41 protein-coding genes and 1 pseudogene are annotated in these 43,276 nt (G+C 63.6%); 23 read left to right on the top strand and 19 right to left on the bottom strand.

The window, feature by feature from the left end; translation table 11 throughout:
* Positions 1–428: 428 nt before the first annotated feature.
* The 4 genes from BRC58_08280 to BRC58_08265 are packed head-to-tail and all read right to left on the bottom strand — an operon-like array spanning position 429 to position 5,319.
* Positions 429–2,135: an ATPase gene (locus BRC58_08280; protein PSP16783.1), complete on the bottom strand. Its 1,707-nt coding sequence runs from the start codon at positions 2,133–2,135 to the stop codon at positions 429–431.
* Between the two features lie 15 nt (positions 2,136–2,150).
* Complete coding sequence (locus BRC58_08275) at positions 2,151–2,744, bottom strand: DUF924 domain-containing protein (protein PSP16782.1); 594 nt, start codon at positions 2,742–2,744, stop codon at positions 2,151–2,153.
* Positions 2,745–2,746: 2 nt separating this feature from the next.
* Positions 2,747–4,585, bottom strand: a complete 1,839-nt coding sequence (locus tag BRC58_08270) for a long-chain fatty acid--CoA ligase (protein PSP16781.1) — start codon at positions 4,583–4,585, stop codon at positions 2,747–2,749.
* 50 nt (positions 4,586–4,635) lie between these two features.
* Entirely contained in the window at positions 4,636–5,319 is a 684-nt protein-coding gene (locus tag BRC58_08265; GenBank protein PSP16780.1) for an ATP phosphoribosyltransferase, read from the bottom strand.
* 28 nt (positions 5,320–5,347) lie between these two features.
* Between BRC58_08265 and BRC58_08260 the strand changes: the two genes are divergently transcribed.
* Entirely contained in the window at positions 5,348–6,040 is a 693-nt protein-coding gene (locus BRC58_08260) for a DNA-binding response regulator (GenBank protein PSP16784.1), read from the top strand.
* Between the two features lie 5 nt (positions 6,041–6,045).
* Here BRC58_08260 and BRC58_08255 read toward each other — a convergent pair whose 3' ends face one another.
* Positions 6,046–6,972 carry a cobyrinic acid a,c-diamide synthase gene (locus BRC58_08255; GenBank protein ID PSP16779.1) on the bottom strand — a complete coding sequence of 309 codons (927 nt, stop codon included), beginning with the start codon at positions 6,970–6,972 and terminating at the stop codon, positions 6,046–6,048.
* Between the two features lie 158 nt (positions 6,973–7,130).
* On the opposite strand from BRC58_08255, the gene BRC58_08250 reads away from it, so the two are divergent.
* On the top strand, positions 7,131–8,144 hold the full coding sequence (locus BRC58_08250; GenBank protein ID PSP16778.1) for a sulfate ABC transporter ATP-binding protein: 1,014 nt from the start codon (positions 7,131–7,133) through the stop codon (positions 8,142–8,144).
* A gap of 12 nt (positions 8,145–8,156) precedes the next feature.
* Positions 8,157–9,815 (top strand): peptide ABC transporter substrate-binding protein, encoded by a 1,659-nt coding sequence (locus tag BRC58_08245; protein PSP16777.1) that lies wholly within the window; start codon positions 8,157–8,159, stop codon positions 9,813–9,815.
* Between the two features lie 5 nt (positions 9,816–9,820).
* Here the strand turns inward: BRC58_08245 and BRC58_08240 are convergent, their stop codons facing one another.
* The gene (locus BRC58_08240) at positions 9,821–10,054 is read right to left on the bottom strand and encodes a hypothetical protein (protein PSP16776.1); all 234 of its coding nucleotides are present in this window, start codon (positions 10,052–10,054) and stop codon (positions 9,821–9,823) included.
* A gap of 145 nt (positions 10,055–10,199) precedes the next feature.
* Here BRC58_08240 and BRC58_08235 point away from each other — a divergent pair, with 145 nt between their 5' ends.
* On the top strand, positions 10,200–12,251 hold the full coding sequence (locus BRC58_08235) for a flavin-dependent dehydrogenase (protein ID PSP16775.1): 2,052 nt from the start codon (positions 10,200–10,202) through the stop codon (positions 12,249–12,251).
* Here BRC58_08235 and BRC58_08230 read toward each other — a convergent pair.
* Positions 12,236–13,144 (bottom strand): hypothetical protein, encoded by a 909-nt coding sequence (locus BRC58_08230; protein ID PSP16774.1) that lies wholly within the window; start codon positions 13,142–13,144, stop codon positions 12,236–12,238. The two genes, BRC58_08235 and BRC58_08230, sit on opposite strands and share 16 nt — an antisense overlap.
* A 72-nt stretch (positions 13,145–13,216) precedes the next feature.
* Entirely contained in the window at positions 13,217–14,278 is a 1,062-nt protein-coding gene (gene csaB / locus BRC58_08225; protein PSP16773.1) for a polysaccharide pyruvyl transferase CsaB, read from the bottom strand.
* A gap of 84 nt (positions 14,279–14,362) precedes the next feature.
* Here csaB and BRC58_08220 point away from each other — a divergent pair, with 84 nt between their 5' ends.
* The 5 genes from BRC58_08220 (at position 14,363) to BRC58_08200 (ending at position 17,092) form a co-directional block, all read left to right on the top strand.
* Entirely contained in the window at positions 14,363–14,671 is a 309-nt protein-coding gene (locus BRC58_08220) for a hypothetical protein (GenBank protein PSP16772.1), read from the top strand.
* Positions 14,672–14,707: 36 nt separating this feature from the next.
* The gene (locus BRC58_08215; protein PSP16771.1) at positions 14,708–14,998 is read left to right on the top strand and encodes a DUF3593 domain-containing protein; all 291 of its coding nucleotides are present in this window, start codon (positions 14,708–14,710) and stop codon (positions 14,996–14,998) included.
* Positions 14,999–15,267: 269 nt separating this feature from the next.
* Positions 15,268–15,636: a hypothetical protein gene (locus tag BRC58_08210; protein PSP16770.1), complete on the top strand. Its 369-nt coding sequence runs from the start codon at positions 15,268–15,270 to the stop codon at positions 15,634–15,636.
* A gap of 94 nt (positions 15,637–15,730) precedes the next feature.
* Positions 15,731–16,249: a hypothetical protein gene (locus tag BRC58_08205; GenBank protein ID PSP16769.1), complete on the top strand. Its 519-nt coding sequence runs from the start codon at positions 15,731–15,733 to the stop codon at positions 16,247–16,249.
* Between the two features lie 6 nt (positions 16,250–16,255).
* Complete coding sequence (locus BRC58_08200; GenBank protein PSP16768.1) at positions 16,256–17,092, top strand: peptidase M28; 837 nt, start codon at positions 16,256–16,258, stop codon at positions 17,090–17,092.
* Between the two features lie 90 nt (positions 17,093–17,182).
* On the opposite strand, the gene BRC58_08195 is transcribed toward BRC58_08200, so the two are convergent.
* On the bottom strand, positions 17,183–17,590 hold the full coding sequence (locus BRC58_08195) for an IS200/IS605 family transposase (GenBank protein ID PSP16767.1): 408 nt from the start codon (positions 17,588–17,590) through the stop codon (positions 17,183–17,185).
* Positions 17,591–17,648: 58 nt separating this feature from the next.
* On the opposite strand from BRC58_08195, the gene BRC58_08190 reads away from it, so the two are divergent.
* The 4 genes from BRC58_08190 to BRC58_08175 all read left to right on the top strand — a co-directional run bounded on the left by BRC58_08190 (position 17,649) and on the right by BRC58_08175 (position 21,165).
* Positions 17,649–18,890, top strand: a complete 1,242-nt coding sequence (locus tag BRC58_08190; GenBank protein PSP16766.1) for a transposase — start codon at positions 17,649–17,651, stop codon at positions 18,888–18,890.
* 158 nt (positions 18,891–19,048) lie between these two features.
* Positions 19,049–19,789, top strand: a complete 741-nt coding sequence (locus BRC58_08185; GenBank protein ID PSP16765.1) for a hypothetical protein — start codon at positions 19,049–19,051, stop codon at positions 19,787–19,789.
* A gap of 84 nt (positions 19,790–19,873) precedes the next feature.
* Complete coding sequence (locus BRC58_08180; protein ID PSP16764.1) at positions 19,874–20,407, top strand: hypothetical protein; 534 nt, start codon at positions 19,874–19,876, stop codon at positions 20,405–20,407.
* 11 nt (positions 20,408–20,418) lie between these two features.
* Positions 20,419–21,165, top strand: coding sequence for an ABC transporter ATP-binding protein (locus BRC58_08175; GenBank protein ID PSP16763.1), 747 nt, complete (start codon positions 20,419–20,421; stop codon positions 21,163–21,165).
* 11 nt (positions 21,166–21,176) lie between these two features.
* Here the strand turns inward: BRC58_08175 and BRC58_08170 are convergent, their stop codons facing one another.
* From BRC58_08170 to BRC58_08150, 5 genes are all read right to left on the bottom strand, one after another.
* On the bottom strand, positions 21,177–21,974 hold the full coding sequence (locus BRC58_08170; protein ID PSP16762.1) for a tryptophan synthase subunit alpha: 798 nt from the start codon (positions 21,972–21,974) through the stop codon (positions 21,177–21,179).
* Between the two features lie 18 nt (positions 21,975–21,992).
* On the bottom strand, positions 21,993–22,310 hold the full coding sequence (locus BRC58_08165) for a DUF3007 domain-containing protein (protein ID PSP16761.1): 318 nt from the start codon (positions 22,308–22,310) through the stop codon (positions 21,993–21,995).
* Positions 22,311–22,326: 16 nt separating this feature from the next.
* Positions 22,327–22,545: an NAD(P)H-quinone oxidoreductase gene (locus tag BRC58_08160; protein PSP16760.1), complete on the bottom strand. Its 219-nt coding sequence runs from the start codon at positions 22,543–22,545 to the stop codon at positions 22,327–22,329.
* 453 nt (positions 22,546–22,998) lie between these two features.
* Entirely contained in the window at positions 22,999–23,214 is a 216-nt protein-coding gene (locus tag BRC58_08155) for a hypothetical protein (GenBank protein PSP16759.1), read from the bottom strand.
* Positions 23,215–23,275: 61 nt separating this feature from the next.
* Positions 23,276–24,631 (bottom strand): two-component sensor histidine kinase, encoded by a 1,356-nt coding sequence (locus BRC58_08150; GenBank protein PSP16758.1) that lies wholly within the window; start codon positions 24,629–24,631, stop codon positions 23,276–23,278.
* Positions 24,632–24,766: 135 nt separating this feature from the next.
* Between BRC58_08150 and BRC58_08145 the strand changes: the two genes are divergently transcribed.
* The 5 genes from BRC58_08145 (at position 24,767) to BRC58_08125 (ending at position 29,023) form a co-directional block, all read left to right on the top strand.
* Positions 24,767–25,123, top strand: coding sequence for a hypothetical protein (locus tag BRC58_08145; GenBank protein PSP16757.1), 357 nt, complete (start codon positions 24,767–24,769; stop codon positions 25,121–25,123).
* A 70-nt stretch (positions 25,124–25,193) separates the two neighbouring features.
* Positions 25,194–26,816, top strand: a complete 1,623-nt coding sequence (gene prfC, locus BRC58_08140; GenBank protein PSP16756.1) for a peptide chain release factor 3 — start codon at positions 25,194–25,196, stop codon at positions 26,814–26,816.
* Between the two features lie 59 nt (positions 26,817–26,875).
* The gene (locus tag BRC58_08135; GenBank protein ID PSP16755.1) at positions 26,876–28,183 is read left to right on the top strand and encodes a glutamate-5-semialdehyde dehydrogenase; all 1,308 of its coding nucleotides are present in this window, start codon (positions 26,876–26,878) and stop codon (positions 28,181–28,183) included.
* A 14-nt stretch (positions 28,184–28,197) separates the two neighbouring features.
* Positions 28,198–28,572: a dihydroneopterin aldolase gene (folB, locus tag BRC58_08130; GenBank protein ID PSP16754.1), complete on the top strand. Its 375-nt coding sequence runs from the start codon at positions 28,198–28,200 to the stop codon at positions 28,570–28,572.
* Positions 28,573–28,636: 64 nt separating this feature from the next.
* Complete coding sequence (locus BRC58_08125) at positions 28,637–29,023, top strand: DoxX family protein (protein ID PSP16753.1); 387 nt, start codon at positions 28,637–28,639, stop codon at positions 29,021–29,023.
* 226 nt (positions 29,024–29,249) lie between these two features.
* Here the strand turns inward: BRC58_08125 and BRC58_08120 are convergent, their stop codons facing one another.
* Positions 29,250–30,374, bottom strand: coding sequence for an RNA methyltransferase (locus BRC58_08120; GenBank protein ID PSP16752.1), 1,125 nt, complete (start codon positions 30,372–30,374; stop codon positions 29,250–29,252).
* A 62-nt stretch (positions 30,375–30,436) separates the two neighbouring features.
* Between BRC58_08120 and BRC58_08115 the strand changes: the two genes are divergently transcribed.
* Positions 30,437–32,248, top strand: a complete 1,812-nt coding sequence (locus tag BRC58_08115) for a proline--tRNA ligase (protein PSP16751.1) — start codon at positions 30,437–30,439, stop codon at positions 32,246–32,248.
* Here the strand turns inward: BRC58_08115 and BRC58_08110 are convergent.
* Complete coding sequence (locus BRC58_08110) at positions 32,245–33,354, bottom strand: tRNA (guanine-N1)-methyltransferase (GenBank protein ID PSP16750.1); 1,110 nt, start codon at positions 33,352–33,354, stop codon at positions 32,245–32,247. The genes BRC58_08115 and BRC58_08110 overlap by 4 nt on opposite strands.
* Before the next feature lie 378 nt (positions 33,355–33,732).
* Here BRC58_08110 and BRC58_08105 point away from each other — a divergent pair, with 378 nt between their 5' ends.
* Both BRC58_08105 and BRC58_08100 read left to right on the top strand, forming a co-directional pair.
* Positions 33,733–34,212: a phosphatase gene (locus BRC58_08105; protein PSP16749.1), complete on the top strand. Its 480-nt coding sequence runs from the start codon at positions 33,733–33,735 to the stop codon at positions 34,210–34,212.
* Between the two features lie 21 nt (positions 34,213–34,233).
* On the top strand, positions 34,234–35,574 hold the full coding sequence (locus BRC58_08100; GenBank protein PSP16748.1) for a polysaccharide transporter: 1,341 nt from the start codon (positions 34,234–34,236) through the stop codon (positions 35,572–35,574).
* 6 nt (positions 35,575–35,580) lie between these two features.
* On the opposite strand, the gene BRC58_08095 is transcribed toward BRC58_08100, so the two are convergent.
* A complete protein-coding gene (locus tag BRC58_08095) occupies positions 35,581–36,723 on the bottom strand; it encodes a dihydroorotate dehydrogenase (quinone) (GenBank protein ID PSP16747.1) in 1,143 nt (380 codons plus the stop codon).
* A gap of 88 nt (positions 36,724–36,811) precedes the next feature.
* Between BRC58_08095 and BRC58_08090 the strand changes: the two genes are divergently transcribed.
* Together BRC58_08090 and BRC58_08085 are read left to right on the top strand one after the other, a co-directional pair.
* On the top strand, positions 36,812–38,128 hold the full coding sequence (locus BRC58_08090; protein PSP16746.1) for a pheophorbide a oxygenase: 1,317 nt from the start codon (positions 36,812–36,814) through the stop codon (positions 38,126–38,128).
* 198 nt (positions 38,129–38,326) lie between these two features.
* Entirely contained in the window at positions 38,327–39,205 is an 879-nt protein-coding gene (locus BRC58_08085) for a hypothetical protein (GenBank protein PSP16745.1), read from the top strand.
* 11 nt (positions 39,206–39,216) lie between these two features.
* On the opposite strand, the gene BRC58_08080 is transcribed toward BRC58_08085, so the two are convergent.
* Both BRC58_08080 and BRC58_08075 read right to left on the bottom strand, forming a co-directional pair.
* A complete protein-coding gene (locus BRC58_08080) occupies positions 39,217–42,024 on the bottom strand; it encodes a preprotein translocase subunit SecA (GenBank protein ID PSP16744.1) in 2,808 nt (935 codons plus the stop codon).
* 121 nt (positions 42,025–42,145) lie between these two features.
* Positions 42,146–43,062, bottom strand: a pseudogene (locus BRC58_08075) (magnesium chelatase).
* Positions 43,063–43,276: the final 214 nt, after the last annotated feature.

Raw genomic sequence — 43,276 nt, 5'->3', positions numbered from 1 at the left:
AATTCTCGTGGCTTGTGCACTAGATTTTAACCTTCGAAACCCCCTCAATATGGGAGTCATGTTCTTTGGTAAACGTGCATCCGCTGCTCAAATTGGTATAAAGGTTCCGGGGAGCTAGTGCAAGCTAGTTCTAGGGCCTCCCAATGAAGCGAGAATCCCCTTCCTTTAGGAAGGGGAGTGTCAAGCCTAGATAGTGAGATCTGCCACGTTCTGGGCGCGGCCAGGGCATCGCTTTGTGAGCGCGCCGCACCCATAGCCAACGGGCTTGCGGCTCGTGGGCGATCGCGCCAGAGGGCGCCCATTGCAAAAACTCAGCCCGAACGGCTTGCACGACCTCGCGAGCGCGCGCCCAGCAGTGCGGAAACGCGGGTTGCGATTCGGCTCGCGCTGGCAGCAACAGGCTAGCTCACCGGCGCAGCAGCGAGCCGCTAGCGCACTTGCAGCGTCCGCAACCGGTTGAGGGCCGCTGCCAGCTCAAAGCGGCGGAAGCGGCTCAAATCGCCTTGCGGCGAGGCGGCAATGGCATCCAGGCCCTGCTCGTCAATGTCAGCCATGACGCGCGCTAGCACATCCGGTAGGGGGCGCTGCTTGTCCAGGTAGTGCTTTTTGGCGTAAATCAGCGCTACCGCGATCGCGCGCAGCTGCCCCGAGTCCACCAGTTGCTCCACGGCGGCCAAATCGATAGTTTGCTCGCCAAAGCTGATCGCGTCCCGCTCGCGGACTTTAATATCGGCGGCCTTTTTGCCGCGGCTGGGATCGATGCTCTCGGGCAGCGGGACGCGCGGGCGCAGGGTGCCAAAATGCTCGCCGCCCTCGGCACTGCGCTCGGTGCGGGTGGCCTCGGCGATCGCGTGCGCTTGCGCCGTCACGTCCGCTGGTTGGAAGTTCTCCAGGGCAATGACCGTATCGGCAGTGTCGAAGTAATCGCCGCTGCCGCCCATGACCAGCACCGTGGAGACGCCGCAGTCGGTGTACAGCTGCCGGATTTTATCGATCAGCGGCGTAATGGGTTCTTTGGCTTTGCTGATGAGCTGCTGCATGCGGCGATCACGGATCATGAAGTTGGTGGCCGCGGTGTCTTCATCCAGCAGCAGCACCTGCGCCCCCGCCTCCAGGGCCTCGATGATGTTGGCCGCCTGCGAGGTACTGCCGCTGGCGTTGGGGCTGGTAAAGTTCTGGGTCGAGCGGCCCTGCGGTAGCTGATTGATAAACGGCGAGATGTCGGTGCCGGCAATGCTGCGCCCGTCCTCAGCGCGCACTTTGACCGCGGCTTCGTCCGCAACGACGAACTCGCGCCCGTCGCCCGGGATGCGGTTGTAGACCCCTAGCTCGATTGCGCGCAGCAGCGTAGATTTGCCGTGGTAGCCGCCGCCCACAATGAGGGTGACGCCGCGCGGCACGCCCATGCCGCGGATGGCGCCGCGGTTGGGGCACACCAGCTCGACGCGCTGCGCCGCCGGGGACTGAAACGGGACCACGCTCTCATCCTGCAGCGGGCGATCGTCGACCCCCGAGCGGCGCGGCAGGATGGCGCCGTCGGCGACAAACGCCACCAGATCGTGCTGGCGCAGCTGCTGGCGCAGCCCGTCGGCATCTTCAACGGTCTCGACGTGCTGCCGGATCTTATCGGCGCTGAGCGAGCGGTAGTGCAGCGCCCGATCGGCAATCTCGGGGATGTCCTCGCACAGCAGCTCGATGGCCTGGCGCCCCAGAACGCGGCGCCCCTGGGCCGGCAGCCCCACCACAAAGCGCGCCTCGACCCGCTCATCGTTAACCCAGACGGCGCTGCGCTCCAGCACCTCCTGACCGGTACGCGCGATGGCGATGGTGCCGCTTTTGCCCGTGCCGCGCGAGGTGCTGAGCTTGCTCGCAACGCGCGCGAACTGCCGCGTGAGGTAATCGCGCAGCGCCACCTCGCGGCTGCGGGACTGATAGCAAGCGCGCGGGAATCCGGCCACCGACTGCGGCACCCGCACCCGCAGCTGGCTGGGGGCAGCGAAGGGATCGCCCTGGACATAGTCGATCAGCAGCTCAAAGTCGCCGAAGTCGTAGCGGCCGCGAATGTCCTTGTAGGCCTTGTAGCTTTGGCCGTCGATTTGCTGCAGCTTGGCGCGAAGCTTGTCCCGGTTGGCCATGATCGGTTGGCGCGTTCAAAGCGATGAGCCCGGTTGGGCCAAAAACGCCTGCTCCTGGGGCGTGCTGGGGCGGCCCAGGATGGCGTTGCGGTGGGGAAAGCGGCCGAAGCGCTCGATGACGCGCCGGTGGCGGTGGGCAAACGCGATGGTGCGAGCGCTTTGCGGATCCCCTTCCAAGGTAGAAAATAATGCCACGGCCCGGTTCTGGGTGGCCAGGTTCTCGGCATGCTCGAACGGCATGTAGACGAACCAGCGCTGCACTGGCAGCAGTGTGCGATCATAGCCTTGCTCGACCGCATGCTGCGCTGCCGCTAGGGCTTGGGGGTCCGTGGCGTACGCCCGCGGCTGGCCCCGAAACAGCTGGCGCGGCACCTGATCCAGCAGCAGGATGAGCGCCAGGCAGCTGCGGGGCGCGCCTTGCCAGCTCTGGCGCTTGCCGGCGGCTGCTTGCCGGTAGTCGGGCTCGAGCTCGGCGCGCACGGCGGCATCAAAGGCCAGGTCTTTGGCAAACCAGGCTTTGCGCGCCCGGCCGCCGTCCGGGTGGGGGCACTCGGGCGTGCCGAACCAAAACCGCAGGATGGCCTCGCTGCGCGACGGATCCGAAACCACGGCTAGCTGCGCTCGCTGCCGGCGCTGGCTTGTTGCGTGCGCTGGAAGCGGTACAGCTGGGCGTACTCGCCCCCCTGGCGCAGCAGCGCCTGGTGGCTGCCCTGCTCGATGAGCTTGCCGTCTTGCAGCACCAGGATGCGATCGGCGTTGCGAATGGTAGTCAGGCGGTGGGCGATGATAATGGCGCTGCGATCAGCCAGGAGCGATTCCAGCGCGCTTTGGATGCCAGCCTCGGTGCGCACGTCCAAGCTGGCGGTCGCCTCATCCAGCACCACCACGCGCGGATCGCGAACGGCCACCCGCGCAAAGGCCAGCAGCTGTTTCTGGCCGCCGGATAAGTTGGTACCGCGCTCCCGCAGCTGGGTCTCGTAGCCCTGCGGCAGCGAAGCAATGAAGTCGTGAACGCCCACCAGTCGGGCGGCGGCTTCAATGGCCTGGAGGGAATAAGGCTCGCCCAGGGCAATGTTGTCGCGGACGGTGCCGGCAAAGAGAAAGTTCTCTTGCAGGATGACGCCCACGTGGCGGCGAAGCTCGGCCTGCGGCAGCTGGCGGATGTCGATGCCATCCACCCGGATGCGGCCGTGGTTGGGTTCGTAGAGCCGGCAGAGCAGGCGAACCACCGAGCTTTTGCCCGCTCCAGTAGGGCCGACAATGGCGACTCGCTCGCCAGGCTCGATGGTGAAGCTGAGATCCTGCAGGACGTACTCATCCGGTTTGTAGCCAAACCAAACCCGCTCAAAGCGAATCTCGCCGCGGCGGCCGGGCGCGCTGCGCGCGAGCTGCTGGCGATCGCGGCTGTGGGGATCGGCGATTTCGATGGGCTCGTTGGCAATTTCGCTGATGCGCTCGATCCCAGTAAAGCCCGACTGCAGCAGCGTAAACTTGTCGGCAAACTGCCGCAGCGGCTCGAACAGGCGCTGCGAAAACAAAATGAACGCCGAGAGCGTACCCAGCGTCAGCCCGCCCTGCACGACTAGCTGGCCACCTACCCCCAAAACGGCGGCAATGCCGGCAAAGCCAAACCACTCCAGCGTGGCCGAGACGTTGGCATCGTAGAAAATCGTCTGCTGGACCGCGCGGATGTAGCGAGTATTTGTGGCGCGGAACTGCTCGCTGTTGAGTCGCTCGCGCCGAAACAGCTGCACGATGTTGATGCCTGCCAGGTTCTCGGCCAGGGTGGCGTTGAGCGTGGAGAGCTCCTGCCGAGCGGTGTAGTTGGCCTGGCGGTAGCGCTGTTGGAAGCGCACGATCAGCACGCTCACCGGCAGCAGCATTAGCAGCAGCAACCCGGCGAGCTGCCACTGCCGCGCAAACATCACCACCAGCAGCACGACAATGCGCACGATGTCGCTCAGGATGCCGATCGCCCCGGAGGAGAACACGTCGCCCAGGGTCTCGACATCGCTGGTGAGCCGGGTCACCAGCCGCCCCACCGGGGTGCGATCGAAAAAGCGCGAGGCCAGCGCCGTCACGTGGGCGAACAGGTCCTCGCGGATGCCGGCTGTCACCTGCTGGCCGAAGCGCTGGACCAGATAGCCCTGGAGCGCATCGAACATTAAGCGCACCAGGATGGTTGCCAGCAGCAGTCCGGCCAGGGCGTAGATCCCCTGGCGCAGCGATAGCGGATCCAGCCAGCCCCAAACGGCCTCGTCGTTGACCAGCGAGATGGCTTGCCCGATCAAAACGGGCTGCAGGGCCCCTGCCAGCGCCGGCGGGAACAAAAACAGCAGCGATACGGCCAGCAGCCGCTTGTTGCGGCGAGCATACGGAACGATGCGCTGCAAAAGGTGCCAGTCGCTGTCGCGGCGGCGTCCCTGGGCGGCCGAAGCAGGCGCTGCCATGGCACTCCCGATGCGATCACGTTGACAAACGGCGCAGGGCCCACTGTAGCTCAGCCCTGGGCTGGGGCGGCCTCAGCGGCACTGGCTTGCAAGTGCCGCACGTAGGGGGCGAGGTTGCCCCGGTTGAGGCGGTAGCTGAGCGGGTGGGCGATCAGGTGAGCGGTGCTTTGGAACAGCGGGCCGTCATCGGTTTCGATCAGCTGGTTCTCGCGCAGCGTGCGCCCGGTCGAGACCAAATCGACGATCGCCTCGGCCATGCCGGTAATGGCGCCCAGCTCCACCGAGCCCGACAGCGGCACGATCTCCACCGGCAGATCCAGCCGCTCGAAGCAGTCGCAGGCGCAGGTGACGAACTTAGAGGCCACGCGGCAGTGCGGGGGCAGATCCAGCACGTTGCGGTAGCGGTTGCGGCGGTAGTCGCGCTCGCGTACCGCCACCGACATGCGGCAGGCCCCAAAGCCCAGATCGGCCAGATCCGCAACTTGCGGTTTTTTCTCGCGCAGCACGTCATAGCCGACAATGCCCAGTTGCGCCTGCCCGTACTCGACGTACACCGGCACGTCCTGCGCCCGCACCAGCAGCGCGCGCGCTTGGCCTTGAGGCGACTCGATTTGGAGCTGGCGGTTGCGCTCGTCCAAAAACGCGCTAAAGTCCAGCCCCAAATTCTGGAACAGGCGAATGCTGTCTTGCAGCAGGACGCCTTTGGGCAGCGCTACCGTAAGAGTCGATGCCATGGGTGCGTTTCGCGATCGAGCGCTGGCCGTGCGCATTCTGCTAGTCGATGACGAGCGCGAGCTCACCGACCCGCTGACGCAGGTCCTGCGCCGCGAAGGATACGATGTCGATGTTACCAACTGCGGCATCACCGGCGAGCGGCTGGCCGCGCAACGCGCCTACGATCTGTTGATTCTGGATTGGCTCATGCCCGAGCGCTCCGGCCTGCAAATCTGCCAGCGCCGGCGGGCGTGTGGGGATGCCACGCCCGTGCTGTTTTTGACCGCCAAAGACACCCTCGACGATCGCGTCTCGGGGCTGGATGCCGGCGCCGACGACTACCTGGTCAAGCCGTTCGAGCTGCGCGAGCTGCTGGCCCGGGTCCGCGCCCTGCTGCGCCGCGCTGCCGCCGGCGAGGCCTCGGCGGCCGAGCGGTTGCAGGTAGCCGATCTTACCCTTGATCGCGACAACCAACTGGCCTACCGCAACGGCCGCGCCATCGAGCTCTCGGCCCAAGAGACCCAGCTACTGTCGCTGCTGATGCGCCACCCCGGCCAGGTGCTGAGCCACGCCCAGATCCGCGAGCGCCTCTGGTCGGGGCAGGCCCAGCCCAGCAGCAACGTTCTGGCCGCCCGCATCCGCTTGCTGCGCCGCAAGATTGAGGGGCCTCAGGAGGAACCGCTCATCCACACGGTTTACGGCCGCGGCTACCGCCTGGGCAGCCCCGCGCCGCCGGCGTGAGCTGCTTAGCCCGCCGCGACCGAGCCAGGCGCGGCGGCGCGTGCCTGGAGCTTACCGACAAACTCGTCGGCAAACTTGGCAAAGGCTTTGGCGCCCGGCGAGTTGGGGGCAGCCAGCACGGCGGGGGTAAAACGATCCACTGCCTTGGCGACGTTGACATCCATGGGGATGCCGGTCGCAAAAATCTGCTCCGCCGCAAAATCCTGCTCGATGCGCTGCATGACCTGCTTGTAGTAGCGGCTGAAGATGTTGCTGCTGGAGTGGATGAAGGCAATGCCCAGTAAGGCGATCGCGGCTAGGTCCTCGTCAGCTGCGGTTGGGCTCTGCTTGAGCTTGGCAATGCGCTTCTCCAGCAGCTGGATGCCAACCAGCGAGAGCGGTTCCGGGCGTGCGGGCAGCAAGTAGTAGTGGCTGGCGGCAATACCGCTGCGGGTAAGCAGGTTGTAGCCGGGCGCGCAGTCCAAAAAAATGTAGTCGTAGTCTGCCAGGACGGGCTCCAAAAGGGTGCGCACCAGCGTGCGCTCGAAGGCCATCCAGACTTGGTGGAAGCTTTGGCTGGATTGCTCGACGGCGCGCTTGTGCAGCGTTTGGGCCACCCGATACTCGTCGTAGAGCTCCAGGTCCCCTGGCAGCAGCTCCAGCCCGCTGACCTGGCCCATTTGCGAGCAAACCAAATCCGGGGTCCAGTACTTGCGCTGGATGTGGGGTTGCACCAGGCGGTCGATCAGGTAGCTGAGCGTGCGGCGGGCTTTGCGCACCTGGGCAAATTCTTGCGGCGGCATCAAGCTGAGCGTGGCGCTCACTTGCGAGTCGAGATCGACCACCAGGACGCGCTTGCCGTAGTGCCAGGCGAGGGCCGTTGCCAAGTTGACGGTGAGCGTCGTTTTGCCCACGCCGCCTTTCATGTTGACGGTGCTGATGACGGTTGCCATGCCGGCTCACCCCTGGCCGCTGCGGCCCGAGTCTACCATCGGCGCTTGGGGGCGTCCGGCCCGCCGCTGTCAAACAACGCTAACTCTATCGACAAACCGGAGATTGGGTCGCTACTCTCTTTGCAGGATCGCACCCGCTCCCAGTTGCGGAGGGCGTCTTGGGGATCGCCATCGAAGCTGTTTCCAAGCAGTTCGGGGACTTTACGGCCGTCGACCGGGTGAGCCTGGAGATCCCCCGCGGCTCGCTGGTGGCGCTGCTGGGGCCATCCGGCTCCGGCAAATCCACCTTGCTGCGCCTGATTGCGGGGCTAGATCTGCCGGACTCGGGCCGGATTTGGCTGACCGGCGAAGACAGCACCCGCACGCGCGTGCAAGACCGCAACATTGGGTTTGTCTTCCAGCACTACGCCCTGTTCAAGCACATGCGCGTGCGCCAAAACATTGCCTTTGGCCTGGAGGTGCGCAAGCTGCCCCAAAAGCAGATCGCCGCCTGCGTGGACGAGCTGCTGGCGCTGGTGAACTTGCAAGGGCTCGGTGATCGCTACCCATCGCAGCTCTCGGGCAGTCAACGGCAGCGGGTGGCGCTGGCACGGGCGCTGGCTCCCGAGCCGCAGGTGTTGCTGTTAGATGAACCATTCGGCGCGCTGGATGCTAGAGTCCGCAAGGACCTGCGGGGCTGGCTGCGGCGCCTGCACGATGAAGCTCACGTCACCACGGTCTTTGTCACCCACGATCACGAGGAGGCCATGTCGGTCGCCGATCGCATCGTGGTGATGAATGAAGGGGCCATCGAGCAAGTCGGGCCGCCCGAGCAAATTTACGCTCACCCGGCGACCCCGTTTGTCATGCGCTTTATTGGGCCCGTCAATGTCCTACCTAGCGACTCGCACTTGGTTGGGGCGCAGGCCAACTCGGCCCAGCCAGATATTTTTTTCCGCCCCCACGATGTCGCCATCGAGACCGAGCCCAACAGCGTCACGGTCCCGGCGACGGTCGAGCGGCTCATTCACCTAGGGGGGGAAGTGCAGCTAGAGTTGGTCCTGGACGACGCGCAGGTCATTCACGCGCACCTGCCGCGCGATCGCTTCGATGCGTTGCGACTATCGCCCCAGCAGCGGGTCCACATTCGGCCCAAAGAGGCCAAATCCTTCCCGCTCCACTACACCATCTAACACTCTCAAACCATGCCTGTTTTGACTGTCCCTCGCACCTGGCGCCGCTGGGGCCAGTACCTGGCTGCCTTTCTGCTGTGCGCCATGTTGGCCGTCAGCTGCAGTGGCGGTGAGCAAGCTCCCGATGGTGGCGGCTCGAGCGAGCCCGACCGCATCACAGTGGGGACGACGCTAGACCCCAGCACCCTCGATCCAGCCAGTACCTATGAAGTCGCTGCCCTGAATCTGCCCATTTACAACCTGGGCGAGACCCTGTACGCCTATGACCCCGAGACGGCAGAGCTAAAGCCGCAACTGGCAACGGCCATGCCCCAAGTCAGCGACGATGGCCTGCGCTACACCATTCCGCTGCGCGAGGGGGGCACCTTTCACGACGGAACGCCCTTCAATGCCGAAGCGATGGCGTTCTCGCTGCGCCGCTTTATGGAAAACGGCGGCAAGCCCTCGTTTCTGCTCGATGAATTTGTCGAGTCGGTCTCGGCCACGGGCGAGTTCGAGCTCACCATCCGGCTGCAGAACCCCTTTGTCGCCCTGCCATCGCTGCTGGCTTTCACCGGTACCTGTGCCGTATCGCCTCAGGCCTACGAAATTGGCGAAGGCAAGTTTGAGCCCAAGACCTTCGTGGGAACTGGTCCTTACCGGCTAGCAGAATTTAGCAGCGACTCGCTGACGCTAGACATCTTTGAGGACTACTGGGGCGATCCCCCTGCCAACGATGGCGTTGACATCCAAATCTATAAAGACAAGCCCGCCAACCTGTTCAATGCCTTTCGCTCGGGCAGCGTCGATGTTGCCTACCTGTCGCTGACCCCGCAGCAAACCCAAACCTTGCGGCAAGGGGCAGAGGCCAACAAATGGCAGGCCATGCGGACCCCTGGGGTCACCGTTAGCTACATGGCGCTCAACTTGCAGCAGGATCCGCTCGGCGATCAGGCCCTGCGGCAGGCGATCGCGGCCTCGCTGGATCGCGAGCAGCTGGTGGAGCGCGTGTTGAACGGCCAGGGCAAACCGCTCTACAGCCTGGTCCCTACCACCTTTGAGGCCCACGAACCGGCGTTCAAGCAGGCTTACGGCCAAGCCAACCTCGACCTGGCCCGGCAGAAGCTGCAGGAGGCCAGCTACAGTAGCGACAATCCGGCCACTATCCCCATGTGGTACCCTTCGGGCTCCAAAACCCGAAGCGTACTCGCCCAAACGCTGCGCGCCTTTGCCCAGCAAAAACTGGACGGCGCGATTCGCTTTCAGCCCCAAAGCGTGGAGTCGGCTCGGTTCTTTGACGAGATCGGGCAGGGGAGCTATCCGGCCACGCTCGTCGACTGGTATCCCGACTTTCTCGATGCCGACAACTACCTGGAACCCTTCCTGGCTTGCCAGCAGGGCTCGCCCCAGGGCGGCTGCCAGCAAGGGGGCGCTCAGTCCCAGGGCTCGTTTTACTACAGCGAGCGCATCAACCAGCTGATCGAGCGCGAGCGCCGCGAGCGCGAGCCGCAAGCGCGGCAGCGCCTGTTTCGCCAGATCCAGCAGCAGCTAGCCGAGGATGTCCCCTACATTCCGCTCTGGCAGAGCCAAGATTCAATCTTCGCCCAGTCTGGGGTCGCGGGCATCCGGCTCAATCCCCGGCAGGCGCTCCCGCTGTGGTCCATCCACCGGCAATCGGCCAGCGCCTCCTAGCAGCGCTAGGCCAAGGCCTGCCAAGCGCGCGCCAGCACCTCGCTCAGGCGGTGGCGCTGGCTCGGATCCAGCAGCCGGTCGTCAGCCAAGACTTCGGCGGTCACCTCCTCCAGCGACTGACCCCGCAATCGCGCAATGCGAACGACGCCGGCGATGGCAGCGGCCACTAACTCCTCATTCAGAGGCTGCTGGCGCAATGCGGTCATCTCTTCTGGGGTTGTGGGAATGGGGTAAGCCATGGATGCTCCCGGAAACTGGGCTAGCGAGCGCTCCGCACACCGGCCAGTAACTGGATGTTAAGCGTTCTAAGATTTGGATGAGCCCACATTAGCGCACGACGCGATGGGACCGCTGGTTGGTCCCGCAAGCGCGCGCCTGCCGGTCATGGAACAACTGCTCTATCTGGAAATCCCAACGCCCGATACGGCAACCGTCCGCCAGTGGCTGCAGCAGCAGTGGCAGCCGCCGCGCGGCACCAAATCCCTGACCCCCGATGGCATCCGCTTGCAATGGGCCGGTCGGGTGAGCGAGCTCTCGGCTTTTGTTTGGTCGCTGCAGCGAACGAGCTACCTCAAGCTGTTCCGTTGGGGGCGCGATCACCTGCCCGGCGAGGGCGCAATCCGGGCGCAGCTGGAGCGGGCCTGCAGCGAGCGCTTTCCGCCCCGCCACCCGGAGCTGCCCGCTATTGAAGGCTCGCCGTCGAACATCTTTGAGGCGCTAGCGCCCCACTACCCCCAAACCGTGCATTTTTTCCGCCAAATGCCCAACGGCGAGCGCGATCTCGAGCGCGTCTACTGGTGGGAGCGGCGCTGGCGCGCGCGCGTCCGCCAGCCCGAGCCTCCCCAACAGGCCATCACCCACCGCCCCCAACCCGAGGCGAGCGAGCCGCCGCCTCCCTACGACCTCATCTACGTAGGTGGGGCCCTAGGCGTCATTCACGCCGCCATCATGGCTCGGTTGGGCTATCGCGTTTTTCTGGTGGAGCGGTTACCGTTCGGGCGCATGAACCGGGAGTGGAATATCTCGCGCGGTGAGCTCCAGAGCCTGATCGATTTGGGGTTGTTCGATGCGGACGAGCTCGAGGCGGCGATCGCGCGGGAGTACGAAGACGGCTTTAGCAAGTTTTTTGACGGCAACGTGCCCCCTGCGCTCCAGGCCCAGGTGCTGCGGACTCCCAACGTGCTCAACGTCGCGCTCGATGCCGAGAAACTGCTGCGCCAATGCGGCGACAAGCTGCGCCAGGCAGGCGGCGAGATTTGGGACGAGACGGACTTTTTGCAGGCGGAGGTGGGCGCCGATCGGGTCGCAGTCCAGCTGCAGCATCGGCCCACTCAGGCACGCCACCAGGCCAGCGGGCGCCTGTTGGTGGATGCCATGGGGAGTGCTTCGCCCATTGCCTGGCAGCTCAACGGCGGGCGGGCGTTCGATAGCGTTTGCCCCACCGTTGGCGCGGTCATTGCCGAGGGCATTGATGCCACGGTCTGGGACTCGCGCTACGGCGATGTCTTGAACTCCCACGGCGACATCTCGCGCGGGCGGCAGCTCATTTGGGAGCTGTTCCCGGGCGCCGGTAGCGAGCTGGCGGTCTATCTGTTCCACTACCACCAACCCCACTCTGATAACCCAGGCTCGCTGCTGGCCCTATACGAGGATTTTTTCACCATCCTGCCCGAGTACCGCCGCTGCGATCCGGAGGCGCTGCGCTGGAAAAAGCCCACCTTTGGCTACATTCCCGGGCACTTCAGCACCAGCGGCCGCGACCGGCAAGTGGCTTGCGATCGGGTGCTGGCGCTGGGGGATGCCGCCTCGCTGCAATCGCCGCTGGTCTTTACTGGGTTCGGCTCGCTGGTGCGCAACCTACCCCGCCTGACAGCCCTGCTCGATACCGCCCTGCGGCACGAGCTGCTCGAGGCACGGCATTTAAACCGCATCCGCGCCTACCAAGTCAATGTGGCCGTCACCTGGCTGTTTTCCAAAGGCATGATGGTGCCCACCGGCGCCCGCTTGCCGCCGGCGCGGATCAACGCCATGCTCAACACCTTTTTCGGCTTGCTCGCCCGCGAGCCGCCGGGGGTGGCCGATGCTTTCATCAAGGACCGCGCCGACTGGGCAACCTTCAATCGCCTCGCGCTCAAGGCGGCATTCCGCAATCCCGCGCTGCTGCGCTGGATCTGGGAGCAGGCCGGCGCGCGCGATCTGCGGCGTTGGTTGGGCAGCTACCTCAACTTTACGCGCGAGGCGGCTGTGGGCTGGTTCGTGCGCTTGTGGTTGCCGCGTTGGCTTCGCCGCAACCGAGCGTGGTTGGAGCGTCGCTCTCCGGGACTCTGGCTGCGGCTGCTGAGCTGGGGCTATGCCGTCACCACGGGATTGGGCCACCCCCAGCGGCTGGTGGAGCCGCCCCGCCCTAGCGGGCGCAACGCTCAGCGAGCGGAGTGACCCAAAAAACCGGGCAGATCGATGGCATCAGCCGAGCGGGGTTGGGCGCTCCCGGCAGCGGCGATCGCCGGCGCAGGCCAATCCGGTTGCGGAACGGCCGCCGACTCGGGTTGCGGGGCATCGGTTGCCTCCGGCGCTTCAGCGGTGGGTTGGGCGTGCGCCTCCACGGTCGTTGCCGCTTCGGCATCAGCGGCGGCCGAGGAGGCACTTGCAGGTGCCTCGCGCGCTTCCGACCAGGGCGGAATGGGTTGGGCAGGCAGCGCTTGCGGGCGCGATCGCGTGCCTGTACCAAAACCCGTTTTGGCCGAGGTCTCCAGGCACTGGTGCAGCGCTAGCTTGAACTGGCGCGTGTAGCGCCGCTGCTGCTTGAGGCGCCGGTGCAGGTCTCGCAGTTGGCCGGCCTGTTGCGAGACCTGGAACGACTGCTCGTTGCATTCCTGCCGGATCAGGGCGCACTCGCGCTCCAGTTCGGCGGTGCGGGCCTGACTGTCGGATAGGCGCTGCGACAGGGATTGCAGGGACGCGTTTTGTTGCTCGACGGTTTGGCGGGCCGAGGCCAGCTCTTGCGATAGTTGCGAGGCGATCGCCTGCGTCGATTCCAGTTCCCGATCACGCTGCTCTAGCAGCGACTCGGTGCCTTCCAAGCGCTGGCGCTGCGCTTGCATGACCGCCTGGGACTCGGCTAGCTGTTGCTCCAGCTCGGCAACGCGGTTTGCCAGCTCGCGCGCTTGCGCTGCATCGCTCTTGTCTTGGGTTTCCCCGCCTGCAGCGGGTTCGGGCTCAGACTCAGTAGCGTTATGCGGGGCCTGGGATGCGGTAGCGGTGCCCTCGAGCTCAGGCACCCCGTGGGCGGTTTCGTTGAACTGGGGATGGGAGGAGTGGGGTTCGCTCATGGGCCTTGCTCTTCATTGCCGCTCGGTGGGCAACCTAGCAGCAGTGGCGCAAACGCGCAAAAGGGCAACGGCTTACTGGCGGCCTGACAGTTGCAGGGCAGCGGCTAGCAGCGCCTGATGCTGCCGGGCGCGATCGCGCAACGCCTGCCGTTGCGCTGGCGGTAGCGGACGGCCTTCCCGGTAGTGGGCGATCCAGGCTCGGGCAATGGCATCGGCGTCGGCGGGGAGCTGCGCTAGCGACCACCCGGGCAAGCCCAGATCCTGTTGGAGTTGCCTCACCTTGGGGTCGTAGCCAATGGCAAAGCAACGGCAGCCGGCAGCCGCCGCCGCAATCAAGCCGTGAAAGCGCATGCTGATGGCCATCTCGCTGCCGCAAAAGGCTCCTTTGAACGCCACCGGATCGGAGAGCGTCAGGATGCTGTAGGGGCCATCCAGCTCGGCAGCAGCCGCTTGCGCGATCGCGCAGTCGCGCTCGGGTTGGAAGGGAATGAACGCCAGATACGCCTGCGTGGCGTGCTGGAACTGCTGCAAAGCAGCGGCTAGGGTGGCCAGGCGACGCTGGGTCAGTTGTGGATGGGCGCGCAACGTTACCGCCACCCAGGGCACTGGCAGCGCTGCTGCTTCGGCAACCGTCGGGGCTTCCAGCGCCCAGACCGGATCGGGAGCCAAACGGGCTGGAAGCCCCCACTGCTCGAGCCATTGGGCTGAGGCGGAATCGCGGACGCTGATGGCATCGCAGCCTGCCAGCGCGCGCCGGGCCACCCAGCGCGTTAGCGGCTGCCGCAGCGGCCCGATCCCCTGCGCCCACGCGATCGTCCCCAATCCTTGCTGCTGGGCCAGCGCCATGAGCCCGCCATAATAGAGCGGGTTGCGCCAGCTGGTGGCATCTTGCATCAGACTGCCGCCGCCCCAAATAAACCAGTCCGAGCTGCGCAACGCGCGCAGGACGGATCCCGCCGAGCGGCCTGGGTAACTGGCAATGCCAAAGTGATCGCTCGTTTGAGCGGGATTACCCGAGAGGGCAATGGGGCTAATACCGGCAGGCAACATCTGCAGCAAGGCGGCCAGCAGGGCTTCATCGCCAGCATTGCCGCAGCCGTAATACCCGCACAGGAGGGCGCGCTGTTGGGACATGCCCGTGATCGCCTTGCCATGGGCATCCAGGCTGGACAGCACATTGGCCGCTAGGATCGGGGATGGCCGTGCGGAGCTGCTGCCATGAACGCGCTCTCGGTGCCCACCTGGATCGTGCACGTCTCCAGCATTTTAGAGTGGTTGGCGGCAATCTGGCTGGTTTGGACCTATGGCGAGGTCACCGGCAACCGGATCTGGTGGGGCCTCTCGCTTGCCATGCTGCCGGCGCTGGTGGGCGCGCTCTCGGCGGTGACTTGGCACTTTTTTGACAATGCCGAATCGCTCCAGTGGCTGGTGACCGTCCAAGCCGGGATGACAGCGCTAGGGAACACGACGCTGGCGATCGCGGGATGGGGAATCTGGCGCTCAGCACGCGCTCGCTCCCAGGGCTGAACTGGCTGGCTGCTGTGGTGGAGGAGGGCACCGCCCATGCTCGATGCGCAAACGCTTTTTGGGGTTTCGCTGTTTCCCTACTTGGCCTTTTTGGGGTTTGTCGCGCGCGCCCAGCAGCTACCGCGCTTGGCCCTGGCAGGCTTTTACGGACTGTTGGCGTTCGTGCTCGCCACCATTCCGGCCGGTCTCTACGCCCAAGCGGCCTACGGGCGATCGCTAGCCAATATTGACTGGTTGCACGGCAGCGCCGAGTTGTTGCTGACGCTGTCAAACTTGCTAGTGGCCTTGGGGTTCCGCCAGGCAATCTCGAAGCGCCGGCAGTCCTAGATGACGCCTAGGCTCAGGCTAGTAAGGAAAGGGCATCCAATGCTGTTGGGGGAGCGGCTTGACCGAGGCATTGGCCAGTGCCAGCAGGGCTAGCGCCAGACCGAAAATGACGAACCGGAAAATCAAGCCCTTGATCCCCTCGGTGGCGCTGAATGCAAACATGGCTGCCTCACTTGGCTCAGTTTAAGCCAGGTCTTATCCTTTTATTATCGGCGCGGTTCAAGCGAGCCCGCATCGGCTTTGCGATAGAGTTGCGCTAGCGGTCGGCCGTGCGATTTTATTGGGTTGATGTCTTTGCCATCGGGCGCTATACGGGCAATCCGCTGGCAGTATTCCCTGAAGCGGCTGCCACCAGCGATGCCCGGATGCAGCAAATCGCACGCGAGATCGGCTGCTCGGAAACCGCCTTTGCTACAGCCGATCCAACAGGGAGCAGCAACTGCCGCCTGCGCATTTTTACGCCCCAGCGGGAGCTAGCATTTGCCGGCCATCCGGCGCTGGGCACGGCCTACGTCTGGCAGTGGCCGTTTCCGGCGGCACCGCGCGAGGCAATTGCGATGCAGCTACCGGCCGGCCGCTTCCGCATCCGCTGCGAATCCGGTGCTGAGGGACCCATTTATACCAAATTTGAGCAGTAGATGCACGTTTTTTTTCAAAGAATATAATTCCCATATTGAGGGAGTTTTGGAAGCCGAAATCTAGTGCACAAGCCACGAGAATTGGTATTATTGGTTGCCGCAAGCCAGCCCGCATTTTGGGGATCCGCTGCCGGCCGAGAGGGCAGCAGCTGCCCTGGGGTTGGCGCCGGGCGATTTGGACGCGCGCTTTCCGGTACAGGTCGTTTCAACTGGGACGCCGTTCATCCTGGTGCCCGTGGGCGATCGCGCTGCGCTGGAGCGCATCCAGCTCGATCGCGCCCGCTACGAGGCGCTGGTGGAGGGCGCTACAGCGGAGGCCATCCTGGCCTTCTGCCCCGATCCCCGCGCCGACTGCGAGCTGAGCGCACGCGCCTTTGCCCCGCGCTGGGGCATTACTGAAGATCCCGTGACTGGGAGCGCCAACGGCTGCCTGGCCGCCTATCTGGTGGCCCACGCTTACTGGGATCGCTCTGAGATCGCAGCCCGCGTGGCTCAAGGCGAGGCCATGGGACGGCCGTCGCGGCTGCAGTTGTATGCTCGCACCACGCCCACCGGGATTGAGAGCGCAGTGGGCGGCCGCGTGGTTGCCGTTGCTCGAGGCCATTGGCTGTGAGGGCTCATGCGCGATTGGCTCGATGCGCACCTGCAAAACCTAGTCCGCGAGCGCGACCCGTTTTTCCACACCCAGGGGCATTTTTACGTGCGGGAGTACGTACGCCTCACCTTGCAGCAGTGGGGCACGGTTGCCGCGCACGCGTTCTCGGTGCAAGGCCGCACCTACCAAAACTTGATCTTGAACCTGCCGGCCGCAACCGAACCGCCGGTGGGACCGCCCCTTTTGGTCGGAGCACACTACGACGCGGTGCCCGGTACGCCCGGCGCGGACGACAATGCCTCCGGTGTCGCAGCCTTGCTCGCCCTGGCGCGCGCGATCGCGGCCGCGCCGCTGCGCTATCCCGTGCGCTTGGTGGCCTTTGATATGGAAGAAGCCGGCTTGCTGGGCAGCACCGCTTACGTCCAGCAGCTAAAGCGCGAGCAGCAACCGCTGCGGTTGATGCTGTCGCTGGAGATGTTGGGCTACTGCGATTCCAACCCCAACTCGCAGCACTATCCTGCCAACCTGGGCCTGTTTTATCCCGATCGCGGCGACTACATCGGCTTTGTTGGTAATTGGTCCGCCCTAGGCGATCTGCGCTGCCTGAGCCGCAACATGCGCGCCTCGGGTACGCCAGCCGAGTGGCTGCCAGTGCCCAACCGCGGCAACTGGATCCCCGAGGTTCGCCTCAGCGACCATGCCCCGTTCTGGGATGCCGGTTACAGCGCCGTAATGGTCACCGACACCGCATTCATGCGCAATCCGCACTACCACCAGCCCAGCGATCACCACGAGACGCTCGACCTCGACTTTTTGGCTGGGGTCTGCCGCGGTTTGGAGGCGGGGTTGCGCCAGCTTTGAACAGTTGCGCGGCAGTCCCCACGCTCAGCGTTAGCGGCGTGGGGAAGGATAGCGCGGAAGTCGAGCGAGGCTCGATGCCTCCGAGACTTCCTAGCTCTTGGGAGCATCCTGAGATTTGATGTAGTCTTTTAACGTCTCAACGGGAGCACCACCTACCGAGGCGACGTAGTAGGCCCTCGACCAGAAAGAGACACCTCGATAGTATTTTGCTACTTCGTCAGGAAACTCCTTCTTTAAGGCACGACTGGTAGATGCTTTTAAAGCGCCTGCCACCGCTGAGATAGCGTTCCTGGGATGGAAGTCTATTAACAAATGGACGTGGTCAGTCTCCCCCGAAAACTCCAACAAGTCGCACGCCATCTTTCGGCATACCTGCCAAGACATCGAGCGGATTCGTTCCATCATTGGGGCCGTTATCGCCTTACGTCGGTAATGGGTCACAAAGACAAAGTGCAGTTGCACGTTAAAGACGCTATGAGAGCCTTTTCTTGCGTCCATATTGATAAGAGTAATTCGCTAAGTTAAAATGGATAAGTCTTAAGGCCAAAGCTTGCTAATGGCGACCCGCCGAGTTACTTTCAGGCTCTATCCCAGAAAGTCAACGGAGCGGAAGCTCCATTACGCCAGAAAGGCCCACTGCGAGCTGTACAATGCTGCCCTTTCCCATCGAAAGACTCAGTACAAGCGCTTGGGCGTATCCATTGGTTACCTAGACCAGCAAAATAGCCTCCCCGAGTTCAAAGCAGCCCTACCCGAGTACGCACAGTTTGGCAGCCATACCCTACAAGCAACGCTCAAGCGAGTTGACTTTGCCTTTCAGCGCTTCTTTAAAGGGCTAGCCAGGTATCCCAAGTTTAAGCCCAAGCGGACGTATCGGGGATGGGCCTATCCCGATGCTGCTGGGTGGCAAGCTCGCACGGACGGAAAACACGGCCACCTTGAGCTGAGAGACTTGGGCCTCAACATCCGAATGCGAGGGCAAGCAAGAACGTGGGGCAAGCCCACCACTTGCACTATCTTCTGGAACGGCCGGAACTGGTACGCCTCCATTACCGTGCGGTGCGCGCCTACCCGAGAGACTGGGCGGGGGTCCGTCGGCCTGGACTTCGGCTGCAAGACGGCCATCGTGCCATCTCAGGGCGAGCCCATCGAGGCACCCCAGTTCCAAGCCGAAGTCGAGGAAAAGCGCCTCTACCGGGGGCTTCGCCGCAAGCGCAGGCCCAACAAGCGGCAAGGGATTCAGGCTTCCCGCCGCTGGAAAAAGCAACAGGCCCGCATTCGGAAGGTGCGCCGCAAGGTTGCCCGCCAGCGCCATGACTGGAGCCATCAGGTAGCGGCACAGATCGTCCGCCGTAACAGCCTGGTCGCTACTGAGCGGCTCAACGTGCAGGGCATGACGCGCAAAGGCAAGGGGAAAGGGAAACGCCCGAAGGCGCGCCTCAACCGCTCGATGCTCGATGTCGGTATCGGCATGACCCGAGACCGCATCCGGTACAAGGTTGAGGAGGCTGGCGGCGTTTACCTGGAGGCTTCCACCCAGCAGCTCAAGCCTACCCAGCGTTGCGCCAGTTGCTGGGAACTGACGCCTAAGGCCCTCGACGAACGCACGCATTGCTGCCAGTCGTGCGGTCACCTTGAGGGTCGGGATCGCAATGCCGCCCAGGTCATGTTGGCTTGGGCACGGGGTGCGGGACGTGCCTCGTCAGACGCTGAGCTGCCTAGCGCTACGCCATGCGGAAGCATGGCGCAACTGGGGGCGAAGAAGCGTCGGAAACCGCTAGCTCAGCGAAGCGGCTAGCGCGTAGTTCATTGCGGCTCCATTCAAATGTGCCGGACGGGCCGGGCGCCGATTGGCCGAGATGGGCGCGATGCAGCTCAGTCCAGCTCAAGCCGTTCGTGCCACAATTGCGCTGTTGGCAGCGCGCAGCGTCAACCGCTCGATCCGGGAAGCTTGCCGTGGTCTCTGTCGCTCGCAAAAACCTGCTATCCGACATTCCGCGTTTTTTGGTGGCGCAGGCAGGCATTCTGTTTGCCGTCAGCCTCATCACCTTACAAACCGGCATTTTTACCGGCTTTACGCGCTCGACCGTCCAGCCGATCGAGAACGCCACTGCCGATATCTGGGTGGCGTCGCAAGAGTTGGTCCAACTGGAGCTGACATTGCCCATGCCGGCGGAATATACCGCTCGAGCCCGGGATCTGGAGGGGGTAGCGCGTGCCGAGAGCTTGATCTTTGATGGGGCTCCCTCAATCCCACCTGAAGGGGGAGCATCGCTGACCCGCATCCGCGTTACCGGATTCGACCCCGAAGGCGAACTGTTTGACCCGCAAAACCTCGTTGCAGGCGAGATTGGTGCCTTAAGCTCGCCCTACCGCGCGATCGTGGATCGCACCGATGGCAACCTGCTGCAGGTCGATGAGACAGGCGACTTCATTCAAATCGGCTCGCTGGCGGCGCAAGTTTCGGGCCTGACTGAAGGCAATAGCTCGCTGGTTTCCGATCCGTTCGTGCTGACCTCGCTGGCAAACGCTCGCGCCTTTCAGCAGTCGGAGCAGCTCACCGAGATTGCCTGCGAGGCTGCTGCAGAACTCGAGTGTACGGCTAGCTACCCGCGCCTCCAGCTCAATGCCGCAACGCTGCGAGCGCAGGCCCAACCCCAAGCCCTGGCCCCTGCCGATCCCATTATACCAATTTGAGCAGCAAATGCACGCTTACCAAAGAACATAATTCCCATATTGAGGGAGCTTCGGAGATCGCGATCTAGTGCATAAGCTACGAGGATTGGTATTACGTTTGTACTAGTCGAAGCCGAGCCCGAGCAGGCACTGTCGCCGCTCAAGCAGCGCTTGGAACAAGCGTTGCCCAACACCCAAGCCTACACGCGCCAGGAGCTGATTGATAAAACGCAGGCTTACTGGCAGCAGCGGACCGGAATCGGATTCATTCTCGGCCTGGGGGCCACTGTCGGCATTATCGTTGGCATTGTCGTGGTCAGTCAGATCCTCTACTCGGCGGTTGTCGACCGCCTCAAAGAGTTCGGCACGCTCAAAGCCATTGGAGCTCCCGAGCGCCGCATCTATCGCATTATCGTCGAGCAGGCGCTGTGGATGGCGCTTCTGGGCTATCTGCCCAGCCTCGCTCTCTGCTTGGGCGTAGCGCAGTGGGCGTACGAAACCCAAGGCATCCTCATTACCATCACCCCCGGCCGCGCGCTGGCCATTTTGGGGGTAACTGCTGCCATGTGCGTGGGATCGGGCCTGTTTGCCATTCAGAAGGTCAGGCGCCTGGATCCGGCCAACGTGTTCAAAGCCTGATACGAGGGACCATGCGCCGCTTTCTGTCCCGCAACCGCAATGCCGCTGTTCCTAGCGATGCCCATGCCATTGAGGCGCAAGGGATTGAGGTCTCGTTTGCCGCCGGCCGCCAGCGCCGCCCCATCCTCAAAGGCATCGACCTGACCGTCCCCCAGGGCACCATCCAGTTGCTCATGGGCCCTTCCGGTTCGGGCAAAACGACGCTGCTGTCGGTATTGGCCGCTTTGCTGACACCGGATGCTGGTAGCATTCGCTTGCTGGGCCAAGACATCACGCGCCTCCCCAAGCGCCAGCTCGCGCCCATTCGGCGCCATCGCATTGGCTTTGTCTTTCAGACGTTCAATCTGTTCCCGGCCTTAACGGCATCAGAAAACGTTGAGCTCGTCCTCAACTTAAACGGGCAGCACGGCCAGCGCGCGCGCCAGCAGGCCCAGCTGCTGCTTGATCGCGTCGAGATGGGGCCTTACGCCAACCAAAAGCCCGCCCAGCTCTCCAATGGCCAAAAGCAGCGCGTGGCGATCGCGCGCGCCTTGGCCGGGGAGCCGCCCATTGTCATGGCAGACGAGCCCACGGCTGCCCTCGATTCGCAAAGCGGCCGCAACGTTATCGAGCTGATGTGCCATCTGGCCCGGCAGAAGGGCTGTACGGTTTTGATCGTCACTCACGATCCCCGCATTCTGGATGCCGCCGATCGCATTACCTACCTCGAGGACGGCATGCTCCAGCCCGAGCGGGCAATGGCCCGGCCGAGCGGTTGAGCCCCGCGCTGCTAGGGCGCAATCGCGTGCTTGAGATCGCGGCAAAACGTCTCAACAGCCGCCACCCCCTGCTCGGGCGACCCGTCACTCAAGCGCCGCACGAAGGCGCTACCGACAATCGCGGCATCGGCCCCCCACTGCTTGCACTGGCGCGCTTGCTCGGGCCCGGCGATGCCAAAGCCCACGCCGATGGGCTTGTCGGTCGCGGCCCGCAGTTGGGCGATCGTCGATTCGACTTGATGGGCCAGCTCGGTGCGCGCGCCCGTGACGCCCGTCACGCTGACGGCATAGATAAAGCCCTGGGACTGCTGCGCGATCACGGCGAGGCGATCCGGTGGCGTCGTGGGGGCCACCAGCAGCGTTAGCTCGATGCCGCGCTCGCGGGCCGGCTGCAGCAGGCGCTGGGCCTCCTCGAGCGGCAGATCGGGGACCAGCAACCCGCTGGCACCGGCACTGGCGATGCGATCGAGGAAGCGCTCGATGCCGCAGCGATAGATGGGGTTGAAGTAAGCAAACAGCACCAGCGGGGCCTGCAGCTCCGCTCGGAGCGAGGTGATCGCCGCTAGGACATCCTCGAGTTGAGTGCCGCGCCCGAGCGCGCGGTTGGCCGCTTCCTGGATGGTGGGCCCATCGGCGAGGGAGTCGACGTAGGGAACGCCCACCTCAATGACATCGGCTCCGGCGCGATCGAGGGCGCGCAGCGCCTGCACGGTCGTGTCGAGGTCGGGATCGCCGGCCGTGATGAACGGAATTAGCGCGCACTGACCCTCGCGCTTCAGGGCCTGCAAGCGCTCGGAGACTGCTCCCATCTGGATGCTCCCGAACGGTTACTGGCGAGTCCCCTCGCCGCGCTCGCGCTCGACTTCGGCTTGTAGGGCGGCGATTTCATCGTCGCTCATTTGTGCCAGTTGCTGCTCGAGGACGGCATCCTGATGGTTCCGCAGCTGCTGGTGGTAGGTCATGTTGCCCCCAACGACGCGCAGGACGTAGCTGGCCAGCCAGCCTAGCAATCCGCCCACTAGCAGGACCTGGCTCCCAATGCCGGCGTCGAAGCGATCGAGGCCCGCCCACTGCAGCACCCCATAGGCAACGCCGCCCGCTAATAACGCGCCCAAAGCAATGCCGATGGCATCGATGCGCCGCATGCTGCCTGGCCTCCTGCTATTTCGGTGCGGCGGGATGGCGGCGCTTGGGGCGGTAGTTGAGAAACGGGCTCAGCAGCAGCATGCCGGGAAACAGCAAAAAGACCAAGGCGAACATGAAAAAGCGCTCGACCCCACTGGTCTGATACCAGCGCGCTTGCAGGTAGCTGTAGGTGGCAGCCGGCAGGATGAATAGATAAAGCGCGGCCAGCGATAGGTAGACTGAAGCGAGAACCATCTGACAGTGGGCCAACGGGCAGCTCCACCCAATCTTACCGTAGGGACGTGGCTGCAGCAGGGACGCTTGTCCGTTGAGCGAGCGGCATGTTTCAATAAGAGCGCTATAGGTTTGGGGGCGTGGCGGAACTGGGTAGACGCTGCGGACTTAAACCGTTGAGCCTTGCGGCAGAAATGCCGCAAGCGAACGCTCTCAAATTCAGGGGAACCTAAGTCCGAGCCCGGATAAGGCAACCCTGAGCCAAGCCGAGCGCATTCCTTCAAGCCGCTCGGAAGGTGCAGAGACCTGACGGGAGCTACCCCAGCAGTCCGGCTGCGGGTAAAGAGAAGGTCCGATTCCTCAGGTCCTCAGCGACCGCGGCGAAAGCCGCAGAGGAATGAAAATCCGTTGGCCCGTAAGGGCCGTGAGGGTTCGAGTCCCTCCGCCCCCATAACCCGCAGGGGCCCAAGCCCCTCAAGCTTGCTGCCACAGTTGCTGGATGCGGCCGGGTGGTGCCTGCTCGATCTCGCGGCTGCGTTTCAGGGACAGTTCCTGCCTGGTCGCTGCAAAGACCGCGCTTACGGCGATTTCGGGGGCGACGCCTTTAGGTAGCCCGCCCGCTTGCCGCAGGCGAAACAGAAACGTCGCGCAGCTCGATTGCCATGGTTCTTCTCCTTGAAACAGCTCCAAGCTTGATTGCACGCGGCTGGCTGCCCGCGCCGCGATCGCATCGACTGGGCATCTAGGGCGTTCAGCTCGCAGCAGAAGGGGCGGTTGCTGGCAGCGAGACGGTAAACATCGTGCCCTGCTGGGGAAGGCTGTTGGCGTACAGCTGGCCGCCGTGGTTGGCGACGATCGCCCGGGCAATGGCCAAGCCCAACCCGGCACCGGCCGAGGCTTCAGTTTGCGGCGTTGGCGCGTTCCGCCGGCGGTAGAACCGCTCGAACAGGTGCGGCAGCTCCTCGGCCGGAATGCCCGGCCCCGTGTCGCTGACCGCGACTTGCAGCGGCGAGCCGGCCCGCCGCCCGGCGCGCTCGAGCGTCACCGTAACCGCGGGCGCTGCCGAGGCCGTTCCATCGGTCCCAGCAGCGTGCTCGATGGCGTTGCCAATGAGGTTGGTAAACAAGCGGGCGAGCTGATCCCAGTCGCCGTTGAGCGCAAACGTCTCGCCCGATTCCGACCCATTGGGGTCAACGGGCTCAAAGTGTAGCTGCACGCCGCTGCGCTCGGCCGCGGCTTGTTGTTCCTCAATAACCGCCATTAACAGGGCATCGAGCGGGACGGGGTCGTTTTGGGTCTGGATCGTGCCGCTGTCGGAGCGGGCTAGAAACAGCAGGTCATCGACCAATCGTCCCAGCCGCTGCGTCAGCCGCTCGACGACTTGCAGCTGCTGCTGCTGCAGCTCGGAATCGGCGCCGGTGTAGGCCAGCGCCGTTTGGATGTTGGTTTGGATCGTGGCGATGGGGTTGCGCAGTTCGTGGGAGGCATCGGCCGTGAACTGCTTCAGGCGTTGGTAGGAATCGCGCACGGGCTGGATGGCTAGCCCCGACAGCCACCACCCAATGGCGCCAACCGCCAGCACCGTGACGCTCGCGCCTGCCACCAGATCCACTACCAACTGCCGGATGGGTTTGACAGCCTCAACCCAGGGGTGGCTGGCGCGCAAATAGCCCAACAGCTGGCCGTCCGCTTTTACGGGCGCGGTCACCTGCCGCAGCAAGCGACCGGAGGTCTCGACAGGCAAGCGCACGGTCTCGATGCGGCGATCGCGATGGAGCGGGATGGTGGAGGGATGGCTGAGGGTGGACCAGCGCCGCTGCCCTTGCGGATCGAACCACTCCAGATCGATGCGATCGGGCTCGAGGGGATCGGCGGCATCGCGGAAGCTCGCCGCCACATCGATGCGGTAGCGGGCATCGGGCGCCTCGCTGGATCGAACGACCAGCGATTGCTCCACAACGGCGACCACATGTTGGAGGGTGTCATCGACGCGCTCGATTAGCGTGCTGCGAACGTAGGCGTAGATGCCGGTGGCAAACAGCAGCAGCAGCACGGCCGTGACGGCGGCGTACCACAGCGCCAGGCGGCGGCGGGTGGTTTGGAACATGGGGGCTAACCTTACCGAGAGCGCTTTGGCGTTTGGCCTCAATCGCCATCTTGCCCTCCAGCCGCCCCTTCCATGGCTCGCCCGGATGATAAAATGTGAAAACGGTGGCAGTCATAGCAAGGCGGCCTAAATCCCATGTTTCGCCCCATTCAAATCCTTCGCAATAGCGCGATCCGCCTGGTCAGTTTGCTAAGCCGGTTGGCCCGCGGACTGGCAGGTGCGGTGGGCCGCTCGTTCGCAGCAGCCGGACGCTCGCTGGGACTCGCCCGCAGCACGTACTACCTGGACCCGTCAGTGGCCCAGGGCATGAACTCCGAGCGCGAGCGCCGGCGCATGGCCGAGGCCAGCGACGAGAGCGAAGCTCCCACCCCGGAGGCCGCTTCGACCGAGACGCCATCGGCGGCAGGAAGCGCCGGTACCGAGCGCCGCCGGCCTGACAGCGAGGATATGGATTACTTCCGCCGCTTGGCCCAGGAAACGCGGGACTCCTGAGCCAGCGCCGGGCATTGGGATAGGATTTAAGAGCAGTACTCGCGTAGCCGTTGCGCGCAGTGCCATCCCTATGTTCGATTCGCAGGCCGAATTGCAAGACGCCGTTGCCCGCCGGCGCAACTTTGCCATCATCTCCCATCCGGACGCGGGCAAAACGACGCTGACGGAGAAACTGCTGCTCTATGGCGGGGCCATCCATCAGGCTGGCGCCGTCAAGTCGCGGCGGGCGCAGCGCAAGGTCACCTCGGATTGGATGGTGCTGGAGCAGCAGCGCGGCATTTCGGTGACCTCGACGGTGCTGCAATTTGCCTACTGCCAGCACCAGATCAACCTGCTCGATACCCCCGGCCACCAAGACTTCAGCGAGGATACCTACCGCACCCTGGCCGCGGCCGATAATGCCGTCATGCTGATCGATGCGGCCAAGGGGCTGGAGCCGCAGACGCGCAAGCTCTTTGAGGTCTGCCGCCTGCGATCGCTGCCTATCTTTACCTTTGCCAACAAGCTAGATCGCCCCAGCCGGGAGCCGCTGGAGCTCATCGACGAGATCGAGCGCGAGCTAGGGTTGCAGGTCTATCCCATGAACTGGCCCATCGGGACCGGCGATCACTTCCGCGGCGTGTTCGATCGCGCCACCCAAACCATCCACTTGTTCCAGCGCGAGGCGCACGGGGCTCAGAGAGCCGCCACCAAAACCATCGCGCTGGGCGATCCCGCCATTGAGGACCACCTGGAGCCCGAGCTCTACCACCAGCTCAAAGACGAGCTCGAGATCTTGGACGAAATGGGCGCCCGCTTCGACCGCGACCAGGTCCATGCGGGCGAGATGACGCCGCTGTTTTTCGGCAGCGCCATGACCAACTTTGGGGTGGAGCTGTTTTTGGATGCCTTTCTGGACTGCGCCCGCCCGCCCGAAGCGCACCGCTCCTCGGCTGGCACAATGGCGCCTACCTACCCCGAGTTCAGCGGCTTTGTCTTCAAGCTCCAGGCCAACATGGACCCCAAGCACCGGGATCGGATGGCGTTCGTGCGCGTCTGTACGGGCAAATTCGAGCGCGACATGGCCGTCAAGCACGCCCGGACGGGCAAAACCGTGCGCCTCTCGCGCCCGCAGAAGCTGTTCGCCCAGGATCGCAACGCGGTTGATGTGGCCTATCCCGGCGATGTCATTGGCCTCAACAACCCGGGCGCTTTCGCCATCGGCGATACAGTCTATACCGGCCAGCGCCTAGAGTACGAGGGGATTCCGTGCTTTTCGCCCGAGTTGTTTGCCTACCTGCGCAACCCCAACCCATCCAAGTTCAAGCAGTTTCGCAAGGGGCTGCAGGAGCTGCGCGAGGAAGGCGCCATCCAAATCATGTACTCGAGCGATGAGTCCAAGCGCGATCCCATCCTGGCAGCGGTGGGCCAGTTGCAGTTTGAGGTGGCGATCTATCGGATGAAGCACGAGTACGGCGTCGAGACGCAGCTGGAGTACCTGCCCTACACGGTGGCCCGCTGGGTCTCGGACGGTTGGGCAGCGCTGGAGAGCGCGGGCCGCCTGTTCAACACGCTCCTAGTGCGAGATAACTGGGATAGGCCCGTGCTGCTGTTTAAAAATCAGTGGAACCTGGAGCAGCTGCAGCAAGACCAGCCCGAGCTGCGGCTCTCGCGCACGGCGCCGCTGGGCGCGCAAGTGCCGCTGGAGGCTTAGAGCGGCTCCAGGCCGCCATTTTGTTAGACTGCTTGCGTGCTAGCTGCTAATGCCAGCTTATGGTTGCCTCGCAAACCGCCCCTGCATCGCTTGTTGAGGCCGCCCGCCAAACGCGCGGGGCAGCCCGCCAATTGGGGGAGCTGCCGGCGGCCGAGCGCAACCGGGCCCTCGAGGCCATGGCGCAAGGCTTAGAAGCAGCCGCACCGACCATCGTGGCGGCCAACCAGGCCGACTGCGAGGCTGCCGAGGCAGAGGGGCTCTCGCCGGCGCTGGTAGCACGCCTCAAGCTAGGCGAGACCAAACTGCAAGCGGCGATCGCGGGGGTGCGCGACGTCGCTCGTCTCCCCGATCCGCTGGGGGTAACCCAAATCCATCGCGAGTTGGATCGGGGGCTAGTGCTCCAGCGCGTCACTCGCCCGCTAGGCACGATTGGGGTCATTTTTGAGGCCCGACCCGATGCGCTGGTGCAGATCGCCAGCCTGGCACTCAAATCGGGCAACGGTGCCATCCTCAAAGGCGGCAAGGAGGCAACGCGCACTTGCCAGGCCCTGATTGAAGCCATTCACGGGGCACTGGCCCAGACGGCCGCCGATCCGGAGGCCTTGCGGTTGCTAACAACGCGCGAGCAAACCCAGGCTTTGCTGGCGCTGGAAGGCGAAATTGACCTAATCGTACCGCGCGGCTCCAGCGCCCTGGTCCGAGACATCCAGCGCAACACCAATATCCCCGTGCTAGGCCATGCCGATGGCATCTGCCACCTCTATGCGGACGAGGCGGCCGATCTAGAACAGGCCGTGCAGCTGGCAGTGGATGCCAAGACGCAGTACCCGGCTGCCTGCAATGCGCTGGAGACCCTGCTGGTGCACCAGGCCATTGCCGGTACTTACTTGCCGCAGGTGGCAGCGGCGTTGCAGGCGGAAGAAGTGCAGCTGCGCGGCGACGAGCGCACGCAAGAATTTCTCCAAGTGACAGCTGCCAGCGAGCAGGACTGGGTGACCGAGTACGGCGATCTCACCCTGGCCGTTCGGGTCGTCGATTCGCTCGAGGCGGCGATCGCGCACGTTAACGCTTACGGTTCCCACCACACCGATGCGATCGCGACGCAAGACAGTGCTGCTGCTGAGACCTTCCTGGCCCAAATTGACTCGGCCAATGCCTTCCACAACTGCTCCACGCGCTTCTCGGACGGCTTTCGCTACGGCCTTGGGGCCGAGGTGGGCATCAGCACGCAAAAAATGCCGCCGCGCGGCCCGGTGGAGCTAGAAGGACTGGTGACCTACCAGTACCGCCTGCGCGGCGGCGGTCACCGAACGGCCCCCTACACCGGCGAAAACGCCCGGCCCTTTACCCACCGCGATTTGGCCTAGGCCAGCTGGCTGCCATGGATGCGATCCGGGTCACGGGCATCCGCGCTTACGGCTATACGGGGTTTTTGGCCGAAGAGCGGCGCCTGGGCCAGTGGTTTGAGACCGACCTGACCCTGTGGCTGGATTTGGCCCCGGCAGCAGCGAGCGACGACATCGAGCGCACGCTCGACTACCGCCAGACCATTGCCGCCGTGCAGCAGATCGTCCGGACGCGCCAGTTCCTGCTGGTGGAGCGGCTGGCTGCCGAAATTGCCGATACCATCCTGCGATCGCAACCGGTCGAGCAAGTGCAGGTGGGCTTGGCCAAGCCGGCACCGCCAATTGCCGACTTTGACGGCCAGATTGCTATCGATATCACGCGCGCGCGCTCAGCGCTGCCTGCCGCTTAGGGGATGGCGTACGGCTCAAAGAAAGCAATAATACCGGCAGTGCCGTTTTTTGTGAGGAGCCGACATGCGCGGACCCAAATACCTGCCGCTCGTTGCCCGAACTTTTCTAGCCGTTATTTTCCTGCGCTCCGGCATTAATAAAATCCTGGCGTTTGGGGCCACCCAGCAGCAAATTGCCGAGATGGGCGTGCCCGTTCCGCCCGTAGCGCTGGCCGTTTCGATTGCGCTGGAGATTCTGGGCGGCCTTTCGGTGATTTTGGGCGTGGGAGCGCGCTGGGGTGCCGTCGCGCTGATCCTGTTTTTGATCCCAACCACGCTGATCTTTCATACCACCGCCGGCGAGTGGACCCAGTTTTTCAAAAACCTCTCGCTTCTGGGCGGCCTGCTACTGCTGACGGCAACCGGTTCGGGACCGCTCAGCCTAGATGGCAGCGGCGAGCGCGAGAGCTAAACGGCCGACCGCTCACTGCCAAGCACGACCTGCGGCTCTATAGGCAATTGCCAGTGCACCAGTACTGAGCGCTCCAACGGTGGCAACCAGCGTGGCGACTCCTGCAAACATCTCCAGTCCGGCTCCAAACGAAACAGTCCAACCCGGTACCGTTGCAGGCACCAGCAGACTGCAGCCTATTTCTGCCTTAGCAATTTTGCTTTGGGGCAGATGGTTCTCGAAGCCCTCAATACAGCTCGTAGGCCAGCAGCGTGCAGGCAAGCGAGCCGTTGTAGAGCGGGATGCGGCGCCAGGGGCGCAAGCCTATCTGGTTGGTTGGGGCGGCATTGGCTGCCAGGATGCAGGCGCGCCACCCCTTAAAGCGCTGCTTGAGCGTATCGCCCAGTTGCTTGTAGAGCGCCCCCAGCTGCTTGCTGCGGCCGAGGCGCTTGCCGTAGGGGGGGTTGCAGACAATCGTGCCCTCGCTGGTCGGCGGGGACAGTTCGGCCAACGCGGTTTGGCTGAGGGTGATGGCATTTGTCAGCCCGCTGTTAGCCGCATTGGTGCGGGCGTTGGCGATCGCCTGGGCGTCGCGATCGCTGCCGAAGATGGGAACGCGCGGCGCCGGCAAGCGCGAACGCCGCGCTTGGGTGCAGAGCTGCGCCCAGAGGGTAGCGTCAAACTCGGGCCAGCGCTGGAACGCAAAGCCCTCGCGCAACAAGCCGGGCGCTGCGTCGGTGGCTTTGAGGCCGGCTTCAATGGGCAGCGTCCCGGCCCCGCAGAGCGGGTCCAAAAACGGCGAGTCCGCTTCCCAACCGGCCAACGCCAGCAAGGCGGCGGCTAGGGGTTCCTTGAGCGGCGCTTCACCAGCGGCGGTGCGGTAGCCGCGCCGGTGCAGGCTGCCGCCGGTGCCATCCAGGCTCAGGGTGCAGGCGTTGCCGCGGATGTGGAGATTGAGCGCGCGGTCGGGGGTGTGGGGATCTACCGAGGAGCGGCGCCCGCACTGCTCGCGCTGCTGGTCCACGATCGCGTTTTTGACCTGCAGTGCCGTGAAGTGGCTGTGATTGAGGTTGCGGTTGCCCCCCGTGCAGCGCACGGCCAGCGTTTGCTGGGGGGATAGGTAGTGGTGCCACGCAATCTGGCGGACGCCACGGTAGAGCTGGACGGCATCTGCACAGCGGAAATCGCTCAGCGGCACCAGCACCCGAAAGATCGTGCGCGCCCACAGATGGACGCGGTAGAGCAAGGCGCGATCGCCGCCAAAATGCACGCCCGCTGCATCGGGGACAACCTCGCTCGCGCCCAGTTGCGCTAGCTCGCCGGCAGCGACGGGTTCCAGATGAGGGGCTGTCGTGGCAAAGTAGCGGTTCATGGGGCCAGCAGCCGATATCCTAAACTGAAATGGCAATCCCGCGGTCTGGATGAGGAGCGGCCATGCGACTTTCGCAAGCGCTGTTCGAGACGCTGCGCGAAGATCCCGCCGAAGCCGAGGCCCCCAGTCACAAGCTACTGCTGCGGGCCGGGTTGATCCGCCGCATTGGCAGCGGTATCTATGCCTATTTGCCCATGATGTGGCGCACGATCCAAAAAATCTCGGTGATCGTGCGCGAGGAAATGGATGCAGCCGGCGCGCAAGAATGCCTGCTGCCGCAGCTGCAACCGGCCGATATTTGGCGAGAGTCGGGGCGGTGGGAGACCTATACCCAGGCCGAGGGGATCATGTTTACCCTCATCGACCGGCAGGAGCGCGAGTTGGGATTGGGCCCCACCCACGAAGAGGTCATAACGGCCATCGCGCGGGAGACGATCCGCTCCTACCGCCAGCTCCCGCAAAATCTCTACCAGATCCAGACCAAGTTTCGCGACGAGATCCGCCCGCGCTTTGGCCTGCTGCGGGGGCGCGAGTTTGTCATGAAGGATGCGTACTCGTTCAATGCCGACCTCGATAGCCTCAAGCAGACCTACGAGGCCATGGCGCAGGCCTATGCCAACATGCTGCGCCGCTGCCACTTGCGCTTTAGCGCTGTCGAGGCCGATACCGGCGCCATTGGCGGGTTTGACTCGCAGGAGTTTATGGTACTGGCCGATGCGGGCGAAGATGAGGTCCTCTATACCGAAGACGGTCAGTACGCGGCTAATGCCGAAAAAGCCGTCTCGCTGCCGCCTGAGGCAGTCCCTTCACCCTTTAGCGCGTTTGAAAAAGTGGCTACCCCCGGTACGGCCACGATCGCGGCCATATGCGACTACTTGCAGTGCTCGCCCACTGTGGTGGTCAAAAACGTGCTCTACGAGGCCTACTACGACAACAACTGCATGGTGCCGGTGCTGGTGAGCGTGCGCGGCGACCGCGATGTCAACGAGACCAAGCTGCAGAACGAACTGAACCGGTTTGCCGCCCAGTACGGGGCCAACCAGCTGCTAGCGCTGGCAGTACCGGATGCCGACTCGCAGCAAAAGTGGGCCTCAAAACCGCTTCCCATGGGCTACATTGCCCCCGATATCAGCGACAGCTACATCCATCCCAGCGAGAACGTAACCCCGCAGTTCCTGCGGCTGGCGGACAAAACGGCCACCGAGCTGCAGCATTTTTGTACCGGTGCCAATGAAACGGGCTATCACGTTGTGGGGGCCAACTGGGGAGACCGCTTCGCGCTGCCAGCGCACGTGGCGGATTTGTGCCAGGCGGCGGCCGGCGATCGCGCCCCTCACGATCCCAACCAGACGTTGCAGCGCGCCAGCGGCATTGAGGTGGGCCACATTTTCCAGCTGGGCACCAAGTACTCGCAAGCCTTGGGCGCCACTTACACCAGCGCACAAGGGGAGGAATGCCCGCTGTACATGGGTTGCTACGGCATCGGCATTTCGCGCTTGGCCCAGGCCGCCGTGGAGCAGTTCTACGATGCAGAGGGCCTCGTTTGGCCGGTAGCGATCGCGCCCTACGAGGCCATCATTACCGTGCCCAACGTCTCGGATTCGCAGCAGCGGGAGGCGGCCGAGCAGCTCTACCAGCAGTGCCGTCAGGCCGGCATCGAAACCGTGCTCGACGATCGCGACGAGCGCGCCGGCGTCAAGTTTAAAGACGCCGACCTGGTGGGCATCCCCTACCGGCTAGTGACCGGGCGATCGCTGCAAAACGGCAACGTGGAGGCCATCAAGCGCGCCACCCACCAAGCGCACCAAATCCCGTTCGATGCCGCCGCCGTGACGCTCAAGCAGTGGATCGAGGCGGCCCGTCAGGCGGCCTAGCCTTGCCGCGCGATGGCGATGCAGGTCGCCATATCGGCATCCGTTTTGATCGCTTGGGCGTTGAGGTGGGTCTCGCTGGCGCGGTAACCGCGGGCCTGCAACTGCCGAAGCAGCGCATCGCGCTTGGGCAAGCTCAAGTTCCCGCGCCGCCCGATTTCCTGAAAGCTGTGGAAGTAGGGGGGCATGGTCGCCTCGCGGGCCATGGTGGCTAGCAAGCGGGCGCGCTTGCGCCAGCTCCAGGCATAAGCCAGCTCGCGCATGCGGGCTACAAAGGAGCGCTCGTGCAGCGCCCCCAACCACATGGGGCCGCTGACCGCTAGGGCCGCCCCGTCGTGCGAGCAGCTCGCCTGGCCCAACTCGCGCCAGCCCACCGTGCGGTAGTTGCCGCACTGGTGGCAGTAGCCCAAAAAAGCAAAGTTGCGCCCGCTCAAATCGCGCTCGGTGACCAGGCGCACCATGGTGCGGTAGGTCTCGCGCGTAAACAGCGAAAAGACGGGGACAATGCCCAGATTTTGCCGCGAAGACTGCTGCTGCAGGCTCCCCAGCATCAACCGCAGGCCTTGCTCGTGGGCGGCCGGGTGGGCGCGGGCGTAGGCGCCAAAGACGCTCAGGCTCTTATCGGGGATGCGGCCGGTTGCCGAGCGGCCGTCGGTGCTGGTGAGGTAAGCGTAGCCCCCAATTCGCACGGCCCACAGCAGAGTGTTGATGTGGCGATCAGGCGAGCCAAAATTGTCGACATCGACCAGGTCGTAGTAGTCCTTGCGGTTGTGGCACTCAAAAAAGACGCGGTTGGCCTGCTCGTAACTCGTTCGCCATCGCTCGCTTGCAATGGTGCGGGCTAGGTTTTGGCGCAGCGTTGGCGCCACATCGGGATCGGCATCGTTGGCCCAAAGCGCATCGGCGCCGCTCTCTAGGTAGTAGCGCAGGCAGCGCACGCCACAGCCGGCCATGGCATCCAGCACGCGCAGCGATCCGGTATCGGCCTTGTGGAGAGCGCCAACCAAAACGGCCAAATCGCGCGCGACAATGCTGTGCGTGCGGTAGAAGGCATTGCCAATTTGAAACTGGGCCTGTCCCTCGCCAACCCAGGATGCGTCCGAGACCACGACTGATGGTACTGAATGCGGCACGTCAGGAGCACGAGCCGGTCGGCAGTCAGCGTGCGGCGGCGACCGCCGAAACGAGCCTGCTAGGCTGAGTAACTGGCAATTCTGTCAGAGGAGGTTCCTTATGGACGCGATGGGCAAGCGCAAGATCGTTCGCATCATCAACGCGCCCGTTCGCATCCCTGTCGGCATCCTGTCTATCTTACTAGGCGGGGCAATTGCGTTGGCCGTACCGGGCATTGGTCTCTTCTTTGGGCTACCGTTTTTGCTGCTAGGCGGCGAGCTGCTGTGCGGCTGCTAAGCGCCAATGCTCAGACCGGGTGGGGCAGTTTCGTTCATTAGGAACGAGCTGCCCTAACTAAACGTCGCGAGGAGGCCATGAGCGAGCGTTTTTCTTGGATCTTGCCCGAGCGCCTAGCCGTGGGGTCATGCCCCCACTCAGATTTTGCCGTCGCTCGGTTGAGTCGCTGCGGCGTCACGGCCGTTCTCTGCCTGACCGAGCGGCACGAGCATCGGGTCCCTGACGGACTGCCCCAACGCTTTTTATGGGAGCGGATTGCTATCCCGGATGGGGCTACAGGCGGCATTCCCAGTCAGGCGCAGTTCCAGCAGGCAACGGATACCCTGGATCGCTGGCAGCGGAAAGGGCATACGATTTACGTTCACTGCCTGGCCGGTGTGGGCCGCTCCCCGGCAGTCTGCGCTGCCTATCTAGCGCACCACTACAATATGGAAGCCGATGAGGCCCTGCGCTGGGTGCGGGACTGCCATGCCTGGGCGGATCCGGATGCGCACCAGCAGCGAGCCGTGTCTAGCCTGTCCAGCCCATCTCAGGCCACTGGAGCCCCTGCCGAGTAACGCCCCAATCGCGCAATTTCCATGAACCGCTCCCTCGAGCTGTCCTGGTCCGTTCGCCCCTCGCTGGGGGCTTGGAGCGTCCTGGCCGCTACAGCACTCGTCTTGGCCGGTGCGGCGCCGAGTGCGGCGCGATCGCCGCTCGCGCAAATTCCAACCTTGCCCGAGCCCGAGCAGCCCCAAAACGGGTCGCCGTCGCCCGCCGATCCCAATAGCGATGCGCCTGCCTCCGAGTTCCAAGACCGGCGGATGCCCGAGGCAGAATCAGCGCCTGCTCCTGCTTCAGGGACCGAGCAACCCGCTACACAACCCACCCAGCCCGCGCGGCCGCAAAACGTACGGCGCAATGCCAATCCGGGTAGCGCCCAGTCCGTTCCCTACTTGCTCGGTCCCGGTGACACCATCCAGGTCAATGTCTTCGGTCAAGAGGACCTATCAGGCAGCCAACGCATCTTGGGAGATGGCTCGGTCGCCCTGCCGCTCGTCGGTCGCATCAAATTGGCCGGGCTCACGCTCACCGAGGCCTCGAACCAGATCAAGCAACAACTGTCAGAGTTCATCAAGCGGCCCCTTGTAACAGTCAGTTTGGCGCAAACACGCCCCGTGCGCGTCACGATTGTTGGCGAAGTCAACCGACCGGGCTCGTATATTGTTTCGTCCGGTCAAGCTCGGGCACCCAGTCAAGCTGGAACAACTGGCTCGACTGGTTCAGCCAGCTCGAGGAGTGGTGCCGGCGATCGCTTTTCAGGCGGTATCCCAACAGTAACTGAAGCCCTGCAAGTCGCTGGCGGCATCACCGAGTCAACTGACGTTCGCAATATTCAAATCAAGCGCCTGCAGGGAACGAACCGCGCCAATACCTTAAAGGTCAACTTGTGGGAGCTACTGCAATCTGGCAACGCGAATCAAAACGTTGCCCTGCGCGATGGGGATCGCATCGTTGTCCCTGAGGCCCAAAAACTATCGCCTGCAGAGGCAACTGAAGTTGCTAGTGCCAACTTTGCCCCCGATACAATCCAAGTTGGGGTAGTCGGGGAAGTAAAAAGTCCGGGTCGCGTTGAGCTAAAGCCCAATACGCCCCTCAATCAGGCTTTGCTAGCTGCCGGCGGATTTGACAACAAGCGCGCTGATAAAGGCGAAGTCGAACTCGTGCGCTTGCAGGAGGACGGCACGGTCAAAAAGCGCACGATTCCAGTTGATTTTTCCGAAGGAATCAACCCCGAAAAAAATCCCACGCTGCGCAATCGCGATGTCGTCATTGTCAAACGTTCGACGCTTACAACAGTTGGCGATACGCTAGAGAGCATTTTGGGGCCCTTCACCAACGTATTTAGCGTCTTTCGGCTGTTCGATATCTTTAACTGATCGGCGCTAGCCGTACGAGCAAAGCGATGGTTCGTTCCCGACTGCTTGGGGAATGGTTGCGTAGCCATTAGCATCTAGCTTCCCCAAGAGGCCGGTTGAAATCCGCGGCAGCTGCCAAGGGCCTTCGTAGATCCAGCCCGTATAGACCTGCACTAAGCTAGCACCGGCGCTAATCTTGGCCCAAGCGTCCTCGGCACTAAAAACGCCGCCCACGCCAATGATGGGGAGCTCGCCACGCGTTTGGTGCCAGAGAAAGCGGATGGTCTCAGTGGCGCGATCGCGCAGCGGGGCACCGCTGATGCCACCGGGCTCCGCTGTCAAAAGGTTGCTGGTACCGGGAAGCGTCTGCGTTCGGAGGCCATCGCGGCGCGTTGTGGTGTTGGTGGCAACGAAGCCCGCCAGATCGTAGCTCCGGGCCAAATCCACTGCTTGGCGCATGGCGTCCCAGTCCGCATCCGGGGCCAGTTTGACCAGCAGGGGCTTCTGCCGCTGATTCTCGGCCTGCAGGGCCTTGAGGATGGCGCCAAGCCGATCCGCCGCTTGCAGCGATCGCAACTCGGGCGTGTTGGGCGAGCTGACGTTGACGACAAAGTAGTCTCCCACCTCCCGCAGCGCCCGGAAGCTGGCAGCGTAATCGGCTGCGGCCTCAGCCAGCGGCGTTGCCCGGGATTTGCCCAAATTAATTCCCCAGGGCAGATAAGGCGCGCGCTGCTGGGATTGCAGCTGCTGGCGCAAGGCCGCGCTGCCATGATTGGGGAATCCCATGCGGTTGAGCGCGGCGCGATCACGCGGTAGCCGAAACAAGCGCGGGCGCGGGTTGCCTGGCTGTGGGTGCTGGGTCACCGTGCCCAGCTCGGCAAAGCCAAACCCCAGGGCCCCCCAGAGGCCGGCCGCCACGCCGTCTTTGTCCAAGCCGGCGGCCAGCCCAATGGGATTGGGAAACCGCAGCCCCCAAAGCGTTTGGGCCAAGCGCCCGTCATCCACGCGGAAGGTCCGCTCGAGCTGGCTGTGGATCCAACTTGCCGGCGGGCATTCAGCGGCGGCGGCCAAGCGGTGCAACTGCCGCAAGCTCTGCCGGTGCAGCCATTCCGGATCGGCGCGCAGCCCAGAAAACAGCAGTGGGGCAATGGCAGATCGGTACGGATCCAACGGGCTTTCCTCGAGCGCGAGAGCCTCAATGCAGCCGAGCTGCTACCGCAACACCCCACAATGGAAGCAAGCGGGCTCAGGCGTTGCCATGTCGGCCGATTTCAATTTCTTTCAGCACTGGTATCCCATCCTACCGGTTGCGGATCTCGTCCCGGATCGCCCCATAGCCGCCCGGCTGTTGGGGATGCCGCTGGCCATCTGGAAACCGGACGAGGCATCGTCCTATCGCGCCTTTATCGATTGCTGCCCGCACCGCCTGGCCCCCCTCAGTGAAGGCCGGATCGAGGGCGGGCAGCTGGAGTGCTGCTACCACGGTTGGCGCTTTGACACCAACGGCGCTTGTACGGCCGTTCCCCAAGCCGAGGATCCGCAACTGCTCGAGCGCCACCCCGAGCGGCTGCAGGCGAGAGTGCTGCCCAGCTGCGAGGCCAACGACCTGCTTTGGGTCTGGCCCGATCCAGACTCGCCCGAGCTAGCCGCTCGGACGCCGCTACCGCTCTCGCCGCAAATCGACACGTCGCAGGGCTTTGTCTGGTCTTCTTTCGTGCGGGATCTGGCCTACGACTGGCAGACGCTGGTGGAGAACGTGGCCGATCCCAGCCACGTGCCCTTTGCCCACCACGGCGTGCAAGGGGATCGCAACCGCGCGTCGCCGCTGCAGGTCGAGATTGCCGAATCGGGACCCGAGCGCATCGTGGCCGAGCTCAAGCGCAGCTTTCCCGCCACCATCACCTTCGAGCCCCCCTGCCGGTTGGAGTACGCCACGCAGTTGGGGAACTCGGGCAAGCGCATCGGATTGATTACCTACTGCCTTCCCGTTGCCCCCGGCCGATCGCGAATTGTGGCGCAGTTTGCGCGCAATTTTGCCTACCGGGCGCACCGCCTCACGCCCCGCTGGTGGGAGCACGTTCGCACGCGCAACCAAGTGCTGGATGGGGACATGATCCTGCTGCACCACCAGGAGGCTGCCCTCGGGCAGGCTGATCGCTGGCAGAGTGCTTACACCATGCCCACCCAGGCCGATCGCTTGGTTGTGGCGTTCCGCCAGTGGTTCGATCGCCACTGCCAGGGGCGGCTTCCCTGGGAAGCTGCGGGCATCGAACCATCGCAGCCCTCGATTCCGGAGGGGCGGCGCGAGGTTTTGCTGGATCGCTACCGCCAGCACACCCAGCACTGCCGCAGCTGCCAGGGGGCGCTCGCGCGCATCGAGCAGCTGCAGGCAGCCGCGTTAGCGGGCGCCGCACTGCTGGTTGTGGCGATCGCGCTGCTGCCGGATACTTACCGCCTGCAGGCAGGGTTGCCCCTAGCGGCGATCACCAGCCTTTGCGCGGCCGCCTGGGTCGGGCTTAAGTACCGCCTGGAACCGCAGTTTCGCTTTGTCGACTACGTCCACGCCGAGCGTTGAGCCATGGCACCTCGCAAACAGCCTCCCAAAGGAAAATCGCCTGCCGCTTCTGCGCCTAAGGGGGATAGCAACCGCAAGACTAGCGAGCTAGCGGTTTCTCCGCTGCACGAAAAAATCGAAAAACTGCAACAGGAACGCCAATGGCTGCTTAGGCAGATTGGGAGCAAGCGAACCGAGCTCACGAACCTTGTCGAGCAAATGCGCGAGATTGCAACGGAGGTTTCGCGTCAGGGGGCGCCCATACTGCAACAGCTAACCGAACTAGATAGCGAAATTCACGAACTCTTTGAGGAAGTTTTCGCCACCCGCAAATTCGGCAAAAAGAGTCGCGAACGAATTCGACAGATTTACGAGGGGTTGCAACTATCGGGTGCGATTAGCGCGCGTTCGCTAGCGGGCGATGCCGCTACTGAAGGGCTAGATGCCTCCATGCCCGATGGCGAAACCGATCGAGCGCAAGCGGAGACGGCGCACCAAGATTCTGCAGCGCAAAATGCGGACTCGGAGTCTAGTGCGCCCGAGAGCCAACAACCGCAGAACATGCGCCAGACATTTTTGCGATTGGCAGGGGCCTTCCACCCTGACATGGTGACCGATAGCGAGCTCAAGGCCAATAACTCCGAAATTATGAAGCAGATCAACCAGGCCTACCGGGAGGGCGACTTCGCACGCCTGTTAGAAATCGAGCGTCAGTATCACGCCGATGGGTCTGCTTCGGTTGGCGATAGCGATCGCAGCGACAGCGAAAAGCGCTACGAGCGTTTGTTGCAGGATAACGAAGCCCTCAGGCATCAATACGAAGAAATCAAGGGCGAGGTTCGCTACTTGCGGCAAACGCCCGAGGGTGAGCTTGTCAAGCACTACCGCCGCGCTCGCAAGGAAGGCATCAATTTTATAGACGCCTTCCTCGAGATGGGACAGGAGGAGGTCGATACCTTGGAAGAAATTCGCGATTTCGTGCGCCAGTTTCGAGACAAGCAGATCGGCATCGAGCAGTTTCTGGCCGGTCCCGGCAGCCAGCGCCAAGTGACATCTGAGGAGCTTGCTACCGCTATTGAGGAAATGATGGTGTACTAGGGATCCGCGTATCAGACAGCCTGCGCCTGCTCCTGCACCTGGGGCTGGAACTGGAACAGCGAGTAGATGACGTTGCGTCGGATGTCGATCATCATCTCCAAAAACATTTCGTAGCCTTCCTGCTTGTACTCGATCAGCGGGTCTTTTTGCCCGTAGCCGCGCAGCCCCACCGACTCGCGCAGCGAGTCCATCGCTTGCAGGTGCTCCCGCCAGAGCGTGTCGATCTGCTGCAGCATGAAAAAGCGCTCCGCCTGGCGCATCAGGCCAGGCTGGACTTGCTCGATTTCGTTTTCTTTTAGGTCGTAGGCCTTGCGCACTTCCTCGTGCAGGAAGGCTTTGATTTCGCTCACCGTCATGTCCTGGAGCTGCTGCGGCTCTAGGTCCGCTAGCAGGTAAACAAACTCTTTGACTTTGCTGGTGAGCGTTTCCAGGTCCCACTCCTCAGGCGGCAGCTCGGGGTTGACGTAAGCGTTGACGATGTCATCCATGGTCATCTCGCCGTACTCAATGACCCGCTCGCGCAGGTTCTGGCCTTCCAGGACGCGGCGGCGCTCCGAGTAGATCGCGCGCCGCTGGTTGTTCATGACCTCGTCGTACTCAAAAACCTGCTTGCGCGTGTCGTAGTAGAAGGTTTCCACCTTGCGCTGCGCGTTCTCGAGGGCATTGGTCAGCATTTTGGACTCGATGGGCATGTCCTCGTCCACGCGGAAGGCGTTCATCAGGTACGAGACCCGGTTGCCGCCAAAGATGCGCAGCAGGTTGTCTTCTAAGCTCAAAAAGAACTTGGTCGAGCCGGGGTCGCCTTGGCGGCCGGCCCGCCCGCGCAGCTGGTTGTCAATGCGGCGGGCTTCGTGGCGCTCGGTGCCGATGACATGCAGGCCACCCAGCTCGACGACCTCTTCGTGCTCTTGTTGGGTGTAGGTTTCGTACTCGTCGCGCACCCGCTTGTAGACGGCCCGCAGCTGCTCTAGCACCGGGTCGTCGATGGGCGCGTTCTCGGCCGCGATCGCCACTTTTTCTTCGGCTTCCAGCTCGGAGAGGCTTTGCTCGCCGTACTCCCGGACGGCAAAATCCACCGTTTCTTTGAGCGCTGTCTCTGTCTCCGCCGAGAGCTCCATGGGATAGATTTGGGGCGACGCGCGCCACGTTTTGACCTGCTTTTTGGGCGCGTTGGGGTCAAAGCCCTGCGCCCGCTCGCGCTTGTCGGCGCCGGGAACGCTCACGGCCAGTTCGCCATCGCGCTCGGGGGCGACCACCCGCGGCATGAAGTACTCGCGCAGCTTTAGGCGGGCCATGTAGTCGGCGTTGCCACCTAGGATGATGTCGGTGCCGCGCCCGGCCATGTTGGTGGCGATGGTCAGGGCCCCCTTGCGGCCGGCCTGGGCGATAATCTCCGATTCGCGCTCGACGTTTTCGGGGCGCGCGTTGAGCAAGTTGTAGGGAATGCTGCGCTCGTCCAGCAGCTGGGCCAATTTCTCCGAGTTCTCGACGCTGGTGGTGCCTACCAGTACGGGGCGGCCGAGCTCGTACATCTCGGCGCACTCGTTGGCAATGGCGCGCCACTTGGCCGCTTCTGTTTTGTAGACCACATCGGCGACATCGCGGCGCTGCAGCGGCAGGTTGGTGGGCACCACCGTCACCGAGAGCCCGTAGATTTTTTCGAACTCGGCCTCTTCCGTTTTGGCCGTTCCGGTCATGCCCGAGAGTTTGGGATAGAGCAGGAAAAAGTTTTGGTAGGTGATGCTGGCTAGGGTTTGGGTTTCTTTTTGAATTTCGACCCCTTCTTTGGCCTCGATCGCCTGGTGCAAGCCGTCGCTCCAGCGGCGCCCGGGCATGACACGCCCAGTGAACTCGTCCACGATCACCACTTCGCCTTTGCGCACGAGGTAGTTGCGGTCTTTGACAAACAGTTCCTTGGCTTTAATGGCGTTAAAAACGTAGTGGGCCCAGGGATCGTCCGGGTCGTAGAGATCGTCGGTACCCAGCAGCTGCTCGGCCCGCTCGAATCCCTCGTCGGTTAACAGGACCGTGCGCGCCTTTTCGTCCACTTCGTAGTGTTCTTCGCGCTCGAGCTGCTTGGCAATCTCAGCCGCTCGCACGTATTTTTCGGTGGGCCGCTCCACTTGACCGGAGATGATCAGCGGCGTGCGCGCCTCATCGATCAGGACCGAGTCCACCTCATCGACGATGCAGTAGTTGAACGGCCGCTGCACGACCTCATCCAGCGAGTTCGCCATGTTGTCGCGCAAGTAGTCAAAGCCCACCTCGCTGTTGGTGAGGTAAGTAACATCGCAGGCGTAGTTGGCCTGGCGCTCCTGGGGATCCATGCCTTGCTGGATCAGGCCCACGCTTAGGCCCAAAAAGCGATGCACCTGCCCCATCCATTCCGAGTCGCGGCGCGCGAGGTAGTCGTTGACCGTGACAATGTGCACGCCTTTACCCGAGAGGGCATTCAAATAGGCCGGCAGCGTTGCCACCAGCGTTTTGCCCTCGCCGGTTTTCATCTCGGCGATTTCGCCGCGGTGCAGGACGATGCCGCCCAGAATTTGGACGTCAAAGTGCCGCATGCCCAGCACGCGCTGGGCTGCCTCCCGAACGGTGGCAAACGCCTCCGGCAGGATCTCTTCTAAGATCTCGCTTTCTTCGCTGTCGTTTTTGGCCTGGCTCAGCTTCTGCTGGAATTCGGCAGTTTTGCCTTTGAGCTCTTCATCCGATAGGGCCTGGATGTCCTCTTCCCAGAGATTGATCTCTTTGACTAAAGGCCAGTATTTTTTGAGCTTGCGCTGGTTGGGATCGCCGAGGAGTTTTTTGAGCACCATAACCGAGCGAACGTGCGTGCAGGCGCGCTTGGAACCGCACTAAGCGCCGTTACCGGCAATGGTATCACCCTCGATTGGGGCCCGCAGCGGCGGCGATCGCCCGCCAATGGGGGCAGTTGCCCTATTGGGCCGTTGCCTCCACCGGGACGGCATCCAGCAGGCGCGAGATGATCGCGCTGGCACTGCTGGAGCCGGCTGGGATGAGGCGATGGGCCAGCACGTAGGGCGTTAGGAACTTGACATCATCGGGCATGCCGCAATCGCGCCCGTTCAGCAGCGCCAGGGCTTGCGTGGCCTGCTGCAGCGCCACTGCCCCGCGCGGGCTCACCCCCAGCGCGATCTCGCTGTCGTGGCGCGTGGCGCGCACCAGCTCGACAATGTAGCGCCGCAGCGGCGCCGCCACGGTCACCTCGCGGCAATGGCGCTGGAGCGCCTGCACCTGGGCGACGCTCAGGCAAGGCTGGAGCGAAGCCAGCGAGGTGCGCTCGTGCTGCTGCAGCATTTGCAGCTCCTGGTCCGGACTGGGATAGCCCAGGCTCAGCGAGAGCAGAAAGCGATCGGTTTGGGCTTCAGGGAGTGGGAAGGTCCCCTGATACTCGATGGGATTTTGGGTGGCAATGGTAAAAACGGCTGCGGGACTGGGCGCGTCTGGCCGTCGATGGTGACTTGCTGCTCGGCCATGACCTCCAGCAGCGCCGATTGGGTGCGCGGGGTGGCCCGGTTGATCTCGTCGGCCAGCAGGATGTTGGTAAAGACCGGACCCGGCAGGAACTCGAACTCGCGGGTGCGCGAGTTCCAAATGTTGGTGCCGGTGGCATCGGTGGGCAGCAGATCGGGCGTGCACTGCAGACGCTGGAATTGGCCGTCGATGGAGCGCGCCAGGGCCTTGGCCAACAGCGTTTTGCCCACCCCCGGCACGCCTTCGAGCAAGGCGTGGCCGCCGCCTAGCAGCGCCACGACGACCAGGCGAACCGCATGCTCGTTGCCCACCAGGACTTGCCCGATGTTGCGGGTTAGGGCGGTCAGGCGCTCGGACACGTTGGCCTCCAAGAGGAGCTGGTTGGGGTTAGTACTACAGTCGGGTTTAGAGTCGGGCGGTCTAGCTCGGTAGTGACAGCGTCGCGCGACGGCTTGGTAATGGCGACGCCAATGAGACCAAAGCAACGCCTGCTCGGCACTTTGCAACTTGGGCAGCACGATGGCCAGCAGTAGGCGTCGCACCTCGGGCTCGGTCAACGGGACAAGGCTCCCC

This window comes from Cyanobacteria bacterium QS_8_64_29, from assembly GCA_003022125.1.
Classification (GTDB): domain Bacteria; phylum Cyanobacteriota; class Cyanobacteriia; order Cyanobacteriales; family Rubidibacteraceae; genus QS-8-64-29.
Note: the sequence above shows the minus strand (reverse complement) of the source record. Positions and strands in the feature narration are given on the sequence as shown.

Coding starts and splice junctions, on each gene's coding strand:
- BRC58_08215 (PSP16771.1), top strand. CDS start 14,708: ATGCTCGATGCGCAAACGCTTTTTGGGGTTTCGCTGTTTCCCTACTTG.
- BRC58_08080 (PSP16744.1), bottom strand. CDS start 42,024: ATGGTGCTCAAAAAACTCCTCGGCGATCCCAACCAGCGCAAGCTCAAA.
- BRC58_08150 (PSP16758.1), bottom strand. CDS start 24,631: ATGTTCCAAACCACCCGCCGCCGCCTGGCGCTGTGGTACGCCGCCGTC.
- BRC58_08175 (PSP16763.1), top strand. CDS start 20,419: ATGCGCCGCTTTCTGTCCCGCAACCGCAATGCCGCTGTTCCTAGCGAT.
- BRC58_08115 (PSP16751.1), top strand. CDS start 30,437: ATGCGACTTTCGCAAGCGCTGTTCGAGACGCTGCGCGAAGATCCCGCC.
- BRC58_08190 (PSP16766.1), top strand. CDS start 17,649: ATGGCGACCCGCCGAGTTACTTTCAGGCTCTATCCCAGAAAGTCAACG.
- BRC58_08090 (PSP16746.1), top strand. CDS start 36,812: ATGTCGGCCGATTTCAATTTCTTTCAGCACTGGTATCCCATCCTACCG.
- BRC58_08220 (PSP16772.1), top strand. CDS start 14,363: ATGAACGCGCTCTCGGTGCCCACCTGGATCGTGCACGTCTCCAGCATT.
- BRC58_08120 (PSP16752.1), bottom strand. CDS start 30,374: ATGAACCGCTACTTTGCCACGACAGCCCCTCATCTGGAACCCGTCGCT.
- BRC58_08105 (PSP16749.1), top strand. CDS start 33,733: ATGAGCGAGCGTTTTTCTTGGATCTTGCCCGAGCGCCTAGCCGTGGGG.
- prfC (PSP16756.1), top strand. CDS start 25,194: ATGTTCGATTCGCAGGCCGAATTGCAAGACGCCGTTGCCCGCCGGCGC.
- BRC58_08160 (PSP16760.1), bottom strand. CDS start 22,545: ATGGTTCTCGCTTCAGTCTACCTATCGCTGGCCGCGCTTTATCTATTC.
- BRC58_08125 (PSP16753.1), top strand. CDS start 28,637: ATGCGCGGACCCAAATACCTGCCGCTCGTTGCCCGAACTTTTCTAGCC.
- BRC58_08230 (PSP16774.1), bottom strand. CDS start 13,144: ATGAGCGAACCCCACTCCTCCCATCCCCAGTTCAACGAAACCGCCCAC.
- BRC58_08240 (PSP16776.1), bottom strand. CDS start 10,054: ATGGCTTACCCCATTCCCACAACCCCAGAAGAGATGACCGCATTGCGC.
- csaB (PSP16773.1), bottom strand. CDS start 14,278: ATGTCCCAACAGCGCGCCCTCCTGTGCGGGTATTACGGCTGCGGCAAT.
- BRC58_08195 (PSP16767.1), bottom strand. CDS start 17,590: ATGGACGCAAGAAAAGGCTCTCATAGCGTCTTTAACGTGCAACTGCAC.
- BRC58_08265 (PSP16780.1), bottom strand. CDS start 5,319: ATGGCATCGACTCTTACGGTAGCGCTGCCCAAAGGCGTCCTGCTGCAA.
- BRC58_08235 (PSP16775.1), top strand. CDS start 10,200: ATGGAACAACTGCTCTATCTGGAAATCCCAACGCCCGATACGGCAACC.
- BRC58_08165 (PSP16761.1), bottom strand. CDS start 22,310: ATGCGGCGCATCGATGCCATCGGCATTGCTTTGGGCGCGTTATTAGCG.
- BRC58_08145 (PSP16757.1), top strand. CDS start 24,767: ATGTTTCGCCCCATTCAAATCCTTCGCAATAGCGCGATCCGCCTGGTC.
- BRC58_08135 (PSP16755.1), top strand. CDS start 26,876: ATGGTTGCCTCGCAAACCGCCCCTGCATCGCTTGTTGAGGCCGCCCGC.
- BRC58_08100 (PSP16748.1), top strand. CDS start 34,234: ATGAACCGCTCCCTCGAGCTGTCCTGGTCCGTTCGCCCCTCGCTGGGG.
- BRC58_08255 (PSP16779.1), bottom strand. CDS start 6,972: ATGGCAACCGTCATCAGCACCGTCAACATGAAAGGCGGCGTGGGCAAA.
- BRC58_08245 (PSP16777.1), top strand. CDS start 8,157: ATGCCTGTTTTGACTGTCCCTCGCACCTGGCGCCGCTGGGGCCAGTAC.
- BRC58_08280 (PSP16783.1), bottom strand. CDS start 2,135: ATGGCCAACCGGGACAAGCTTCGCGCCAAGCTGCAGCAAATCGACGGC.
- BRC58_08270 (PSP16781.1), bottom strand. CDS start 4,585: ATGGCAGCGCCTGCTTCGGCCGCCCAGGGACGCCGCCGCGACAGCGAC.
- BRC58_08170 (PSP16762.1), bottom strand. CDS start 21,974: ATGGGAGCAGTCTCCGAGCGCTTGCAGGCCCTGAAGCGCGAGGGTCAG.
- BRC58_08085 (PSP16745.1), top strand. CDS start 38,327: ATGCGCGAGATTGCAACGGAGGTTTCGCGTCAGGGGGCGCCCATACTG.
- folB (PSP16754.1), top strand. CDS start 28,198: ATGGATGCGATCCGGGTCACGGGCATCCGCGCTTACGGCTATACGGGG.
- BRC58_08200 (PSP16768.1), top strand. CDS start 16,256: ATGCGCGATTGGCTCGATGCGCACCTGCAAAACCTAGTCCGCGAGCGC.